Raw genomic sequence first — 57,671 nt, forward strand, 5'->3', positions numbered from 1 at the left:
ATCGGGCTCGCCATCAATTGTGGTCTTGTCAGCGTGTGCAGAGAGGGTCACTCCAATCTTTGCAAAACTAAGAAAGACCATCAAAAAATTTTCGTCGGTTGTTCGGCTAGTTGCATCGGGAGAAATCCCTCTAATGAGCGTTTCTGCCGTCTTGCAATCGTCCCGATTTGTGGTCAGAGCACCGGGATATTGTTGCATCAAAAATTTAAATAGCAAACTCGACAAGGTTCCACTGATCCCCTCAGCGAGAGCCAAAAGATTTAATCCACAGCGTCCTGCGTAGGCAGAAGCGAGCACAACCGTGACCTCTCGGCTTGCCAAATAATCTGCCGACATACTGCTAAATTCGGCAATGGCTTCCGTCCACTCACTGTGATCGATATGAATTTTTGCCGCCTTCAAGAGAGCTTCGTTGGTGTCTTTTTGGCAAATTCTGATAACACATTGGATTTGGTACAAGCAAAATTTAGACAAATGACTAAGGAAAGGATCAGATTCAGACCACCCAAATTTGCAAGAGGCCAAAATGGAAATCTCTTATTTTCGATTTTCTGCAATCCCGGCCTCCTTTCAAGCGACGCGTCCACACATGTCTATTTTTCATATTTTATCTCTATATAAACTGAGGAACCTAGATGAAATTTTAAAAATGGCCCAAGTGCATTCATTCTTTGTCTTAAGGCCAGAGGGCATTTGCCAAACATGAACTAACCCAGATCTAGGTCCAAAAATGACGAGTGGCAGATTGCTCTAGCCGATATATTGCCGCTAATTAAAAAAACTGGTTCCGTAGAAATTATCAGCGTATTCTATCTTCATGAATAATTTCAAATTAGCTGCCGTCCTCTTCATTCCCATATTCATTTTAACTGCCTGTGCAACTTATCGGCCCATACTGGATGAAAACGAAAAGTTCATTCAAGTAGGTGAAACTCAGGCTGAACGCGATATTGACCAGTGTATCGCGCGTGCCGATGCCTACCTCGAAAAACACAAAGCAGAACGGATGAAAAAGGAAGCCGGCCGCGGCGCTGCCTCCGGAGCAATCATGGGTGGCATCTTCGGTGCCCTCTCCGGGGGTGGGCTTCGTTCTGCTGCCGTGGGTGCAGGAGTGGGTGCCGCTGTGGGAGCCGGAGGGGGAGCTGCTGGTGTTGCAGCCGAAGACAATCTCAGTCCTGACAGAATCAAACAAAACTATGTGACAAGGTGCCTGAATAAGCAACAGTATGAAGTGATTGGGTGGAAATAATATTTCAATACTATTTAGAGAAATTAAAGCAGAAAAAATGGAGTTCAACAAATGAAACAAAAATTGCCAATAATCGCCAGATACTTACTCGGACTGATTTTTACTATTTTTGGTGGGGCTGGACTTTTCAATCTTATTCCTCCACCTCCTGACATGCCAGAAAAGCTCATGGCCTTTATGAATGGAATCATGGCAGCCCAATATTTTTTCCCACTTCTCAAAACCACAGAAGTCGCTTGTGGAGTTCTGTTGTTGTCAGGCTTTGCACCGGCTCTGGCCCTCGTTGTTCTTGCACCCATTTCAATCAATATTCTCTTTGTTCATTTGTTTCTCACGCCAGGCTTAGAGAATTTGATCGTGCCTCTGGCTATCATCGCATTGCATGTGCTGGCAGCTACGAAATATTGGAATATTTATCGTCCGCTTTTTGCAAAAAATAGGTAAAGCTGATTTCAAGAAATCATGCCGGTCTTCAAGCTGAGGACCTTCTCATAAGAAAAGTTCACGCCTTGATCGACTCGAACGTGAAATCGAACGAATTAAAAAGAAGATTTCAGCCTGAAACTTCGGGAAACTTGCAAATGCTGCTTTCAAACTCAAGCGCTAAACTCGGGATTTAAACCAACCCAATCAGTGGCCCAACTGTTCATAAAACTGGCGTGCGACCTCTTCCGGCGAGCCATTGGCAGACGTTATAGCCGTATTGACCTTGCTGCAAACGTCCGATGTAGAATTGTCGCCTGTGCAATACGAATCAGCGATCGAAATGACTGCGGTACCAATGGCGGTGTTATTGCAAGTTCCTTGATCAGACCCAGAACCCGCTCCGCTGATACATGTACTGAGAAAAGCGCTCGGATCGCCAGAACTAGCCAGAACTGTCATGTAAGTGCCGATCACAGATAGATTCGCAAGATAAATCAAACCCGGAATTCCTGAAAGCTTACAATAAGCTGCCGCATTGTCGGCCGTACTTGTCTCTCCCAGACTTAGAAAGGAGATCAATGTGGCCTCTTTTTTTGATCCGGCATTTTTTTGCTCAGTAAAGGCCTGAGCAATTTTTGAAGTGATCAATCCTCCCGCGACAAATTCGATGGAACAGCGGACGATATAAGCTTGCTGCGATGATTTTCCCTCAATGAGACCGCGACAGGCCACTGCATCAGCTGCCACTCGAGCCTTGTCCAAACATTCCTGAGCCTTGGCAACGGCGTTTGTGTCTTTGTCTTCACAACCAAGCAAGCCAAGAAAAATAAAACACGCGAGCGTCGAAAGAATTAAAGATCTGACAACGTAAGAAATCCTGTTTTGCATGCGAAACTCTCCCTTTAAAACTTTACTCATTGTGTTTTGATTATATCATCGTGTCCATGACTGAGTGTTATTTTTGCCCAGAGTCCAGTTTTCTCAGCCCTAAGTCTAAATAAGAAATATGCGTATCAACTTGAATCGAGATTCACCGATGAGAACAGAAGAGGAATGAGACATGTCTGATTTCAAGATCTTTCAAACCTATCGTAAGACGAAATCCAAAACTCTCTTCATATGGGCGGTCTCCGTCCTGGCCACCTTTCTTCTCGCCACCTCAGCAAAGGCGGCACAAAATTTTGAATACTACCGAGGAATTCGCCAAATGGGTATGGGTGGAGCCTCGATAGCCGTTGTGAACGATGAAACTTCTCTTCTGCTGAACCCCGCTGGTCTCGGAAAATTGCGTGACTACATTATTACGGTCGCCGATCCTGAAGTTGATATCGGAGCAAAGACTCAGTCGATCATCGGCACGGGAGTCACCACTGTTCTCGATCCGCAGGCCACTTTAGACGCCCTCAACCAAGGCCATCAGAACAAACCCCTTTACCTCCGAACCCAGGTGTTCCCATCAATCGTTGTCCCAAATTTTGGCATTGGAGTTTTTAAGAAATATGAAGTCAGCGCCGAGGTGGATACAACGACCAATCTTTATCGGTACCAGTATTTTAACGAAACGGCTCTTGTTCTCGGTTACGATTTTAGATTTTGGGACGGTCGGATTAAAATTGGTTTTAGCGGCCGCTTTACCAATCGAGCCGTCGCGAGTGACACCGCTCTGGATCCTGCGTCCACAAGCCTTACTCTGGAATCAATGATCAAAGAAGGACTCGGAGCTGCGGCTGATGGCGGTATTATTCTCTCAGCCCCCTGGGCTCTTCTTCCAACTCTGGCTGCGGTTTACCGTGACATTGGCAATACCCATTACAATGTAAATGATGGCATCTTATTTAACGCAACAGAGCGCCCCGACGTCACGAATGGCAGCTTAGATGTCGCTCTGGCCATATTCCCAATTATTGGTAAGCGTTCCCGTTCCTCTTTTACCATCGAATACAGAGATGTTCTGACCACAAGTGAGGAGACCGATCCGAATCGTCGCTACCATGCCGGAATCGAGTTCAACTTCTCAGACGCGCTCTTCCTTCGCGGTGGCTACAATCAACGATATTTTACCTACGGACTTGAATTTTCGATGGCCAACTATCAATTTCAAGCCGCAAGTTACGGAGAAGAAATCGGGGTGGCCGGTTCCCTCCGCGAAGAGCGTCACTATGATCTAAAATTCGCCTATCGATTCTAGATATCGATGGACATCTCGAGCATATACCGTCGGTTTTCTTTGGGGCTATCAATAGTGCCCACTTCTTCTCCGGTCGTGGCGAGATCAAGTTGAAACCAAGCGAATCGAGCGCCAAATCCAGCAGTGGGATATCCCTGATTGATTCCCACACTCCAAGAGCCCTTCCACCAGGTGGTCATCTTCCAATACAATTCAGCTCCCGCATGAATGCCCTTTTTCCAGTTCCAGTTATCGTGCCCAACATCACGAATATCCACCGCTAAACGGGGGTCGAAAACCCAGAAATCGGGAAGATCCCACTTCGATCCAAAATCAAATCTTCGACCAAGTTTTGGCGGTTCACCAGATTCCTTACTGATGACGTGAAGATTTGTCGTGAAACCATAGTCAAAAATATTGCGAACCGTAAAAGCAAAGGTTGGCTTGGCGACACTCAATAAACTAAAAAATCCACTGTCTGGCATAGGTGGATCCCATAAAAATCCGATGTCCATATCGACTGTCAGACCTTCATCACCCTGGTTTTTATCAAATACTTCAGAACCCGACGCCAATTCTCCAGCAGAGACAGCTGTCCCCACATAAATGCGGTGAATCGCTTTGAGAGTGGCTCCAGCATCCAAACGATGACCGCTTGGCAACCACTTCACATCCCGACCGTAACTGTAGGCCAATGTCGAATCCATATATCCATTCACATTAATCATTGGCCCGACTTGCTGGTGTAAACTCAAGTCCAGGCTTAAATCAGCTGGAATAAAAGCCAACCCCCAGCGAGGCCTGACCCATGAAGCTCCAAGAGTTGGAATGCGTGAGTAGAAATGATCACCATAATGACTTTGGAGCAGGTTCATCATGTTGTCCACCTGCTGTGCCTCGTCTCCCTGTTTGTCTGTTTTTGAAATATCATCGGCCAATTTCAAAAAGCCAGGATCAATTGCCCCTCTCAAAAAGAAATGCAAATTTCCGTCTTCGCGTCTGGCTAGACCCGCTGGATTATAAAACATGGCGCTGTGATCATCTGCCACTGCGGTAAAAGCATTTCCCATACCCATTGCTCGGGTGCTTATGTGTGGTTGATGAATTGAAAAATCAAGAGCTGGTGCCGCATCAGCCCTGTTTGTTAAGAATGATAGCAACACCAATCCAAATACCGCGACGCCCATCTTCATATTAGTCATTTCTCCCACCCTCCCAGGTCCAAGAAAAAATTCTATATCCTCTGTATCAGGTTTGGGTATAATCTTATCTATGTATTCTCGATACCTTTCGCTTTTATTGACTTTAGTCCTGGTAAAATTGGCTTCTGCGGCCCCGTCAAATTCTGATTCTTGGATCGTCAACCAAGATCTCCCATCTCAGCCGGGCACCAATAGTGAGAGACATGATAAAATTTCGACCATTGAAGAAATGGGCCTCGTTATTTCCCCCGTAAGCATGTCGACCAAGGACAAAAGGGAGGCCAGCTATTTTTACCCCTACAGGCAGGCCATATCGCCTCGATTTTTTTTTATTGGCGATATCGACCTTATGAGGGAGGGGCAATTTCCTTATGGATTGGGTATGATGTACCTCATCCCAAGCAAAAATCAACCTCAATGGGAGATTGGAGCGGACCTCCTCTCTATTGCAAGTGGACAGATCTCTGTTGGTTCTCGCCATATCTATTTTTCAGACAATTACTTTCGCCCGTTCTATAAAATCAGTCTTTCTCACATCTGGAAGGCCACTGAAAAACTCGCCAGTTTTGCTAATTGGAAAAACTATTTACTCAGAGCCGGGGTTGGTTTCGAGGATGTCATAAAAATACCTATGAGTGCCAGACTTGAGGTCGAGGCAGCCGTTGGATCGGAGGATTTCATTCTCATGTTTAGCTTCGGCTACAGTTGGGGCTGGTGATTTAAGATTCCATCTCCCCGAGAATGTTTTTGATTTCCTTTTTTAAATCCTCAATTTTCCCAGTGTTCTTGACAACATATTTCGACCGCAGAAGTTTCTGTTCAATCGGAATCTGAGCCTGCATTCGCTCACGAGCTTCTCTTTCAGAAAATCCATTGCGAATTATCATTCGCTCGAGTTGAACTCGACTCAGGAGCATAAATAAGCAGAACGGCATCAAATTCAGATTCTAGATTTTTCTCATACAGAAGCGGCACATCATAAAACGCAATACTCTTACCTTCCATCTCAAGTCGAGACTTTTCAAGAAAAGCCAAACTTTTCACTTTTGGATGAATGATTTGTTCCAATTGAACACGCTTCTTTTTGTCTGCAAAAACTGCCTGACCTAATTTTTTGCGATCCAAATCACCGCTGCTATCAAAAAAATCAGGTCCAAATACCGAAATAACTTCCCTATAGGCTGGGCCATTCTTCGCCACTACAAGTCGGGCAAGAGCATCCGCATCAACAACAGAGTGCCCCATCTCGCGGAGAATTTGTGCAACCGTCGATTTTCCGGAGGCTATGCCCCCTGTCAATCCAATCCATTTCATCAGTAATACCTTAGTATAGTTGCCACTTTATCATCAAGCATGCCTCTGAGCCAACCGATAATATAGTGACCGGGTGACCTCACTGAATGAGCCTCTCCATCGAAGGGAAATATGGATAGTGGAGAATAAGTCCTACGAAGTTTTCGGAAAGTACATCCTCCTCGAAAAGCTTGCTGCTGGCGGCATGGCCGAGGTGTTTCTTTCACGAGCTCCCGGGACGAGTGGTATTGGAAAATTTGTCGCCATAAAGCGAATTCTTCCCCAGTTTTACGATACTCAAGAATTTATTGATATGTTTAGAGATGAGGCAAAAATCGCCATTAACCTATCTCATAGCAATGTTGTCAGCATTTATGAATTTGGAGTTGAAAAGAATCAATTTTATCTTGTTATGGACTATGTGGAGGGACGAAACCTTCGCCAAATTCTTAACAAAATGAAAAAGTCCAACAGCACTTTTTCGATCGATCAGATTATTTATATCTGCAAAGAGGTAGCTGGCGGCTTGGATCATGCCCACCGTTGCCACGATGGAACGACCGGGAAGCCTCTCAACATCACTCACCGAGACATGAGCCCACAAAACATCATGATCAGTTATGAGGGAGAGGTAAAGATCGTTGATTTTGGTATCGCTAAAGCCGAAAGCCAACTGGAAACAACTCGAGCCGGTACACTCAAGGGAAAATTCGGCTACATGAGTCCAGAACAGGCCGAGGGACAGCCGGTTGATTTGCGAACTGATATTTTCTCATTGGGAACTTGTCTCTGGGAACTCTTGGCCAATGATCGATTATTTATCGCCAACAACGAAATCAATACCCTCCGAAAGATTCGCGAGTGTCAGATACCTAGCTTGCGCAAAATCAACCCAAATATTCATGCAGAATTGGAGAGAGTCGTTCAGAAAGCTCTGGCACGGGACCGCAATCTCCGGTATCAAACGGCTGCGGCTATGCACAGGGATCTCAGTCGCTATCTCAATCGCCAGTTTCCTGATTTTTCTCCCCACGATTTTTCAGTATTTGTTAAAACTCTCTTTTCAGATGAAATTATCGAAGCGCGGAAACATCTGATTGAATATTCGAAAGTGAGCTTTGATTCACTTGGCGTTCAAAGCGAGGAGCGTGAGAGTTCTGGTCAAAGAACAGTCACTGGACCTGGCCCGACTTCACAGTCCTCCGGCAGCGGCGCCAGACTGCAGAGTCTGCCGGCCCCTGAAGGTGCTGTGCCTGTTATAAAAGGAGAAGTCACCTCCACAGATACGCAATCGCGAGGAAGCAATTCTACCGCAGATGACCGAAACACCCTGTCTGATTCAAATCTATCGATGAATACAATTGAACATGAGGCAATTACTGGTTCTATTCGAATGAAAGAAACTACATCCGTTGCAACAGCTCAACCAGCCTCTGCTAATAAGGAAATTTTAGCAAAACAAAAATTAAGTCAAAACCTAAGGGCCATCGTCGACAAGGCCACAGAATCAGAAGTGATAGAACCGAAATCCCGACAAAATAGCAAGATATCCCCAGCCTATCAATCAATCAAGTTGAAGGGAGGAATAAATGCACAAGAGCCAGTCTACCAGAAACGTCCTCCCTTTTCTAACGATCGGAATCCATCTAAGTCATTAGAGCGATACAACGAGGGCGAGGACAACTCGATCTCCAACCCAGATGATGAAGCGATTGCCAGTGCCGTGAAGCTTCAGCAACAAATGAATCAAACCAATCAAGATAGTGGTTCACCCGACAATTTCATCCAAAACCCAAATACGATGGAACCCACTATAGATGAAAATCAACTTGTCCTCCAGAATCGATCAGCCCCCAATTCAAGGTACACCGCAAACGCCGACCTCGAGGAATCTAGTCCTGGTCGCAAGCTTTTAAATATAGTTACAGTCAGTTTGTTGGCGCTCTTCATTTACGCGTTTGCCGCCAAGTTTTACACTGCCCAAATGGCCCCTCTCATCAGAATTATGGATCCCCATTTAGGAGTTCTCCATTCTGCTATAGGAATTGATCGCCGACAGACATCCATTTCGAGCAAAGAGCCCCTGAAAGATCCAAGGGCGAAGGCTCCGAATCAGGTGAGCGAAATTGTCAACGAGCCGGTGGGTCCACCTATAGCTCCGGATCTCTCAACAGACCCCTCCGGCATCAATGCTGATTCAAACTTGGAAAACCAAGCTTCTGTGCCAAGTGATCTCTTAATTACGAGTACTCCGTCGGGAGCCGAAATTTACCTCAATGGAACAGGTCTAGGAAAGGTTACCCCAAGCAAAATCAAAGTCCCGAGCAATGAAAAATTCATGATCACTCTTAAGCGAGGAGGATACATTGACTATGAGAGGAAGGATCTCCTCAAATCCGAGGTTGGCATTAAGTTCGCAGCCACGCTTCAAAAAGCATTGGTAGGATACTTAAATATCGATGTGATACCTCCACGTGCAGCAAAAATATACATTAATGGACAAAAGCTTTCGGGAGAAATGCTTCCCATTTTTAACTATGCAGTCCCAGCAGAAACGTGGATTGTCGTTCGTGCTGAAGAACCCGTTGGATCGCTCGTGGCAGAAGAAAAAATCTTTCTCTCAAGAGACCAAAAGCGAAGCTTAACACTCTATCTAAAGAAGAAACCACGTGCCAAACGACAAGAAAGTACTGAGTGAGTCTTGCAATCCACACAGTGAACCTCTGTTAACGGAAACCAATTGGATTTTCTGCCTTTTTGCCTTTGCCAATCGAAGCAACCAACGATAATTCTAAGCAATGAGTCAAACGATAATCCACTTTCTTTTGGATGCACGCAAGCGGCCACCTGAACATACGGCGGTCGCGTTTAAAACAGGACATTCTTGGATCCGTTGGAGCTGGAGGGACCTTTACCGAGAGGTAGAATCCCTGGCGTGTTTTCTGAGTCTTCGCGGTCTTAGTCAGGGCGATCACATAGCCATTCTTTCATCGACAAGAATTGAGTGGTACATCGCAGATTTGGCCATTCTGGGACTAGGTGCCGTTACGGTCCCGTTATATACCTCTACTCACGAAAATGAAATCCATCTTCTATTGAATCACGCAGAGGTCAAATACCTGCTCTGTGAAAACCAAGAGGCTCTTTCAAAATGGGAAAAAATCAGGGATAAGTGCCCTGGAGTGAAGGGAGTTATGGTTTTCAGTGAAGGTTCAATAGAGGACACGAGATGGACGGGGTGGCGTGAAGCTATCACTACTGGTCGTCGCTTTTGTCAAAAGAATCCAGATTTTCTCGAGAATTCAATTCGAAATGTCAAAAGTGAAGACGTTGCCACGATCATTTATACCTCGGGAACAACTGACCATCCAAAGGGCGTTGTCCTTGCTCATTCCCAAATCATGAGCGAGGTGACTGAACTTTTCTCCCTCATGTCAGTCGATCATCGCGATATTTCACTCACCTTTCTCCCATTTGCTCACATTTTAGGTCGAGTAGAGAGCTGGGGCTCACTATACTCAGGCTTCACGATGAGTTTTGCGGAAAATTTTGAAACAATTGGAAAAAACATTCAGGAGATTCGACCCACCATTCTCATTGGAGTTCCGCGAATATTTGAAAAGATCTATTATGGAATTCAAACTCAAATCGAATCAAATCCCCTCCGACATCAGATTTTCAAATGGGCGATTAAAACAGGTCATAAATTCAGTCGTTATCGAACAAACAGGTCCAGTCCTCCAATTTTTGATCTGGGCCCGTATCTGATTGCAAAAAGACTTATTTTTGATCCCCTAAAAAGGAAGCTTGGTGGAAAATTGCGTTTTGCCATATCCGGCGGAGCTCCACTTAACGAGAACATTTCTCGCTTTTTTCACTTGGCGGGAATATTAATTCTCGAGGGTTACGGTCTCACCGAAACAACGGCAGCTGTGACGATCAACACTCCTCTTGAATATGAACTCGGCACGGTCGGCAAGCCATTTGGAGACGTAAAAATAAAGCTAGCAGAAGATGGAGAAATTCTTATCAAATCCAAAAAGGTAATGAAGGAATATTACAGAAATCCTATTGGAACAACTGAGGCAAAAACTCATGACGGCTATCTGATAACAGGCGACATCGGCGAATGGACAAATTCGGGATTTTTGCATATAACTGACCGAAAGAAAAATCTGATCCAGACGTCAGGAGGGAAATATATCAACCCACATCGTCTTGAAACGATTCTCAAAATGAATAGATATATTTCTCATGCACTTATTCACGGCGATCGAAGAAAATATATTGTTTGCTTAATCACACTTGATTCAAATGCGATTTCCGAATTTATTCTCCAAAAAATGATCCAGATGAAAGACGGAGAACATCCATCGCAAAATCCACAAGTAATTGAAGCCATCCGCGAGGCAGTTGCTGAGGCAAATTCGGAGCTAGCTAGCTTTGAATCAATCAAGAATTTTGCAATATTGCCCAAAGACTTCTCTGTAGAAACGGGAGAGCTCACTCCAAGCATGAAGGTACGGCGTGGATTTTGTGATGAGAAATACAAGGACGTGCTAGATAGGCTCTACGGAATTGATAAGGAAATCCTATGATTTTTTGGATCAAAGAATCTCATTACTTTACAAAGTCAATGTAAAATCGAAATCCAAGGCTGGCAAACAAGCCCGTCATGTCGATCTGTCGATTGGATCCATCACCATTCAATAGAGTATCATTTTTACTCGCAACACCTTGAGCTATGGTTGTGGCATTGTTTGACATTTTGAATTTTGGGACTGGTAAGTAGCGGTATCCCAACTCAGCCGCAACCGTCACCGTGTCCGTCAGCAGTCTTTCGTAGCCAAATCCTGCATGCCCGCTGATTTGATTCGCAACGGCCTTCTCGGTGAAATCAGTTATCCCACCTAACTCAGATGTACCCGTAGCCGTCATGACAAATTCATTTTCGATTGTAACGGCAGAGAGGCCTGCGCCGGCAAAGAAAAAGGCTCGCGATTCATTAAAAGAAAGAAGGTCGACTTCAAGTGTTGCGGTTGGCTGCAAGATAAGAACATCACTATGAAGAGAAAAAAGGTCAACACCGGAAGCGTTTCTTCCAGGGATAGATGCCAGCGGCTTTGTTTGGAGTAATTCTCCACCTATTCGAAATGTTACAAGCCCCTTGAATCGCAACAAAAATCCAATCTCCCCGGAAAAATTGTATGACACCTCATCCTCGTAGCTAGTCCCGGAACCACCAGCCAAACGAAATGCTTCATCTCCCGCCCTTGAAGTACCCGCTGTTCCTCTCAGATAAGAGGCAAGGTATTCACTTTGAAGATTGAATACCCTTGCTTGAGCTGCCATTTCCCAAAAAACCAAAAAAGCCAAAAGTATCAAAAAAGATGATCTAAGAATAAAATGGAAATCTCGATCACTCATTGAACGATCCTATTTGAAAATTCTTTTGAATGGCACTTCTATCAGGCAAAGTGCGCCCCTCAGTTTGGACAGTCTCTGGCTTCAAATCCAAAATAATTCGCCCTGGCTCCCTTTTTTTCTGAGGACTAAAAACCTCAACTTTCAAGTCCCGCTTCATTTTCAAAATAAAAGATGTGGCTTTGTCTTCCGGATCATAAATAACCCGAGCCAATTGAATATAGGGTGATCCAGACAATTTTTTTCGCAGGTCCTCTTCACTCAGCAAAGAACGTTGAGCCTGCGCCAAATCGACAATAATCTGCTTATTCTTTTTACTGATCTCAATATGAAAATACCCGGGACTCTCACTGACTGGGGCGCCCAATTCATCTCCAATATCAAATAAAATGCGCTCCATCTGGGTGGTTTTGCCCAGCTTACGATCGACGCCTATTAACGAAAAGCCACGGCCAGCTTTCCCACCGATAAAAACGCCATCACTGAAATATTGGTGCGTTTTTCTTTCCAAAGCCTTTCTTTCAACCAAAGCATTGGCCGGATTAACAATTGAAAAGAATCCGAGGTTTGAGAAATAAAGAAATGCAATGAACCACAAAAAATATCTTTCCATTTTTACCCCCTGCTCAGCTCATCCAATCACATCACTGGCCACCTCGGAAGGCAAGGAATTAGGTTCACTTCACTGGACTCAATTGCTATAGCTTTGTCACCATTTTTCTCAATCTAGAAAAATCCTCGGATGTCCCCCTCACTTTGAGTGTGACTCCAGCTTCATCGTAGGACTCGCTCAGAACTCGCATTTTTCCGCGAATCTCGCCAACGACTCCGGCGACAGTGTAGGGCACAAAAATGTCCTCATCTGACATATTTGTTTCAAAAAAAGCAATCACCCGATTTCGCAATTTTAAAAGGTCTTCTTGATTTCGAGTTGAAATGAGCACTGCATCGGGAAACTCCTTGCTAAGCTCCGCAGCCTGCGCCACGCTAATACGATCTCTCTTGTTCAAGACCAGCAAACTTGGCGTATCACCAACTCCGACTTCGGCTAACACTTTTCTTGTTACTTCCAACTGAGAACGAAAAGAATTGTCCGCCGCATCAACCACAAAAAGCAAAAGAGAGGCACTGAGTGCCTCATCTAAAGTGGATTTAAAAGAAGCAACTAAGTCATGGGGCAGTTTTTTTATAAATCCCACCGTGTCTGACAACAGAATCTTCGGACGACTTTCGGGGTATAAAGGGCGAATTGTTGTATCCAAGGTGGCAAAAAGCTTGTCAGCAATTAATACTTCACTTCCTGTCATCGCTCGCATCAAAGAAGATTTCCCTGCATTGGTGTAACCCACAATTGCAACCGTCAACTCCTTCCCCCTTCGCGCCTGCCTGACTTGATGCTCATTGCCGATTGAAGCTAATTCTGATTTTAGTTCCTTAATGCGATCACGAATCTTCCTCTTATCCAGTTCCAATTTGCTTTCGCCTGCGCCTTTGCCACCCACTCCACCACCCAAGCGATCCTCGCCACCGCCGGTTTTTCGCAACCGCGGAGCCACGTACGTGAGTTTTGCAATCTCCACTTGCAGACGGGCAGCCCTCGTACGTGCATGACGACTGAAAATCTCAATGATGACCCCCGTTCGATCAAGAACAGGAACACCGACTGCGCTTTCCAAATTTCGCAATTGAGACGGCGAAAGATCCGTGTCAACGACCACAATTTGGGCGGTTCCCATTTCCTGCTCAGAAATCAGGACTAACTCTCCCTCAACTTTCTCGTCGTTTTCCTTTTCTGCATCTTCTTCTGCATAATCTTCTGAATAATCTTCTTCCCATTTGACCGCCGCTTTACTGAGCTTACGCTCAGCCATCATGGTGATTTCGCCCGAACCCCCAGTCCATAGAGCCAGTTCCTTTAATTTTCCTTTGCCAAGAATTGAAGCCGATCGATCAGATTTCCTCTTTTGTGTGACTTGTCCTATGACCTGGTATCCCAAGGTCGTCACCAAACCCTTGAGTTCACGCATGGAGCCATCAAGATCTTGGACACTGAGATTTGGCAATTGAATGCCAACTAGAACTGCATTTTTTGTATTTGATTTATCTTGCATTTGGGCCTTGCCATTCCTTTTGAAGAGTATTCAGGATAGATCACTTTGTAACTTAACTCTGATAACACACTGAATTCTTACCTCACTCCATAAAAATGACTATGAACGCGCCACATGTCTTTTTTTCAAATATCAGATTCAATCAACAGAACAAACCAATTGTATTCTCAGTAAGGATACCTGTTTGCAAGGCCAAGGTCCTGACCCTAACACGATTCCCTTTACCCGAAGCAGGCAGACTAAATATTATCATCAAACAGGCTCAATGCAATTCGAATAGGAATTCCTCAGTTATGTGGCAGCTTGGCAGACCTAATACTCTCTGGATTGGAATATTTTTTTCTGGAATATTCTTTGCTGTCGTGGCCGCTCTGAGCTCAGCAATGGTCAAGTTAAATCGGCAATCTTATTTGAAGGAAATTTCTGAAAATGGAGTTATTACTTGGTCCCCGGACAGTATACTTTCGGAGAATGGATATATTTTATATAACTCACCTGGAGGGGAATGCCACCTCATTACAATGGATGGAATTGCACGAGGCTTGATTCCAGGCACTCTTTGCAGAATATTTTCCGATGGCAGTGTTATTGCCAGGATTACTAATTCAGATGCTCAGGAAGAGATCGTGAAATTCAATGGAAATTCTGTAGAATGGCGTTTTCAAGCTAGGATAGACCATGACATATCCATTTCGCCTATTGATCACTCGATTTGGGCTAAGGGACTGGACCTAGCTAAAAGGGAAAATCAAACAATTAAAATAGACTATATCCTGGGACTAAGTCCACAAGGCGAAGAGATTTATCGGTGGAGTTTCGACGAACACCTAGAGGAACTAACCGAGTTTTTACGTCCGTGGGGTCCCATACGTCCACCTAACCCCACGGCAAAGGGGAACCCAGACGAAGGATCCCTCAACGTGACGCACGTAAACTCAGTCCAAATAATTCCACCCAACCATTTGGAGAAGTCGCATCCCCAATTTTCTGCTGGAAATATTCTCGTCACTGAGTATCACAATGGCGTCGCTCTTATTATTGATCGAAAGACTCAGAAAATTGTGTGGATCCATAAGGGCGCGGAGCTGGGATTACATTCACCCAGATGGTTGGAAAATGGCCACATTTTGATGTTCATTAACCAGCCCATACCAAATGGCAATCGCCGTTCGGCCTCATCGGTAGTTGAGATCGACCCTCTCACACATCAAACTGTTTGGTCCTTTACTGAAAATCCAATTGGCGCTATGAATTGTGATGTGTTTGGTTCAGCCCAAAGACTAAAGAACGGAAACACACTCATTTCTTACGGTTGTGACCGCAGCTCCATTATCGAGGTGACCCCCCAAGGGTCGGTTGTATGGAAATGGCGCACTCTTATTGGGACTGAGAAACTCGATTTACCTTTCCAAATTTATCGGGCCGAGTGGCTACCAAAAGAGCTTGTTCAGGCCTTTTTCTCAAGCCAGCTGTGAGCCGCCATCTGGCCTGATTTCATATTCATTTTATCCGGGCCTCGGTTTAAGGAATGAGGCAGCAATACGCCTTCAAATCATTTTAAATCTGGCATTTACTGTCACTCCCCTGTGGCTGACTAACCATTTTTGTCACCACTTTTACTTCCTTTCAAACTCAGATTCCTTGGGCATCGAAATGACTGGCACTAAACTTGCCTCTCTATTGATCTGAAAAATTGATCTATTTCAAATTGGATATTGTCTTTGGAGTGGTAAAGTTATGAAAAATCTGTACCTCGTGGGCCTGGGCCTGCTTGCCGTAATGACCTCTTCCTGCACAAAAGATAAGAAGAATTCCGGCAGCACTGTTGTCGCTGTAACTCCGGCTCCCGTCGTTGGCAATGCTTGTTCGAATTACGCCTACCGGAACGGCTTCTATTATGATGCAAATAACAATGTTGTGACCTGCACAAATGGAGACCCGAACAGTTGCAGCAACTTTCGATTTGACGCCTCTCGAGGTTTCTACCTGGACACCGCAGGAAATCGAGTCGAATGCAATTTCAACAATCTTTTTAATAACAATAACGGAATTTTTCCATATAATACCAATACCGGAAATGGATGCGGCGCTTACAACCAGGGGGTTTTTTATCCGGTTCTCATGGGTGGAACTATTGTCTGTGTCAACCGTATAACTCTGGAGGCCACTTTTACGCAAGCCTATCTCAACAGCCTCTACTACGGTCGCGCTTGGGCTCCTGGCAACCCCATTCTCGCGAGCTGCCAGATGGGGACTAGCAACTGCAAATGCAACAGTGTGTTTTGGGGTACCTTACAATGGTGTTGGGCCCAGTTTTAGGCCAATTCTAAATCTTATTTTCACCCTCAGTCGCCAATCTAGAGTGGCACTTGCTCCTTTCTAAATGAAGGAGTAGGTTGAGACAATGAGCAAGAAAAATACGAATCCAAATGAAAGTTTGACCAATCCTCTTCTGAAGCGATCCGAGATTAGGCATTGCGCCATTCCTTTTCCGGAGATAAAGGCTGGACATTTTCTTCCGGCCCTCAAGGAGAGCATAGCCGAGGCTAAATCTCAGATTGAGAAGGTTCGCGATCGAAACGAGCCACCGACTTTCTCAAATACAATCGAAGCCTTAGAATTGATTGGCGACAATGTCGATCTGACTTCGTCTATTTTTTACAACCTCCTCAACGCCGATACAAGTGACGAACTACAGGCTTTGGCTGAAAAAATTGGGCCCCAGCTTTCAAATTACTCCAGCGATATTTTGCTCGATTCTAAACTCTTTGAGAGGGTAAAAGAAGTCTATGAAATGCAAAAAGGGCTGTCTCAGAGTGATCTTACAATTGAGCAGCAAACTCTTCTGGAGAACACTTATCTTGACTTTACGAGGAATGGCGCACTCCTGACAGCTCCCCAAAAGGAAAAACTTCGCGCAATAGACGAAGACTTGTCGAAGCTTTCTCCTCAATTTAATGAGAATGTTCTCAAAGCAACCATGAGTTTTGAACTACATATTGTTGATGAAAAGGAGTTAGATGGGTTGCCAGAGTCATCTATCGATGCAGCCGCATACGCTGCGAAAGAAAAGGGCAAAACTGGATGGCTCATCACTCTCGATGCTCCAAGCCTTGTTCCCTTTTTAAAGTATTCTAGCCGCCGCGAGCACCGTGAAACTGTCTGGCGGGCCTATCATTCCCGTTGCAATGGGGGGACCTTTGACAATTTGGAACTCATCAAAAAAATTGTAAATTTGAGGTTCGAAAGAGCAGTCCTCCTTGGGTACAAGACTCACGCCGACTTCGTGTTACGTCGACGTATGGCGAAGAGCTCAGAAAGGGTTCATCAGTTCCTCGACAAACTTCTTAAGGCATCAAAGTCGGCAGCAGAAAAGGAATTGGCCAATGTTACGTCTCTGGCCCTTAATATGGGTGGTCCCGCTCAGCTGATGCCATGGGATTTCTCTTACTATGCCGAAAAGTATAAGATCTCCCTTTTTGATTTTAATGAGGAGCAACTTCGTCCTTATTTTCAGCTGGAAAGGGTTATCAAAGGGGTTTTCGAACATGCCCGTCTCCTCTACGGCCTGCAATTTAAAGAGACAGTAGAATTCCCCGTTTACCACAAAGATGTAAAGGTGTTTGAAGTCAGCAAAGAGAGAACTGGAGAGTTCATGGGACTTTTCTACGCTGATTTTTTTCCTCGTCCCACCAAGAAAGGTGGAGCCTGGATGACCAATTATTATCAACAGGGAATGTTCGAGAACAAGATGATGCGCCCACACGTTGGAATTGTGTGCAACTTTACAAAACCCACAAAGAAAAAGCCCAGTTTGCTTAGCCTTGATGAAGTTGAAACGCTCTTTCATGAATTCGGCCATGCGCTTCATTCTCTTCTCTCACGCTGCCACTACAGAAGCATTTCTGGAACCAATGTTTTTTGGGATTTTGTCGAGCTTCCATCACAAATTATGGAAAATTGGGTCTCCGAAAAGCAGGCTCTTGATCTTTTTGCCGTTCATTACGAAACGGGGGATAAAATGCCAGAGATCTTTTCAAAAAAGATCAAGGACTCTGTCAAATTTTTGGCCGGATTCAATTCCCTTCGCCAATTGAATTTTTGTATTTTGGATTTTTCGTGGCATGACCTTGACCCCAGAAATATATCAGACGTAAGCCAACATGAAGAAGCAGCGACAGCGAAATGTCGACTTTTGCCTCATATAAAGGGCTCCCTCTCTTCAACCTCCTTTTCGCACATATTTGGCGGTGGTTATTCGGCGGGCTACTATTCTTATAAATGGGCAGAGGTGCTAGACGCAGATGCCTTTGAGTATTTCAAAGAAAAGGGCTTATTCGACTCCACCGTCAGTGAGCTTTTCGAAAAAAATATTCTTTCTAAAGGAGGAAGCGAAGATCCCATGGAACTTTATAAGCGCTTTCGAGGACGTGAACCGGACCCAAACGCTCTCCTTCGTAAGCTTGGATTGATTTAGAAGTATGGCAAACAATTTGAAACCCAACAGCAAGAAGATTGAAAGTGTCCTGATTGTCTACAGACAGGGAACCACAAAGGCCCGCAAAGTTGCAATTGAATTGGTTTCTTGGTTGAAGGCAAAGGGAAGACAGATATACGGAACCCAGGATCAGAATTGGCCCGAAGATGTGAACATTGCAGCGACCTCAAACTTAGACACAATTGATCTCGTTGTTGTGCTTGGAGGAGACGGAACCTACCTCGAAGCCGTGAGGCTCTTGCAAGGCAGGAAAGTACCAATTTTAGGAGTTAACATGGGATCCTTGGGATTTCTAACTGAAACTCGCCTCGAAACCTTGTATGAAAATCTAGAGTTAACTCTTGCTGGCAAAATGGAAATGCGCCCCAGGTCTATGATTCAAGTAGCCACCCAACAAGAGAATAAAGTCATCACTCAGCGCACAGCCCTCAACGACATTGTAATCGAACGTGGTGGTGGAGGGCACATGATCACATTATCAACCTATTGCGAAAACCGCCATGTTTGTGACTACAAGGCGGATGGGCTCATCATCGCAACGCCCACAGGATCGACGGCTTACAACTTGGCCTCTGGTGGTCCCATCCTCCACCCAGAGGTCAGATCGCTGGTCGTCACCCCTATTTGTCCTCACAGTCTGACAAATCGACCCATCATTTTTCCTGATGATAAAATTCTCACCTTTAAGATCAAGAAGGGGCGTCACGACGCCGTGCTTACCGTCGATGGGCAATTTGTTTGCAATCTCACTCATTTAGATGAGGTTTCCGTTCGAAGGGATGCCTGCGATCATTTTGTTTTGCGCCGCCCAAGTCATAACTATTTTGACCTTCTCCGTGAGAAGTTAAATTTTGGCTCGCGGGCGGTCTTCTGATCTAGGAGTTAGAATGCTAGTCGAACTGAAGGTCTCAAACTTCGCAATAATTGGATCTCTTAGCTTACAGTTCCAGCCTGGATTAAATATTCTCAGCGGTGAAACGGGGGCCGGAAAATCAATTTTACTTAAAAGCCTCGCTTTATTGATGGGCGATAAGTCCCACGCTGATAGCGTACGAAGTGGAGCCGAGTTCGCCACAATCGAAGGAGCCTTTGACCTCGAAGACCGATCCGACGTCATAGATCGCCTGCATGAACTCGGAATTGACACCTCCGACGATCAGCTCGTCATTCGACGGCTGATTTCACCGCAGGGACGCAGCAGAGTCTATTTAAATGGCGGCCTTACGGCTCTAAATAGTTTGAGAGAAATTGTTACTCCCTTGCTTGAAGTGAATGGCCATTATGGAGCCCCCTTAATTGAAATGACGGGACAGCATGACAATCGTCACCTCTATTCAAAGTCCTACCATCTTGATATTTTAGATCGCTTTGCTGGAACTTGGGAATTGAGAAAGGAAGTCCAAACCAAATATGGTGAGCTGAAGGCCATAAGTCAGCGTTTCCAAGAATTTAAAGAGGATCGTCTCAAAAGAGATGAACGCCTCAGTTTTTTGACCTTCCAAAGAGATGAACTCTCTCAATTAAATATTGAGCCGGGAGAGGAGGACGAATTACAATCTCGATTTAATCGCGCTAAGAATTCCAACCGGCTCGCTGACTTCTGCTCACAAAGTGAAGAGAGCCTCTATGGCGATGACGATTCAGTTTTAGTTCGAATCCATCGAGTTTTGCAAAGGGGTCAGGAAATTTGTGCCATCGATGAACACTTGATTAAAAAGCTCGAACCTCTCCAGTCGGCGAAAGCTCTTATTGAAGAGGCCGTTTATGAATTCCGCGAATATGGGCGCAGCCTTGAAATCGAACCGGGAGAACTTCAAAATCTTGAGGAACGAATTTCGCATTGTCGCCGACTCATGAAAAAATATGGGGGAAACGTTGCCCACCTCATCGAGAAACTCACCCAGGTCGTGTCTGAAATTAATTCCCTAGAGAATTTTGATGAGTCTCTGGCAAAATTTGAACAGAAGGAAAGGGAGCTGACCGTGGCTCTCAGGATCCTCGCAGAAGAACTTCATGCCAAGAGAGTTAAGGCGAGTGTTCCCTTGAGCAAACAAGTCAACAAGGAGCTCTTTGATCTTAATATGAAGGGAGTTTTATTTGGAGTCAGTATAGCTCAACTCCCAAAGCCCAGCCCAACGGGTATCAGCGACGTTGAATTCACGACCTCATCTGGGGCCAACGACGGACCTCGACCGCTGGCAAAATTTGCCAGCGGCGGTGAACTCAGTCGGATACTTCTCGCTCTCAAAAGAGTTGTAGGGCTTTCTGATCTTCCCCGGACCTACCTGTTTGACGAAGTCGACGCTGGAGTCAGCGGCATGACCGCTGAAAAAGTGGGAAGAAAACTAAAATCCATTGCAAAGGGCCAACAGATCATTTGTGTCACACACCTTCCTCAAGTGGCGGCCTTTGCTGACCATCACTTTTTCATCCATAAAAGTCCTGGAAAAGCAAAGATAGAAGTAGAAGTCAAATATTTGGACAAGAGTGACGACAGGATAGGAGAAATTGCACGTCTTATCTCGGGCGAGAAGATAACCAAAACGAGTCGAGACCACGCCCGCCAATTGCTGCAAGATTCAGAAGCATCGATTTGAAACTTGTCTCTTGAGACTATCGAATCGAAGACAATGAAGAAAAAATAAATCTCAAAACTATCTCCAAAGGAGCTGCACTCCCTTGAGTGATGCTTGCCATAAACAAGAAGGTTGCCAGCGCTGTAATCAAGAATATGACTTTCTCTTCCCTTTTGATCACTGCTATTTTCGACCAGCCTATCTTTTCCATTTGTTTCTCTCCAAAATCAAAAAAAAAGGCCTCACTCAGGGGAGTGAGAGAGGCCTGGGGTATGGGGTGCTTAGACCGAAAGAGGGGCAACTCTGAATCGGCCTATGAACTGAATCAACACGGGGTAGTTGAAGATTCAGTTATGGGTTTCAAAATTAACAATCATCATATCTTTCCTATTCCAAGATACGTACCAACCCAGGGGAGCTCTCAATGACAGAAGGAGCTCAAGCCCATCGCATGATGTCTAATTTTTAGTGAATCAATTTGAGAAAATTTAATTTTTGCTAACGAATTCAGGCCCCTGCACTCAGTGACTAGAATTTGGACAGGAGTAATGGCACTGCCTAGTGAATGATCAAAAGGATTTTGAATTTCACTCCAACATATTGGATTTCAACGAAAAAACTGAAATGCCCGACCCCTCACTTCACTGTTAAAAATCGATACAGAGTCACCGGGGCAACAACCACTCATATGACCAACCAAGCTCTTGCTCAGGTCCTACTCCATCGATCTGCGAATTCAATGGAATTCCGTCTGAGCTCCGTTAATTCGATATTTTCAAAACTTGGGGACTCTCAAGCCAGCTTCCCAAGTTAAACAGATGAATAACACCACCAGGCAATGTTATCTGTTTGTCTTCCTTTACATGCAAATGACCGGCTATGAGAATATCAAAAGGGCGCTCAGAGAAGGTCCTGACCGCATGACTGAACATCTTTTGTTTTGCCAGAAGATCGCATTGTCGCCTCACTTGACCTGTGTACTGACGGCTCTTTCGACTGGCTTTCTCACCAATCTTTACAATTATTTTGCCGGAAAGATGGTAAGCCAACCATTTTAAAACAGGGGTTCTCAAAAACCAGCGCAAAAAAATATATCCTTTGTCTTCGGGATCCATTTGATCACCATGCTCTAGCCGGAGGACCAATCCATCCAAGGTAAAATAGCACGGACCGGAGTGGACCACTACCCCGAGCTGATTCTGCCAATAATCTCTCAAATAAAGATCGTGATTCCCCTCAAAATAGTGCAATTCGATACCCGCGCTCTGAAGGCGTTGAAATTGCTCAATGATAGGGCGAAAGCGGTCAACAAAATAAGAATGATGGGCGATCCATAAATCAAAGATATCCCCCAAAAGAAAAAGGTGGGTGCATTCTTCTCTTCCCACCAGACGACCTAAAAAATTCAAAAATATTCTGGTCCGCTCATCATCTGGATCAACGAGATGAAGATCAGAAATAAACAAGGCCTTAATGCTCAAGGGAAACCCAAATCATGAGGAGCAGGATTTCAAATCCCTAAATGCCATCACTGTTCTGCTCATCTGAGTGCTGCTTTTTGCGCAGATAGGATGGAACCTCCAATGTCTCAGAATCAAATGGAGAGCGAGCCATCTCTCGCGCCAAGCGCCTCGCCGCAGCCAAAGCATCTCCTTCATCTTCGACATCCATACTTAACTGTTCCGGCTGATGAGAGGGATTTTTCGCCTGACTCTCACGATAGGCCTTGGCTTTAGCAAGAAGAATATCGCGAGGCAACCGCGGTCTTTCTGTGCCTTCTAAATCGCCTCCAGAATTCGTCTGAGCCTCTGCGCTCTGACTCTGATCAAGCCCCTCATCCTCTGAAAGTGGAGTCAGTTTTTCAATTCTTTCCTCAGGAAGAGCCGGTGGCGCTTGTTGCGACTGATGCCACGCAGTTGAGGCCTGAGATCTCATCTCGACTTCAGCACTCACTGAGACTTGTGCTATGGTGCGAGATTCCATCTGATCCATCAGTCTTTGCCCCATTGCATTCACCTGGTTAACCTGGGCTTCTGCTAAGGCTTGCAGGCGCATAATTTGGTCCGAGACAATTGTAGTTTGATTGTCCTCGCCAAAGCCTGTCGCAATAACTGTAACTCTCACCTCATCGCCCATTTCTTCATCAATGACAGCTCCAAAAATAATTTCTGCATCTTCATGGGCAGCTTCTGTAATGAGAGTCGAAGCCTCATTTACCTCCCAAAGAGTCAAATTCGAGCCGCCGGTAACATTGATAATGATTCCGGTGGCTCCATCAATTGCAATGTTCTCAAGAAGCGGAGAAGAAATCGCCGCTGTCGCCGCCTCAACCGCACGATTCTCCCCAAGCGCAACTCCGGAACCCATGATCGCCATGCCTTTGGCAGCCATGACCGTGCGGATATCAGCAAAGTCCAGGTTGATCAAACCACGTATATTTATCAGATCAGAAATGCCCTTCACAGCCTGTAACAATACATGATCAGCTTTTTTAAAGGTCTCTAGTAGGGGCGTCTTTTCGCTCGAAACAGAAAGTAACTTCTGGTTTGGAATCACAATGAGAGTATCAACGTTTTCCTTAAGTTCCTGAATTCCAAGGTCCGCGTGACGTTTGCGCTTTTTGCCCTCAAAAAAGAAGGGGCGGGTCACCACGCCAATTGTCAATGCTCCCAATTCCTTGGCAATCTTTGCCACAATGGGAGCCCCACCTGTACCTGTTCCTCCACCCATTCCTGCGGTGACAAAAACCATGTCGGCACCATCAAGAGTCTCTACAATATCATTGTAAGATTCGATCGCCGCACGTTTACCAATTTCAGGATTAGCTCCAGCACCTAGTCCCTTAGTGAGCTCCGACCCCAAATTAATTTTCTTTTCCGCCCGATTCGCAGAAAGAGCCTGACGGTCAGTATTAGCAACGACAAACTCAACGCCCGTCAGACCACCTTCGATCATCGTCTGAACGGCATTGTTGCCTCCACCTCCGACACCTATAACCTTAATGCAAGCTCCGACGCTGGTGTTTTCTTCGAGTTCAAACATAACCCCTCCCATGGAGCCATCCTAAAAAACGCTCACAAAATAATCTTTAATTTTTTTTGTTACATCTGCAAAAGAAACGTTCGTCTTGACCGCGACCGCCACCTCTGTTGCCCTGTGCTTTTCCTGTCTCAATCCGTAAAGAACAAGACCAACTCCGGTTGCAAAGCTCGCACAACGAACCACATCCGTCAGACCGCCAACTCGATCAGGAGCACCTTTACGAACCGGCACATCAAAAATAAAATCGCCCATTTCCACCAAACCTGGTAATAGGCTCCCGCCACCGGTTAGAATCAGTCCGGACCCTATTTTTTTAAAGAAATCCATTTTAGATAATTCAGTCCGCAAAAGCTGCAAAGTTTCCTCGGCTCTTGCTTCGACGACTTCGCACAACTCTCGACGAGGAAGACTTCGGGACTTTCGCCCACCTACGGCCTCCACTTCGATTGCCTCTTCAGCGGGCACCAATTCTGCCAAAGCACAACCATATTTTCTTTTGAGATTTTCAGCGCTCATTTGAGTCGTCCGCAAACCCATCGCAACATCGTGAGTAAAATTATTACCCCCGACAGGAATCACTGCGGTGTGAGCGACACTACCCTGGACAAAACTGACCATATCGCAGGTTCCACCACCAATATCAATGACGGTACATCCAAGACTCTTTTCATCTTCAGTGGCAACAGCAAGTGCTGAAGCCAACTGCTGCAATACCAATCCCCGAACCTGAAGCCCCGCCCTTTCGGTACATTTAATTGCATTTTGAACGGCCGATGCATTGCCCGTAATGATGTGCACAGACGTCTCTAATCTGACTCCTGACATACCAATAGGATCGCTGATTCCGTCTTGGCCATCAATCTTATAATCTTTGGGAAGCACATGGAGAACCTGTCTGTCCGTGGGAATTACGATCGCCTTGGCGGCCTCAATCACTCTATCAATATCATCGGCTGTGACCTCATGGTGTCGTATCGCCACCATTCCACTTGAATCGAAAGACTCGATGTGAGTACCGCCAATACTCAACCAAACCTCCGACGAAACTGACATGCCGGACATCAGCTCTGCTTCTTCACGAGCTTTCTTTATCGCCTCGACAGTCGCCTCAATATTGATAACTATGCCCTGGCGCATACCCGGGTTGGCAGCAACTCCAACTCCAACAATGTCCAACCCGCCAGAAACCCCCACCACACCAACGACACAAGCCACCTTTGTCGTACCGATATCAAGACCGGTCACAACATGGCTCTTCTTAGTCACTTTTGCCATAAGTCCTCAATGCTGCGTTCACTCTGTTGCTAAAACCTTCAACTGCCACAGTTAAGCAGTGCTACTCCCGCACTAGACTATGTTTATAACACCTGCGACTGTTTGAAAGAAACCCAGACTAATGAATTATTCTCACAAACTAAGGTTGATTACGCAGCCTGACAACAACTTTCTTGGAGAATCTGGCGTCAATGACGCGTCCGTCAATCTGATGTTCGGTTAGATAGTTCAACACTTGCTCTACGTGACTCAGCTTAATTCTTGGAATGCTATCGCCAATCAGCACCCGAATCCCTTTTTGTCTTAAAATAAAATGGAATCCCTCCTTGGGGAGAAAGTGTATTTCAGATATTGAGGCAACACTGATCAACCCCTGTGGAGGAATTTGCGCAATTAGGCTCACAGCTTTGGAACGCATTTCTGATTTCTTGAAAAATTCGGATCCCCTCAAATAAGGAAGATCCGGCGCCTCTTCAGGAGGCAGGTCCGGCAGCAAACTGGCATCGTTGGCCACTGGATACACTCTGCCACGGTTATCTACCAAGCCCAACACGGGATCGCGAGGTCGAATTTGCACAAGAATGCCGTCCAGAAATCGGCGAGAAACAGAGGCGCGTTTCACTCGCGAATCCTTCTCTGCAAGAGAGCGAAGATCCTGAATGGATACTTCCCACAACTTCTTGCCATTAAATAATTGGTACTTTTTCCTTAAATCTCCCTGAATTCTCTGAAACAGAACATCCTGACCACTGACTGGATCCATCTCAATCTCTATTTGCTCAATACCAAACCAAGGGCCCTGGATTGCCCAATAGGTACCAACTCCCATTGTCGAGGCAATCAAAAATCCTGCTGTACCGCTCAACAACTTCCTCGACCATTTAGCCACTTTTCCCGTCCTTGTCTCAAAATGAACCATTGAGAGAATTGTTACTCATTATACGCAATAGGATCGAGCACTGGCGATTCATTTTACTGAAACTCGACTTTGATTTACCTAAGAAATCTAATGGGTTCGGAGAAAATAAGGAATTATTTCAATTTATAACGCAACTATCCGTTCGCGGTCGGGCTTCAATCCTGTGTCCCTTTAAATCTAAACGGAGGAATTTATGAAAACGGAATACTTGGAAAAACTAAGATTGCTTGCGGTTGTCGGACTTGCCGTGTGTATCAACGGATGCGGAAAAAAAATCAACCAAAGTCAACTCGATGAATCCTTTGAGTTAACTGCTGAATCCGCCATCACTTCTATCAGCGGATCAGTTGATGACCAAAACGGAATCGGATACACGTCACTTAACTTGCAGCACAAGACGTTTGTTCAATCCATACAAGAGTCCTTGCTTCCAAAAGCCTTTGCAGCAACTTGTTCGCGGGCCTTCTCTGAATCCTGTGTCAGTGGGGTAAAAACTGCCACCTATTCGGATTGTGATATCTCTGGAACTGCTTTGAGCATTGATGGTTCCGTCTCACTTTCCTATTCTGACTCCACATGTGGCATCGGCGCTGTTGGAGATTCGGTTAATAGAACCTACGATTTTAGAATAATTGGACCTCGCAATGGAGAACTACGAGTGTTCAGTTCCGCCCTTTCTGATTATCGTGGAACTTCAATTTCTGGTGGAGGTAAACTCACAAAAACATCAGATGGCTGGGATCTTGAAATCCTCGGAAAAAACAATGAACTGAGTCGTGGAAACAAACTTTTTATGAGTCATTCTATCCGAACTTTAACACCCATCCATATCACTGGAGGTTTAGATCGAGCCAGCCGACTGGTGAACGGCGGTGAACTAGAAGTCAATCACAACCTGGCAAAATACACCGCGATATTTACTCCAAATAATCTCCAATACAGTTCTACTTGCTGCCACCCAATATCCGGAAGCCTATCAGTAAACTACTCTGGTAGCATTTCTTCCTCCGGATCCATCACTTTCGAAGGCTGTGGCTCTGCCACCATCTCGCAAGACGGAAAGGAAAGAGCCATCTCACTCAGTTTCTGCGAATAGATTCATTTTTCCGTTTTACCTGTCATACCAAAGACTCTGCTCAATATGAGCAGAGTCTTTCCCTCAAAAGATCCAACAAAACTCCTAAGGCCAATCGCCTAAATAAACAACCTCAGTAGATAAAAGAACTCCCGTCTTGACCATCACTCCTTGCTTAACCTGTTGGATGACAGAGTGAATATCCTTGGCGTTTGCTCCCCCAATGTTCACAATAAAGTTGGCGTGTTTTTCAGATACCCTGGCTCCGCCGACCGTGAACCCCTTAAACCCGCACTCATCAATCAAGGCCCCTGCTGCCTTTTCACCAGGCGGATTCACAAATACAGAACCCCCGCTCGGGAGGTCGAGAGGCTGTTTGGAAAGTCTTGTCCGATTCACTTCCTTTACGAGAAGAGGAATATTCTCATCGGGCAGATTTGGCCACGCAATACCGACTCTCGTTATCACACCAGGCTGCCAACCACTGCTGTGACGATAGGACCAAACAATATCACTTGCTGGCTTTGTCACTCTCAAGGGTTTGCCTCCCTCCATCCTTATCACTTCAACCCATTCCACAATCTCACAAAACTCGCGAGGAATCCGCTTTTCACTCACTCCGGCATTCATCGCAACGCCACCCCCGACATCTCCAGGAAGACCCGATAGGAACAATGCAGGTGCAAGCCGACGTTGAAGAAAAAATCTCAACAGTTGAGATTTATGAGTTCCAGCCATCACTGTTAATCGCCAATTGCCCGCGGATTCCTTTGCATCTATTCCTGCAAGAAGTCGCATTGATAAAACCAAACCAGATACACCTTCATCGCTCACCAAAACATTGCTGCCACCACCTAAGACCGTGAGGGGTTGATTATTTTGATGGGCCCACGCTAAAATCCATTCCAACTCTTCGATGGTGCGAGGCGATCCAAAAAACTCCGCCTTGCCTCCAACTCGCCAGGAAGTAAGCGGAGCCAGTTCAACTCCCTTTGTTACGAGTCCCTCGGTGTTCACGCTTTCTCACCAATCAATGATTTGCGAACCTTCTCGCCAAATTTCCAAACATCTCCAGCTCCCAAAGTCACAAAGACATCTCCTGGCTTTAAAAAACCAAGAACCTCCCTCTGAGAATCTGCTGAAGTGATGTCAAGACATCTAACATTTGTGATTTCGATCTGCTGAGCCAAAAGATGCGAGGAAATTCCCTCGATCGGCGCTTCTCCCGCAGCGTAGATATCCGCAAGAAAGAGGGAATCTGCATCTCGAAAACAAATCAGGAATTGCTCCCAGCACAGCTGGGTCCGAGAGTAGCGATGGGGTTGAAAAAGTACGACAATTCGTCTCTCTGGAAACTTTTCCTTAAATGCCGATAAAACAGCACGCACTTCTGTCGGATGATGACCGTAATCATCATAAAAGGATATGGACTTGCATTCTCCCATCTTTTGAAATCTTCGATCGACCCCTTGAAAACCGCTGATCCCTTTGGCGCAAACTTCAAAGTCCAATCCCGCAGCCAATCCAGCCAACACAGCCGCCAAAGCGTTCAGCGCATTATGACGTCCCGGCATTGGAACGCTCAGCTTACCCAGAATGGCGCCTGAAGTTTTCACCACATATTCTCCATTCTCACCTTCAAGAACAAAATCGTTCTCCAAATTAAAACCATAGTGCAAAGTTCTTTTCGGAAAATCAGAAAAAACTTCTCGAATTTTTGGATCATCTCCACAAAGAATGACCGAACCAAAAAATGGGACTCGCGAGGCAAAATCGAAAAATGCATTTTTTAAACTTCCGAAATCTTTATAGTAGTCCAGGTGATCATTGTCGATATTTGTGATAATCACAATTTCTGGGGAGAGACGATTGAAACTCCCATCCGACTCATCGGCCTCAGCTATTAAGAACTCTCCCTGCCCCAGTTGAGCCGTCGATTTAATGACATCAAGGCGCCCTCCCACTACGATGGTAGGGTCAACCTCCCCTGCCAAAAAAACAGAGGCCGTCATACTCGTGGTCGTCGTCTTTCCGTGTGTGCCCGCGATAGCGATGCCTCGCTTCAAGCGCATCATCTCGGCGAGAGCCTCAGCTCTTGGAATCAAAGGAATTCCCTTGCGTCGCGCCTCGCGGTACTCTGGATTATGGGATTTGATTGCGCCCGAATAAACGACAACTTCGGCATCGCCAACTTGCTCGGGTCGCTGTCCAATAAAAACCAAAACACCCATTTCTCGAAGTCGCATCGTCTGGTTGTTCTCAGCCGAATCACTTCCCGATACCCGCGCCCCCATATTATGAAGGAGCTCCGCCAGACCGCACATACCTATCCCGCCAACACCGATAAAATGCACTTTGGCATTGGTCAATTTTTGAGAACGAATTCGAATTTCATTCATTGTTGTTTCCCTGAAATTTCATTGATAAGAATTTGGGCAATTTCATCAGCCGCGTGAGCGTGATAAAGTTTTCCCATGTTTCTTGATAATTCTGCGCATTTTTGGGGATTTGCTCTTAAGTTCAATAGCAATTCACGAAAGCATTCTGGACTAAAGTCCCGCTGAAGAACCATCACCGCCGCATCCTTATTAACCGCGGCTTCAGCGTTTCGCTGCTGGTGATTGTCAGAAGCGAATGGAAATGGAATGAGAATGGCCGCTTTCTCGGCCGCCGCCAACTCTGAAATTGTGCTGGCTCCAGCACGACAAATAATCAAATCCGCCCACCTATATTCTTTGAATATCTCCGGGAGATATTCTCTCACGCTAACCCTCGCGCCCTTCGCTTGATATCGTTCTTTGATGGAGGAATAATCCAGCGATCCCGTCTGGTGAATAAAATCAAAATCTCGTAACCACTCTTCTCCTGAAGTCAATGCTTCGCAAACGGTATTATTAATACCTCTCGCGCCCTGACTACCCCCAAAGATGAGAACCCTCATTGGACTTGAAAAATTTCGCGAAGGCACTGCCTCAGATCCGAAACTCCTGAGATTTTCAATTTCCTGCCGAATAGGAAGACCAACAATCTGAATCCTTTTTCTCTTTTTTTCGAAAATGGCTTTTGCCTCTTCAAAACCGACCAAGGCAAGCTTAACCCAATTCACCAACAGCCGATTGGCCAAGCCTGGAAAAGCATTTGGCTCCCAAATGACAGTGAAAAAACCAAGTAAAGCCCCCGTAAATAGAATCGGAGCCGAAACAAAACCTCCCACTCCAATAATAATAAGAGGCCTATATTTGAGTAAAAGAAAAAGGCTGACAACAAACGAAATCGGCAAACTGACCAATGTTTTCAAGCGTTCAGCAAGGCCCACGTTGTGATTGAGTTTTCCTATGGGAACCAAATGAAGAGGAAACCCCTGTTCAGGAATAATCTTCGATTCCAGTCCACCCCGAGAGCCCACAAAATGAATCTGGAGATCAGGGGCCATCTCTCTCAAACTGTGTGCGATCGCCAGTGCCGGGTAAATGTGACCGCCAGTGCCCCCTCCCGCAATAAATACTGCTTTTCTCATATGATCAAAAGTAATCCCTAAGGTTTCAAACGAGACAGAACGCCAAATTTAAGCCTCTTGTTCATTCTGTCGATGTTTAGTAGCCAGCCAAAACCAAGACAAGTTGTCACCAAGGAACTTCCTCCATAACTCAGGAAAGGCAACGTAAGACCCTTCGTCGGCAAAAGTCCCAGCACCACTCCAACATTAATAAACACCGATAAGCCAAAAATCAAAATCCAACCCAAAGCCGCCGCCCGAGAAAATGAGTCCTGGGCTCTGACAGAAATCTGAATCCCCTTAAAAACCAAAACGCCATACAAAAGAAGAACAGCAACAAAGCCCACGTAACCTGTTTCTTCTCCCAAAACGGCGAGGGTAAAATCCGTGTGAGCCTCGGGGAGAAAAAAAAGTTTTCCTTGTCCCTGACCCAAACCCTCCCCCCAGAGTCCACCATTCGAAAAGGCCAGCATGCTCTGAATAACCTGAAAACCCTTTTGAGATGGATCTGACCAAGGATCCAAAAAAGCTCGAATTCTCGCAGCTCGGTAGGGCACCTGAAGAACCAAAAAATAAAAAGCTGGAAGAACCAAGCAGAGGCCCGCAATGATGTATCTCCACCTTAGTCCAAAAACAAACAGCATAAGGAAAATCACAGTCATGCAAATTGCAAAGGTGCCAAAATCAGGTTGCCTCAATAGCAACATGAGAGGAACCCCTAGAAACAAATATCGCAACAGCCACTGGCTTCCGCTCAGAGATTTTTGAGATCGAGAGATAAAGGTGGCCATCAGAAAGGGAAGTAGGAGTTTGATAGCCTCGGCTGGCTCAAATCTTTGATCAAATGGAAGCCTGACCCAACGCTGAGCACCCCCCGCCTTGATTCCAAATTCGGGAATAAATGTAAGAACCAAAGAAAAAATGGCTGCCAACCAAAATAAGGCAGTCCAGTTCCTTAACCACTGGAGTGGCATTTTAAATCCAACAAAGATTGCAAGAACCCCAAGCAATGAAAACAGCAACTGCCGTCGAAAAATATACAACCCGTCGCCGTATTTCTCCATCGCAAAGATAAAAGATGCGCTGTAAATCTGAACTAAGCCTAGCCCTAGAAAGAAAAAAACAATGAGCAATAGTCCTTTGTCAATTTCCCATTTTGCCACATTCTCCCCCACTATTACCACCGGAGTGTATCATAATCCCGGACAATCTCGTAGTTCCTCAGAGATAAATCCAGAAAACCCCACCCCCCCTCCATGGCATAAAAAAATGAGGCCTAACGAAACTTGTTCACCAGCTCCTTAAAATAATTCCCACGCTCAACATAGCTATCAAAAATATCAAAACTCGAAGCCCCAGGGGACAATAAAACCGTATCCCCAATTCTAGACTTTTGGTACGCGATCAGCACAGCCTCCTCAAAAGTTCCAATCAAGAAGGTTTCAGTGAAATCGCCGACGTCCCGATTGATCCGCTCTTTGGCTTCACCAACTAAAATTAAAGTCTTGACCGATCGCTTGATACGGTCTTTCAGGGGCAGATAATTGAGGTTTGTATCTTTACCGCCCATTATCAAAATCACATTCTCATCAAAAGCATCTAGGGCTCGCATGACCGCGTGAACATTTGTCGCCTTTGAGTCATTATAAAACTCGACACCCCCCACCCGTCGCACGTATTCAAGTCGATGGGGCATGCCCGGAAAATCATCGATCACTCTCTGGATGGCCTCATGAACGGCTCCGTGCTCACGCGCAACAAGAATAGCTGCCATTACGTTCTCATAGTTATGCTTACCGCGAATCTTAGCGTTGCTCACACTATAGTACTCAATCTCTGGTCCGGTTCTCACTCGAATCTGGTCTTTGATTAATACAGCTCCACCAATGTTCATAATTTGAGGTTCAAGAGTCGGTCTGCGAGAGAAATAAAAAATACGACCCCTCTGCACGGCCGGATCACGGGCCAGTTCTACGACCGCATTGTCATCGGCATTCAGCACGCTGGTCGTTGATTGATTCGTATTAAGGAAAATTCTTCGCTTGGCGTTCACATACTCTTCCATGCTTCGGTAGCGATCTAAATGATTTTCTGCCAAATTCATAAACACAATATTTGTAGGATTAAAATTTTCAACGTGCTCAAGTTGAAAACTACTGACCTCTGCAATTACGACCGGCGCCCTTTCACCCGAGCGAATATACTCGCTCAAAGGCGCACCATAGTTTCCACCCACCCAGGTATTGACTCCCGAGCGTTTCAAAAAAAGCTCCACCAGATGAGTGGTGGTCGTCTTTCCGTTAGTTCCCGTAATTGCAATTATTGGTTCCTTAATGAGTTGAGCGCAAAACTCAAACTCACCTGACACCTTAACTCCATGACTTCGAGCGTAATCAAAAATCTTCAGATGAGGAGGAACCCCCGGACTGAGAACAATGAGATCCTGCTGCAAAAAAGTTTTGGGTGTGTGTCCGCCCAAGTCATAGTTGATTTGTAGGCCGCTTAATTTTTCAAGATAATTCGAGAGCTCTGCCTTCGACTTGTGATCACTCACAGTGACCTCAGCCCCCTTTTCGACCAAAAGGTGTGCCAGAGAAACGCCAGTCCTGGCCAATCCGACGATCAGTATACGCTTGCCCTTCAATTCCGAGAGTTCCATCGATTTAATCCTTCCTTATTATCGCAACTTGAGAGTGCTGAGACTCAGCACCGCTAAGAGAATAGAAATAATCCAAAACCGGACGATAATTTTTGTTTCGTCCAATCCCTTTAATTCAAAATGATGATGAATGGGAGCCATTCTAAAAACACGCTTACCAGTTAATTTAAACGAGGCCACTTGAGTAATAACTGATAGGGCTTCCACAACAAAAACTCCGCCCAAAAGAATCAGCAGCAGTTCGTTCTTCGTCAAAACCGCCATTACGCCCAAAAATCCTCCAAGAGACAAACTCCCCACATCCCCCATAAAAACCTGAGCCGGAAAGGTATTAAACCACAGAAACGCAAGACCCGCCGCTACGACGGCAGCCGCCAATATCGTCAATTCGCCGGCGCCTTGAACGTAAGGTATCGCCAAGTAGTGAGCGATCTCAGCATGTCCTGAAACATAGGCGAAAATCATAAAGGTACCGGCACAAACAATAACAGGAAATATGGCCAAACCATCCAGACCATCGGTCAAATTGACGGCATTGGCACAACCAACAATCACTAGGCTCGCAAAAAGGACATATCCCCAGCCCAAATCAATATTAATGAATTTCAAAAACGGAACTGAAAGTACGGACGAAAGACTCCCGTTCCAAACTAAAAAAGCCACCGTCAATATTGAAATTCCAAACTCTAACAACAATCGAATCCGGCCCGACAAACCCTTTGAATTCTTTTTTGAAACCTTTAAAGAATCATCACGGTAACCAATGGCACCAAAACTAAAAGTGACAAAAATGACTGCCCAAGCCATTGGATTTAAAACGTCCACCCACAAAAGAAATGAGGACAATAATCCCAATAAAATAAGTCCTCCCCCCATGGTGGGAGTGCCCGCCTTTTTTTTATGGGATTGAGGACCGTCCTCACGAATATTTTGTCCCAGCTGACGACGAAGCAAGTGACGAATAAAAAATGGACCCAATATCCAGCAAAGAAAAAAAGCCGTAAAAAAAGAGATAAAGGTCCGAAAGGTAATGTATCGAAAAACATTGAAGGCTGAAACCGATACAGACGCCTCATGAAGCAAACGATATAACATTTAGTTTCCGCAATTAAAGGTTGTGTCTACCCGTCAAAGTCGACGGGATTCCAAACCCGCAAAACTTGTTCCAGCTTCATGCCTCTTGAACCTTTTAAGGCGACAATATCTGACTCGTTTAACACAGAGCCCACTTTAGATGCAAGATCTACTTTGTAACCATCTGATAGGATTAAGTTTTTACCAAAGCTACTGAGGCCAATACCGCGCTCAAAATCAGCCCGGTGGGGTCCCATAAACCAGATGATTGAGGCTCCCGCATTTCCAGCCCGCCGTCCCAACTCCTCATGAAACCGCGAGGAATCCATCCCGAGCTCGAGCATTTCCCCGAGCACGAGTATTTTGTTCCCCTCGCATGACACTTCAGTAAAATTACTCAGCAGAGCAGCCATGCTCTCAGGATTCGCATTGTAACCATCGAATAGCACCCGGGTACCCGATCGCAAACGCACCAGCTGATTCCGACCCCAAGAGGTCTTCAGACCTGCCAGTGCCTGCCATATAGCATCTGGCTCCATCTCCAGACTGAGAGCCAAGGCAGCCGCTGCCATGGTATTCTCCACATTGTGACGACCAAAAATCGGAATGCGGACCTCTCCCTTTTTATTTCCTATGTGCCCATTGACCCTGATAAAATCAAGGCCCACTTCAACAACGTTCAAGTCGACATCTCCATGACCAGAAAAAGTGAAGATTTTTTTTCTTGCTTTCAAGTTTTTCCCAATACTCATGGTGGCCGATTCATGCATTTTCCTCGTGAATGAATTGGCCAGATTATAAATTTGAATTGAGTCGGGACAAGTTCTGTAAATTTCCCACTTTGCCTCAGCAACAGCCTCTTGCGATCCAAGTTCGCCAATATGGGCACTTCCCACATTTGTCACCATTGTGATGTCTGGCTCGGCAATGCGACAAAGCTCTGAAATCTCACCAGCATGATTCATGCCCATCTCAACGACGGCGACTTCATGCTCTGGGCGAATCCCCAAAAGAGTGATCGGAACTCCCCAATGGTTATTATAGCTACCCTGACTGAAATGCGTCTTATATTTTTTCTGCAAAATACTCGCGGCAAATTCCTTTGTCGTCGTCTTTCCAGATGATCCTGTAATCGCAACTATCTTTGCCTTATTTTTTCGGCGCCAAAAACGACCCAAACTCTGAAGAGACTTTAAGGTGTCGGAGACTTCAATAAGAGTCATCTCCGGCTTCAAGCGCTCCATTTCAGGAAAGGTTCTATCAAAAAGCGCTCCCTTCGCACCCTTATCAAATGCTGCACGAATAAAATCGTGGGCATCAAACCGCTCACCGCGTAGCGGGATAAAGAGCTTTCCAGACAAATCCGCGCGAGTGTCCGTTCCCACTCCATTCCAAGCGGTCTCGTGCCGAGATAAAAGCTGCCCGCCGGTGACCTTCAAGATTTCGTCGAGCTTCAAGTCCCATTTCATTTTAAAAACTCCCCGGCGACTAAGGTATCAGAAAAAAAGATACGTCCCGTACTCAAAATCTGATAATTCTCATGGCCTTTGCCAGCTATAAGCACGACATCTCCTGGCTGAGCAGACATGATGGCCATCTTGATTGCCTCCCTCCGATCCGCCTCAACAACCACCTTGTCCCCGATAAGGGGTTTAGGTGTCTCAGAGATGATCTCGCAAATAATCTTCTCCGGGTCCTCACTTCGTGGATTATCCGAAGTCACATAGATGAGATCAGAGCCATTCAAAGCCGCCCGCATCATCAGGGGCCTCTTTCCTCTGTCTCTATCGCCACCGCAGCCAAATACGGTGATGATTCGAACGGGCAGTTGACCCTCGCGCCGAATTTCATTTAGTCCCTCAAGCACAAACCTCAAAGCATCATCTGTGTGCGCATAATCAACGAACACGTGAACTGGACTGTTTGGGTTACCCACTCTTTCCATTCGGCCCCGAATGCCACGAAATCCAGCCAAAGCTTCACGACAAGTCTCAGCTCCAGCGCCAGCGGCCGTCCCAACAGCAAAGGCCGCCGTCGCATTGTAGACATTGTGAATACCTATCAATGGAATTTCTAACCTGACCACTCCGCCAAGGTATTTCAATCGATAATTTGTGCCAGAAAAATCGGCCTTTTCCACCTGAAAGGAAAAATCCGCTTCCCCCTGACCATAGGTCCAATTCACTGACCGGCTAGAAATCTGAAGTTTCTTTCCGTAAGGATCATTGGAATTGATGATCGCAAAAACCGGAGATTTCGTAGAACGGGAAAGTATCTCATCAAAAAGGCGCTGTTTTGCAATAAAATAGTTCTCCATTGTTCCATGATAGTCGAGATGGTCTCGGGTTAAATTGGTAAAAACGACACAGTTAAAGGGTATCGCATCGACACGATATTGAGAAAGAGCGTGACTTGAAACTTCAAAAACGGCGGCCCTCGCCCCAAGAGAGTTAAACTCTGAAAGTCTCCTCTGTAAATCAATTGCATCAGGCGTCGTCATCTGAGTTTCCCAGGTGTGAGCGCCAACATGATGATCAATGGTACCCATAACGCCCGTCGTCCACCCATAGCGATTGAGAATGGCTTCCGTCAAATGAGTTGTGCTCGTTTTCCCGTTTGTTCCCGTCACTCCCACACAAAAAAGATTCTGAGCCGGATTTCCGAAGAATCTGCTTGCTAAAATGTCGAGGGCCCTCCGAGAGTCCTCCACGACAACGACGGCACCGCGGTAATCAGGGGGCACCTTTGCCTCACTTTCAACAACCAATCCGATCGCTCCCCTCGCGCAGGCCTGAGAAATAAAATCATGCCCGTCCAAGGCCTGACCCCGAATAGCAATGTACAAGGAACCTGAGTTTACGGAGCGCGAATCTCGACAGACTGAAGTGACTTCAACCAGAGGATCATCTCCCCATTTCAATTGAGAATAGACCGACAATAGTTGGGCCAATTTCAAATGACTCCCCCTTTTTTATTTACCCGATCCAATTTGATTTGCTACAAATCAATGCTATCTGCTGGTTTTAGCAAAATTTGGATGGGCTGACCAGGGCTCAGAACACCACCTGGGGCCGGAACCGATGATACAACAACTCCAGACCCGCGAATTCGAAATTTAATTTCCGTTCCCCTCAATTTTCTTACAACTTCTCGATAAGTCAGGCCCCTCAAATCAGGCACTTTGCCCTCAGCTTCCATACGCTTGGATTCGTGCACCGACTCCAAGGCTCGGCGCTTGAGGTCCTCTGACCCAACAATCTCAGGTTTCCGTCTGATAATATCGCCTTCAGACAGAAGGACGGGAGCCAAACCCCATCTCCTGACAGCAAAGGCTCCAAGACGCGAAAAAACAGGAGCCGCAACCTGAGACCCATAATACTTTACGCGAGGATTGTCGACAGCAATGTAAATGACAAACCGTGGATCGTTTGCTGGAACAAAGCCTGCAAAGCTCGAGATATAGGCCCCGGCCTTGTATCCTCCCACATCAAAATCTACCTTCTGTGCAGTACCTGTCTTTCCTGCGACCGGAAATCCTTTGATTCGTGACTGGCTCCCTGTTCCAGTGGCCGATGTCGCGTTCGTTAACATGAGTGTCAGGGTTGCCGCATGATCTTGCGAAATAACTCGGCGCTCAAGCCTGCGCTCTTCCTTGTCTTCGACCTTCAAGTCATCAGAAAAAATCCGTTTCACAAGTCGAGGTTGACGCCAAATTCCGCCGTTCGCAATCGCAGCGTAGGCCGTCGCAAGCTGCAGTGGAGTTGCTGTCATTCCCTGACCAAAAGAAATATTGGCCAATAAATGCTTATTCCAGGTCTCGCGGTGCAAGACTCCCGTTGTCTCCCCCATAAAATCCACGTGAGTCCGTTGGCCGAATCCAAAGTCGTTTAGCGTCCCTCGCAATCGTTCCTCGCCCAACAGGAATGCCAATTTGGCCGTCCCCACGTTTGAAGAGTAAGCAAGAACCTCACTCATCGATAATATTCCAAATTCATGATCCGCTTCGGCTTCACGAATAATGCGGTTATTCACTTCCAAGTGGCCACCTTGACAATCGATGGCCGTATTTGGTTGCGCCACCCCATATTTCAGGGCAGCTGCCATAACAAATGTTTTCATGGTCGAACCGGGCTCAAACGCGTCAACAATTGCCCGATTGCGCCGAACCGACTGGGGATAGCTCTTCGCAGAATTCAGATCAAAACTCGGAACCTGACCAAGTGCTAAAATATCTGAAGTTCTCGCATCGAGAATGACACCAACTGCTGAGTCTGCTTGATATTTCTCCACGGTGGATTCTAGTTCTTGCTCCAACATAAACTGGAATTGATTATCAAGGGTAAGTTCTAAGCTAAAGCCATCGGGAACCTGTGAATAAAAATTTCCACCCTCAATCAAAGGCCTTCCTCTCGCATCTCGGGGAAGGTGAATCCGTATTTGTCGACCATGCAGGTGTTTTTCATATTGCCTCTCCAATCCCTCCAATCCCTGTCCATCTGTTCCCACGAAACCCAAGCTTGCTGCTGCCAAAGAGTTATTTGGATAAATACGCTTGGGCTCTTCGATGAATCCCAAACCGCGAATTTCCCATTTGGCTATTTCATCTTTCTGCTCTTTAGACAAATAGCGTTTGATCCACAAAAAACGCCTGTTCTTTGCTGATAACCTTTTGATTATTTTATGACTGTCAACTTGTAAGAACCGACCCAATCGCCGACCAACAGCCCCCGGGTTTTCAATTATTTTCGGATCCACAAAAAGCGAGTGAGAAGAAACTGTCACAGCCAACTCTCGTCCCTCACGATCATAGATGGCCCCCCGTCTCGATCTCAGAGTGAGCATAGTTTCAAATTGTCTCTTTTTAAGTTCCTCCAGTCTAGGATCTGCAACCAATTGCAGATAACTCCCCCTCAGAACCAAGCCTCCCCACAACATTAGGAACAAAAGAAAAATCAAAGAAATTCGTGATTTCATTTTACATCCAGCGAATTATTGGGGCAGAGCAATCTGAGAACCCATCATCTGAATAATCTGGCCAACTTTTGCGTCATTCAAAGTGTATTTAGAAATGGCGATTCTTTTAACACGATCGGGTCGCGTAATTTGTGCGTATTGCATAACGAGTAGACGATGGCGATCACGAAGGACCTTGTAATTCCGAGACACCGCAAACACCGAATATCCCATTCTACGCACTTCCATTTTTAAAAAAACGAGTGTAAAAAGGGTGGCGATAATAAGAACAATACTCAAAAATGGCTTCAATTCACTCGCTTGTCCCCGATCCATGTTTTAACCCCCTTCAGCTTTTTTTCTCTTTGGCCCCTCTGAAAAACTCGAAGCTTTGCGCTGCGAGCCCTTGGATTGTCCTTCGCTTCAACACGGTCTGCCTGTATGACCTTCTTGTTTACAAGGAATCCCCTATCTAAGTGCTCTCTAAATGCATATTTAACAATTCGATCTTCAAGTGAGTGAAATGTGATAACAAGAAATCGACCCTGATCAGCCAAGCATTCAATCATTGGCAAGATGACCTCTCTCACCACCTCAATTTCACGATTCACCGCCAATCGCAGGGCAAGAAAATATTGTGTCGCAGGATGACACCCCTTTTTCCGCCATCCCTCACATTTTTCAATCAAGGCAGAAAGTTCGCCTGTTGTTGTAAACAATCGATTACGGCGAGCAGCTATAATTGCTTCAGTGACTCTTCCTGGTCGGTGCAATTCGCCAAGGGAGCGAAACAATTCATTCAAGTCATCGGCTTCCCAATTATTAATGATATGGGCGGCGGTGAGGTCTCCTCTTTGGTCCATTCGCATATCAAGAGGGCCATCATGATAGAAACTAAAACCCCTCTCGCCACGATCAAGTTGGGGCGAACTCACTCCGAGATCTAACAAGATCAAATCAAAGCCGCTGCCGCCATGGAATACTTCTGCAGCTGCCTTCCAATCCAAAAAAGATGCGAAATTGGAACGCATTAAAACGAGCCTCCCAGATTTGATTTCTGCGGCAAAGTGACTTTCCCCATACTCAATAGCGTCCGCATCTTGATCAATTGCAAAGACTTTCAGAATCGGAAACAACTTCATACAAGCCTGAGTATGCCCACCACGACCAAAGGTTCCATCAAGCATAAACCGCGGAGAGGCGCCAAGCTCTCCCGCCATTTTAAGAACAGATTCAAGTAGGACGGGTATGTGTTCCATTAGGATTCACCCATTTCTAGTCGATCCAATGCTGCCATTTCTTCCAAAACTTCTCCAAAATTCTCGGCCATGTTATCGTAAAGTAATTTCCAGGCTTCAGCGGACCAAATCTCAAATTTGCTACCCATTCCCACCAATACCGCATTTTCCTGTAGTCCAGCATAGTGCCTCAAACTCTGTGGAATCAAAAGTCGATCCTGAGCATCGACCGAAAGAATATGAGCGCCCGACAAATAAAAGCGCCGAAAAGCCTGGACCTCCCTTCTAAGAGAAGGGAGCCTTCCGATCTTTGACTCCAGAACTTCCCACTCCGTCACTGAACAGATCTCTAGACAACGCTGACCTTGATATTGACCATTTGTGATCACAACACTTGAATCCCTCTCAAACATGCAGCGACGGTAGTTTGAAGGTATCTTGATTCTGCCCTTCGGATCGATTTTACATTCAAACCGTCCTCTGAATACCGCGGTCATCCTCAACCTTCCCGACTGAGAGGAAAGCCCATCCATGGGCTCCCAGGACAAAACAGGAACAAGCCATCCCGCCTGTATTCCACTTTTTGCCACTTCCATCCACTTTAGCAGAGAGCGGTTACGCGTCAAGATGGGGCAAATCCATTTGGGCTCTCTGTCCAGGCGTGTTACCATCAATCTGCGCGGCTAAGGACAGAGGGCCTGCAGACCAAAGATTGGTTTTGATCATCACATGGAGGTAAATTGACGAATGATGCAGGAATGCCCTCGCTGTGGTTTTCTCCAGCCACGAGATCGTTACTGTGCGTATTGTGGTTTAGATATCGAGAGTTTCTTGACTAAACCCCAGCCGTGGTACCGACGGTTGCTCTTAAGCACCACAATTCAGGTTGGTGCGCTGGGTATCACGGTCTGCGCTACTTTCGGATATATTTATTGGCAGCAAAAGGGACTCCCCTCCTTCTCTGAGGTTTTACTCAGAGCACAGCAACATTCTCTTCCCGAGCCAGGATCAACTGCGCCCCCTGTAGCTTCCAATGCAAACGAATCAAACTCTGGCCAAGATTTCGACGAAGACAGGAATGGTCGAAAAAGAGCTCCCAGTTCGCAAAGAGAAGGAGCTGACCAGGAAAGTTACAGCCTTCCAGGCCCGCAAGAGACAGGCAACCAAGACCTCCCTAGCGAAAAAACCGTCGGAGGAGAAATCGAAAAGCCAAAAGCCTCCCAACCTGCAAAGCTGTTCCTTAGATTTGCCGAAATGCCACGCGAGTTTCTTGCACAAATCTTCTCCGACTCTCAGATCATCCTGGAGTCTCAGCAAATCCAAGTTGTTCGTTACCCGACAAATCAAACTATCGAAGAAGTTTTGAAAAAAATCCTAGAAATATCCTCTTGCCAGGAAAAAAAGACGCTGTATTTTTGGAAGGACGCTTGCAAATGATCTTGGGTCAAATGCCGCCCCCTGGTTCCAACGAACTTCTAAACTTCAACTTTGGGATTCAAGTATCGAGTTTGTCACCTCTCGAAATGGTCCTGGAAACAGAAGGAAGCCTGTTTTTAAAGGGAATTTCTCCTGAACAAACAGTACACCTTAACCTTGCTGGTTCGTATCCAATCAGTGTCGGATCTGTCCTGATCCTCACTGGATTCATTCCTCATCGTCCCTTCAATGAAAAGGACCTGGGGGGCTTTCGAGAGACGCCCCTCGTGATTTTGATTTCACCGGAGTTTCAAGCAAATGAATCAGAATTTGCCATCTTATTGCAGGCAAAATGAGATTTTAAGGCCGAGTTCGGTCGAAACTTGAAATTCAAAGGAGATGATGGCAGTATCTGGGCTCTTTTAACAAAAGGGAGTTCCCTATGTCTTCACAACTCAAATTGACTGAGCTCATCTCGGAGGAACGGCTCCAGGAAAAAATTAAGGAAATGGGAAAAATCCTGAGTGAAAAATTCATGGGAGAGCCGCTGGTCGCCATCTGCATTCTCAAGGGATCTTTTATGTTTTACGCCGATTTGGTGCGAGAGATTGATACCGATATGGTGTGCGAGTTCTTTGGTGTGTCTAGTTACCTTAATGCTTCCCGATCTTCCGGTGAAGTCCAACTGACTCTGGACCTCAACACCCCAATTGAAGGCAAACACGTTCTACTCATCGAGGACATTGTCGATACGGGGTTGACTATGTCTTATCTTCAAAAGAATCTCAGTGCCAGAAAGCCAAGAAGTCTTACCACGGCCACTCTCCTGCTCAAACCAGGATGCTTGAAAGTCGATTGTCCGGTTGATCACGTCGGATTTGAGGTTTCCGACGAATTTGTTGTTGGATATGGCCTTGATTACCAGGGATACTTCCGCAATATTCCCTATATTGCGCAAGTTGAGGGTCTCATCTAGTCGGAATATTCTCTGTTGAACGCTGTTATTTTTCGGGAATGCTAATTTTTACTCCAGGTCGAAGAAGCCGCGGATTCCCGATGTCGTTGAGCTCGAGGATATCCTGTACGCTCACATTAAACTGGTGAGCGATTTCACTCAAAGTATCGCCCCGCTCGACACGGTATTGCGCTTCTAGTTTTTGTTCTGTTTTCTCTCCCAGCTTTGGGGGTTGGATTTTATATTCCTTTGATTTTTGAACAAATAGGTCTTTCATGCCTTGTGGGATTCGAATACTTGTACCTTCTCTAAGAGTTCGATTGCCACGCCAAACGCTTGAATGCAAATGTGGATTTGACTCTTGGGCCTTTTGCTCATCCCCATTATAAAGTTCTATTAAATTTCTTGTAAAAATAGTCCGATCCAGCTTCAATAACTCCGTCTTCAGGGTCGGCATCCAAATGGGATTTGAAAAGAATGCCTTTGCATTCTTCTCTACCACAAGGGCCGCAAGAAAGCTGGCATAGAAGTTCGCTGAAGCAAAGCCAAATCGACCCTTTCTCACATCGATCAATTCGACGATATTTGTCGTGCTGAACTTCTGAGAGAGCCGGCGTACTCCCGCCGGCCCATGATTATAAGCTGTAACGGCGAGTGGCCAGGACTCCAACATATTGTAATTGAAGTGAAGCAATCTGGCAGCAGCGCGAGTGGCGATAAGGGGATCATTTCGTTCATCAACAAAAGCATTCATTTTCAAATACTGCCGACCAGTGTACCGCATAAATTGCCAGATTCCCGAGGCTCCGACTCTCGATCTCGCCTTGATATTAAAACTACTTTCAACAAACGGAAGACGAGTCAATTCTATCGGCAACTTCTCATCTCGAAAGATTTGTTCCATCTCTTCTAAATATTTTCCGGAATAATGAATCCCCTGTTCAAATCTATCCTTTTGTCCCAACTGGAATCGGAGACGGCCCTCACGCCCGGCCTCAACAAATTTCCTGCTCCCCTCAACGGACGCGAACAAGTTCCAATAGCGCAAATCCTCACCTTCAAGCCCCTCTGAACTCTTTAGATTCTGCAAACGAGAAAGTCTCTCTCGAATTGTTTTCTTCGCTTGATCCACGCGCTTCTTTCTTGCGCGCGTCTTCTCATGAAGACTCAAATCCGCTTGTGACATCAAGTCCGAGAAATCAACCGCCTCATAAACAATATTAATATATTGACTGTCGTGCAGCAACCCCTGATCTGTCGTGTATTTAGAATATATATCAACCCAAAAAGAAACTCGTGACTCCATCCCTGCCGGAATTCCGAAAGTATCAGGAGTATATCCCAGCGCATCCGACTGCACATCGTATTTAGGAGGAGTCCAGGGGCGATCTCCAGCCACAGACTTCAATCCCTCCATATCGCTCATAACAACGGGAGTTTCCTCATCGAGGGTTCCGCCCACCAAAGCATTGTGATAGCTTCCAACAAATGCGATTGGCGACAAGGATATCCAAAGCGACAGATAGCCCCTAAAAAGTCCATTTTTCATTCTCGTATTTTTCATTCTAAAGAAATAACTCCTTGATGAGAGAATCGAAAAGACGCTTTGCCACGTCCATCTTTTTAGCAGAGCCATTAAATAGGAAAACAAAGGTGATCACTCCTCCATCTGCTCTCCCAGCATAACCGGAAAGCCCTATGGCCCCAGTGAGCATTCCTGTCTTAGCTCTGACCCAGCCCTTCGCTTCTGATCCCTTCATTCTCGACTTCAAGGTTCCGTCAACTCCCAAAATAGGAAGTGAAGAGACAAATTCCGGAAAAACGGTAAAATTCTTGCGTAAATCTTCGAGTATCCGAATGAGCTGGTGGGCCGTAACACGATTGCGACGCGAAAGACCTGAAGGGCTAGTCAAGGAAAAGCTATCAGACTTGAAACCCTTCTCGTTCATGTAGTCAGAAAGCACTTTGATCCCGTTCTCCATGGTGCCTGGAATTCCAACCAACTCAGCAGCAAGGTTCTTCGTTAACATCTCAGCAACATAGTTGTTTGAAAACTTCATCATGTCGGTCACAATTGCACCGATCGGTTTACTTTCAATTTTTGCCAAACGAATGACACCCGCAGAAGGGACCTTCCCCTCTCGAACCTGACCCTTGACCGATATTCCTCTGCTCAGCAGAAAGGAACGTAAATTAAAAGCCGACCAAATTTCAGGCTGCAGAACTCCCTTATAGATAACGACTTCGTCCCCTCCCACCGGAATTTTTCCAGACACAACAATTGTATCACTTTTCGTGCCATTTGGTTTCCGACTCACTTGCAGATCTTTTTTAGAACGAGGCCCACTTGTCTGAGCTTCATTGATAAGGTGAATGTATTCATTCTCGGGATCCGCAAAGACAAAGGGCTTATCCCCTTCCTTTTTTCCGGGTCGAACATAGATATTAACCGAATTCCAATTGAATGACATGGCCCCAATCGGAGCGTCATAGGCTCGATCTACTCTCTCAGGATCTCGACCTGAATCAAAACGTTCTTTATCAAATCGACTGTCATCGACCACCAGGTCGCCACCAATAGTTTTGATTCCGGTGCGAACAAACTCATTCACCAATGCCCACATTGATTCAGACACAAAGCTCGGATCCCCTCCTCCTTTTAAAAAGAGGTCCCCTTTAAGGAGCGGACCTTCATTCGCCTCTGAAGCCACCAACTCCGTTACAAAGCGGTGTCCCGTTGGGTATTTCTCCAAAGTCATCGCAGCGGTGAATATCTTGGTTACAGACGCGGGAATAAATCTCTGGTCCGCATTGATTGACAAAATCTCCTCAGCTTTGCCCTCAGAATGAAGCATCATGACCAGCGCGAGATCTTCCTTTTTCAAGGTTGACTGGCTTACACTCCGATTGAGTCGACTGGACAATTCACTGCCTAACGCTACAGTCCAAAAAAAACTGGCGCAAAGAAGATAGGCACTCAAGCCCAGTTGCCAGATATTGGTCGCCATATTACCCTTCAAACTGACGTGTGGTTGATCTGTCTAGCATACCAACCAAGCGTCAGATGGGAAGCAGATGCAGCGCATAATTTTATCAACTTTATTTTTGTTTGCCCTAAGTCTCCTAGGAGTCTCTTGCACCAAGGACCTAAGTGCAGATCCGGACTCCATTGTGGTTGCTCTAGCGACCGCACCTTCAACCCTTGATCCGCGATTTGCGACGGACGCCAACGGAATGAGGATTGCGGGACTCCTATTTAATTCTCTCGTAAAAATTGGCCCCGAACTCGACGTTGTGGGAGATGCAGCCGAATCTTGGGAATATCAGGACAAAATATACAAATTCCGCCTTCGTCAAGGATTGAAATTCAGCAATGGCCGGGCGGTCACTCCCGAAGACATTCAATTTACTTTCTCTGAATACCAAAGTTCTATCAGTCCCTTTCGCACAGCCCTGACTTCTGTCAAATCTGTTGATGTGAGCGAAGATAGCCGCGGTCTCCTCGTAAAAATCAGACTCAATGAATTTTCGGCAAAGTTTTTAGCATCAGATCTTCCGGCCATCAAAATTCTTCCAAAAGCTGAAATTCTCAAATACGGATTGGAATTCAACCAATATCTCATCGGAACAGGAAGCTTCAAATTTGAAACTCAAACGGCAAATGAGATTATCCTAAGCAGCAGATTTGATCATAATTTTGCACCTCCAAAAATTAAGAGAGTCGTCTTCAAAATAATTCGCGATGACTTTACACGATTTCAGAAAACAATTAAGGGATCTGTCGATATTGCCCAGGCTGAAATTCCGCTTAACAAAATAAAAGATTTTTCGGATAAGCCGGATGAATTTCAGGTTTTTCGGTATCCTGGCTTATCTATGAGTTATATCTTGATTAATTTTGAAGATCCTATCCTTAAGGAAAAATCGGTAAGAAATGCTCTCGCTCAAGGAATCAATCGGGAGGAACTCATCAAATACAAGCTCGAAGGATTTGCGAGACCGGCAACTTCTATTCTTACTCCCAACAATCCCTATTTTGATAAATCTCTCACAAACTCTTTATTTGATGTCCCAAAAGCGAAGGGGTTCATTGAAAAACTAGGACTGCAAGGCAAAGAGTTAGTTCTTAAAACATCAAACAACCAAAGCGCCGTCGACAATGGAAAGATTATTGCCAACCAACTGAGTCTCCTCGGACTCAAAGTTAAGTTAGAGAGTTTCGAGTGGGGAACATTTTATGAGGATGTTCAAAAGGGCAAGTTTCAAATGGCTACGCTTCGCTGGATAGGAGCTCTTGATCCTGATATCTATCGTCTCGCCTTTCATAGTTCAGAAAGACCCCCTGGTCGTAATCGCGGACGTTATGTGAATCCAAATCTCGACAGAATACTAGAGCAAGGCTTGAAGGAACCAAATAAGACCAAGCGGATGGAAATATATCAAAAAGTCCAGAAAATCATAAATGATGACCTCGCAATTATTCCTCTCTGGTACGATGAGCAAGTGGCAATTGTCAATCGCCGAGTAAATAATTACCAACCTCACCTAGGAGGGGATTTCAGTCCGTTGATTCAGGTGAGCAAAAAATAGTGGGACCATTTTGATTGTAAACCCGCCAAAGAAGCCAAAGATCCTCTGTATCGATGATGAACCCGATGTTCTCAAAGCATTGATTCGAACATTGCGAACCGATTTTGAAGTATTGACTGCAGAATCAGCAGAAGAAGGACTTGGGATTCTGGACAAAAATGGAGACATCTCCGTTCTCCTCAGTGACTTTAATCTAAAAGGACTTTCCGGTGGAGATTTCTTGCGAATCGCCAGAAATAAAGCACCCAACGCCGTGCGAGCTCTATTGAGCGGGCACATCGATCTGAAACAAATGTCTGACTCAATCAATCGTGCCGAAATTCACCGTTTAATTCTTAAGCCCTGGGACAATGACTATCTCATTATTCAAATGAAAGAAGCACTCATTGCTCACAGTATCCTGGTGGAAAAGGATCTCTTGCGTCAGCTTGCAATCACAGATCCTGTCACCGGTCTTACGAACCACAGATACTTCCAGGAAACTCTCCAACTGGAATGGCTCCACTCAAAATCAAAAAACTTCACCTCGCCGCTCAGTTTATTCATGATAGATATTGATAACTTCAAATCCTGCAACGATCGGTACGGCCATTTGGCTGGCGACCAAATTCTTGCAGAAATTGCTGATCGTATGAAAGTGACAAAAAAGGGAAATGAGTCGTTGAGTCGATATGGAGGAGAGGAATTTGCTCTTCTTTTACCTAACACTGGGTCGACCGATGCTCATTCCAGAGCCGATTTTCTCCGACAACAAATCGCTGCCTCTCCTATCGCGCTGGAGAAAGGCATCAATCACACTTTGACCGTAAGCATAGGAGTGGCTACCCAAACCAAAAGACGGGAATTTTCCCGTCCGGCGGACCTTATTGCTGCTGCCGACACCGCTCTTTATCAGGCAAAGAAATTCGGCCGAAACTGCACTGCTGTCGCAACCTCGACCCACGACCGGAACTAAAACTTTCGCTGAATCAGCTTTTAAATTCGGTCATCCATCGGTATCCTTATTCCTATGAATAAACGTGATTGGATGATCGTGATAGGCTTGGTTTTTGTGGTTTGGTTCATCGATCGAATCACCAAATCACTTGCAGTTGAATATGTGACCCAACTTCAATTCTACGGTCCCATCGGATTCGTTTTGCACCGTAATCCTGGGGCCATACTTGGAGTGTTCTCAAACCTTCCCGCACTCCTGCGAATCGTATCTCTGAGTACGGGAGGTGCCTTTCTTATTTTTACTTACGCAACTATTCAATATCTGCTGCCGCGCCGATCCTTTGTATTGCGAGCCGGAATGTCGATTCTTCTTGGTGGAATACTCGGAAACGTAACCGACCGGATTATCTGGGGCTCAGTTGTTGACTGGATTTTATTTGGAAACATTCAGTGGACGACCCCTGCCTTCAATTTTTCAGATGCTATTCAGTGGGTGGGATATTTTATGATCGTGGGATCTCTCATAAAAGAGGGAAGCCAAATCTGGCCAAACGAAAATGAAAGAAAAAAGGTTTGGATAAATCCAATTTTTCAATGGAAATATTGCTTCGTGCTGGTATTTGTTGGTTTCGGATTCGGAATCATCTCGGGGGTTTTTTCTTATACCTTTCTCAAAGTGACCATTGACGATATTGTCATCGGCCCCCCCTTGTTGGCTGAACAGAAATTTCTCACTCCTTTTTTATTGACCTACATGTCAATCAATTTGGGATTTATGCTGATGCTCTTTTTGATTGGGCGAGTTCTTTCTCACAGAACGGCGGGCCCTCTTTATGCTTTTGAACGATTCGTCGACGATGTCTTAACTGGTCGAGATCGGATTCTCAAACTCCGTCAGGGCGATGAATTCCTTCATCTTGAAGAACTTGCCAACAAGATTCGAGAGACGTTTATTCGTGAGGGAATTCTTCGTCCCTCTGAAAAACCAATCACCATTACAGAACCTGAGGATATTTCCCTACTCGGGCAGTTGAAAGACGATCCCACTTCTCCGTCCATCGAAAACGAAACCAATGAGAATCTTGACATCCCCATCCTTCCATCCAGAAAAGAAACAGCCAACTCCTGAACTTCTGAGCTTCCTCAATCAATGCCAATACTCACGCACAGATTTTTTGCTAAGATCTTGCCGCCGTTATTTTGTTCAAAAAGTAGCGCTTCGGAACATCGTCAAGGGTCTTTTGAATTCCCTCGGACTCTTCTTGAGCCACTAAGAAATCACCTTGATGATTTCTTACAAGTCCTAAGGGCAAAATAGTTCGTGCTTGACCAGGCCGAGAGCCCCCGGAATAGACGATTTCCACCGCCCGTTTTTCTTCAATTGCAGTGAGAATCTCCGCGATGACCCGATTTGCACGCAAGTTTTGCAAGGAATAGTCTCTCCACTGCAGATCCACTCCCTGTTTCCTCATCAGTTCAGCTATTGTGCAATTTGAACCCATCCTCTCCAAAATCTTTGAAAACAAGCCCAAGCAGGCCTTTGTGTCATCAAGAGCACGGTGGGCCTGGCCACCATCTAAACCTAAAACCTGCACCAAAGTTGCCATTCGATGATTTGGAGATTCAGTGATGACAGCTCTTGAAAGCAAACTTGTACACAAGACAGGGGCGGTGGGAAGGGGGAGCCTCGCCCTCTCGAATTCGATGGCCAGAAACCCCAAATCAAAAGGAACATGGTGGGCAACCGGAATTCCATCTCCGATAAATCGATGAAATTCAGCAATTTTTTCTCGAATTTTTGGTGCCTTTTCTACCATGCCATCATTAATATTATGAATGGCGATCACCTCGGGAGGAATGGGACGGCTCGGTTTCAATAAAGTTTGAAACTGATCAACAACTTTCCCACCTACCCATTTCACGGCAGCCAATTCACAAAGTTCGGCGTCAAGAGGATACTTTCCGGTTGTTTCCGTATCAAAAATAACAAAGGTGGCATCAGGCCACAACTGACTGAGATCCATTGGTTCGGTTTAGGTTGTTTTTATATCTATTACAATGATTATTTTCGTTCGCGCTTCGTTGCTTCTTTTGCAGTTGATTTCTTCTTATTATCTACCAACTGTTTGACAAAGTTATTGTAGACAGATCCTTCTTCCTTGGACTTTCCAAAAACTTCATCTAGCTCACGTGGTTTTCGCCCATCTTGAGTGAGATCCTTTTGTTTCATACGAAATTTTATTTCACCATTAGACGGCTTTTGTCCAGGCCGAATACCTTTTGCCTCCCGCACCTCACTCTTCCCATAAACATCAACACTGGGATGTTCAAGTGAAGATTGTATTTGGCTTGAGACCAAATCGACCCTGGCCTCAGCAACATTGCGTGCAGTGGCCCGGCTTCCGTCGCTCACAGTTTTATCAAAAATCAATCCATCTACGTAAACGTTTGAATCCTCAAGACCGGAAGTAATCGCCTTGAGTTTCTCCATGATACCAACAAAATGAGACGCGGGCTTGCTTGTCCCATACTCAAACATTTGATCGGCCGAAATGTCGAAGACAATTTCATCCTCGTTAATCTCTACCTTTTGAGCTAAATCTCCCAGTTGATCAGCAAGGTGATGAAGAACAATCTTCTTTGAACCCATTCCAAGAATGTTAGGCGTAAAATCAGTGGGAGTAATGAAGGCCTGAAAGAATTTAAGCGGCTCATTGATAATATCGAGGAACAGCTTCTCGAGAGTAAGCTCCACACCATAGTTCGAAAAATTATATTCTATCACACTGGGAGTTGAGAAATAGTCAGAAATATTCTTCTTGACCGGTTCCGACTGACTCACTAGCCACATCACTAAAAAGAAGGACATCAAGGCCGTCATGAAATCGGCAAAAGCAACCTTCCAGGAGCCACCATGAGCACCCGCCGCTTGAATCGTGATTTTTTTCACCACAATGATCGGCTGTTTCTCGGCCACGATCTCTCCTCAATCCTATTAGGCGGCTTTCTTCGCTTCTTTTGTTGCAGTATCCATTTCATCAAAGGAGGGGCGATCCACTGGAAAAATATTGCGACGAGCAAATTCTACGCACACAAGCGGAGGCGCACCTCTCTGAAGTGCAACGAGCGCGGCCTTGATCACAGATAAGTAGCGACCCTCTACTTCTATATCATTATTCATTTTGGTTGAGATTGGACCTATAAATCCGTAACACATCAAGACTCCAAGAAATGTTCCAACAAGAGCTGCAGCGACCAAACTTCCGATTGTTTGAACACCTTGATCCAGATAATCCATCGTATGGACGATTCCCAAAACGGCAGCGACAATCCCCAGCCCTGGAAGAGCATCTGCAACAGCTTGGACGGCATGAGATGCGGCGTGCTCTTCAGAGTGTGCTACCTTGATATCTTGATCAAGAAGATCATCGACATCGTATTGAGTAAGATCCGCCGAAAGGGTGATTTTCATGGTGTCACATAAAAAGTCAACCGCGTGGTGATTCTTCAAGAAGGTGGGATAGGCTTTAAAAATCTCACTGGCCTCAGGTTCTTCAATGTGTTTTTCGACTGCCTGCGGACCATCCTTGCGAAATATCTGAAATAGCTGAAACATCATCTGCAAGAGTTCAAGATAATCCTTTTTTGAAGGACCCTTTCCAAGCATCGCGTGGATGGCTTTGGATATTGCCATCTTGATCGTGCCAATTGGATTGGCCGTAATGAAGCCGCCCAGCGCAGCTCCTCCGATGATCAACACTTCAAATGGTTGCCAAATGACATGCAAATGCCCACCGGCAGCTAGATAACCGCCAAATACACAGACGATCACGATAATGGCACCAACAAAACCCATGGTATCTCTCCTCCGGCCAATCAATCGGAAAATAGGCAATGAAAATGAAGGGAGTGTTCGGATTCCTCGCAGAATCACGACCTTTGGCAGTAGCGTAAGCTTTTCTCGACCTGTCCTTGAATTCCCCTTGGTCAAGAACTTCTAAACCTAGCCTTTCAACAAGAAAACAATTTATAATTCCAATTTGAGATGTTAACTTCTTCTCCCAAATAGACGTAACAAGCTACGTGAGATTCATGATAAAGAAGTCGTTGGCCTTAAATTGCACTTTTTTTTATTTCCGGACGACCCTTAGCTTCTTGGTTGTGGTCGCTTCCCTGAATTGCCTTGGCCAAAGCCCTTCAAGGTTGATCAACAATAGCCCCCTAAAAGCACAGGCTTCTCTCCTCGCAAGCTCCCTTCCACAGGGCGGCAATAGTCCTCTGAAAATCGACTTGGAATTGGCACCCGATTTTCATGCCTACGTGGATCAATTTCAGTTACGCCTGCTTGAACCCGAAGGTCTGCAACTTAGCCAATTTGAAATTTTGCCTGTTGTGGAATTCCCTGATTTTGTGTCAAAGAAAATCAAGAAAGGTGTGAGAACCAGCGCTCAATTGAAATGTGTTTTAGGGATCCCAGAAGGATTCTCATTGGGACCCATCAAGGCAAAGCTGGAACTCACTTATCAGGCCTGCGCACCCACTTTTTGTCTCCTTCCAAAAAAATTGGTGGTACCGCTGGAATTTAATGTTGTTGAAATCAAAGAGGAACCGTCGTCACAAAGCTCCCTCTCGAACGGAGGTATGTTTTCTCAGGCCCATGATAAGGGATGGCCTTTCATTTTTTTAACGGTCTTTCTGGCGGGTTTATTGACAAGTTTTACTCCTTGCGTTTTTCCGATGATCCCTATAACTCTCGCCGTCATCGGCTCGGTAGGAACAAAAAGAAGTCGGCTAAAAAACTTCGGAGTTAGCCTCGTCTACGTGGGTGGAATTGCCCTCTCATATTCCCTGCTGGGTGTAGGGGCCGCATTGACTGGATCAATCTTTGGATCTGTTCTTGGTCACCCACTTGTCGCGATTGGCTTTGCATCTATTTTCACTCTCATGGCCTTAGGTTCTTTCGGTCTTATTGAAATCCAAGCTCCCCTATTTATTCGACGACGTCTTGGAACCTTTCAAAGTAAAAGTCGCTGGATTGGTGCTTTTTTGTCTGGGCTGCTGGCTGGCGTCATTGCAGGCCCCTGCGTTGGACCTGTTCTTGTCAGCATTCTCGCCTTTGTCGCTCAAACCAAAGACCCATTTATGGGTTTTTTATTGCTGTTTACTTTTGCTGTGGGCATGGGCCAACTGTTTCTTGCTTTGGGGCTCTCCACCGAATTCATCCACAAACTTCCTAAAGCAGGACCTTGGATGAATATGACGAAATTTGCGTTTGGAACCACAATGACGGCCTTGGCCTTGTTCTATTTACGGCCAATAACTCACCCGCGGTTGTTTGATGGACTCATCGGACTGGTTTTTATTTTGATCTCGAGCACTCATGGTGCATTTAGCCCAATTCGAAAAATCGGCTCAATAAAAAGTTTGACCAAAGGGTTCCTGTTCATGGGATTCCTTATCGGCGTTCTTTTTATGGTAAAATCTTTGGCTCCTGAGCTTTTCAATGAAGGCTCAAACGGAAATCCACCTCACGAAAAATCAGAATTTCTTCATGGTTGGCAGCCCTATTCCTTGCTCCGGCTGGAAGAAGCCATAGCCCATGACAAGCCTGTCATTATCGATTTTTATGCAGACTGGTGTGTCGCTTGCAAGGAGCTTGAAACTCAAACATTTTCGGATCCGTTGGTCATTCAAAAAATAAGAAATTTCCTACCTCTCAGATTTGATGCAACTCGCACAAGCGAAGAGTTTGAAAGCCTCAAACAAAAGTTTGGCATACTGGGACTTCCCACTATCGTTATCTATGATGGAAAAAAATGGAGATCGGACCTTACCCTCACGGGTTTCGAAGATGCAACCGCATTTCTGAAACGCTTGACGCTCGATTGACTGAGGTTAAACCGCCACCCTAAAATAACGCCACCGCAAACTTCCCTGATCAGATTTTGACTCCAAAAAAAACTATCTCCGACGACACAGACTATCCGAGAAACACTAAATTTTTTTCAAACGGGCAATTTCGCGACGCGCTTCCTCTAAGGAGGCTTTCGCGCCCATCAATTGAAGTTCTTGTTCATGAATAATCTTCTGAATTTGCCCCATTCGAACGTCGTAGGTCTGCAAAACCTGATTGTGCCGATCCATCATTTCTTGAATTTTTGATTCCTGAAGACGCCGTTCCGTCACGCGACTGTTGATCTGCGCAAACTTCTCATTGATCTCGTGGATGGTCTGCTTAAGAAATTGTTCCATTCGAGAACCCGCGCTATTGAACCGATCAAAACGATTCTTGGTGGACTCCATCCACTCGCTCATTCGGTTCTGTGCGTTCTCCTGACGATTTTCCAACTCCTTAAAACGACGTTTAAACAAGTCAAACTGCGCCAGCAAGACGTGCCAGTCCTCTTGAAGAGCTGAGTTTATCTCCGCAGACCCTTGAAGGTTCACATTGAGAAATGAGGAGTCCGTCCTGGCTGGAGGTTGTAAATCGTCAAAAAGATCACGTTTTAACTCTCTTGACATGCCCTCTCTCCCCGTTAGTATCGCACTTTTTACTGGACTCCAACAAGGTCCCAAATTTATCGTTGGGTTATGGTATCTGTCACTCAATTAGCTCAATTTCTTTTGAAACTAAATCCCCAGACACATTCGGCGCGTCTTAGCTTTTACCATTGGGTCAAAAATTTTCTCGATCTAAATGCCGAGCTTCAGGCAGATATGATAGATCGCTTCTACGACCATGCCTTATTGATCTCCCACTGGCAAACGAACTCCCAATTGTTGGGGGAAACGGTCGCCCAAGACCTTCTTCTTTTTTCTCGCTCACATACACTGAATTTCGATCCCAAAGATGTTCGACATGCCCATCAGCTACAGACTGTTGAGCTCAGTCATTCCCGCGATTTGCTCTCGACAATTGAAGCTCACATGGAAACATCGAAGGCTCACGGAAAATTTAAAATATTGCCACTCAACAACCACCAAATTCTCACGATACAGGCCACCCCCAATCAAGGCTTTCTCGTGCGCGTATTCACCAATCAAATGAAAGTTGCGGGCCACCAGCTAAAACCGTTGGCACCTCTGACTCAGCTTCAGTATTCATCTCAATTAGAACTTATTCCGGGGCTGGTTCAGATTTTACAGACAGGCCACACCGCTTGGTCAAAATTTCAGATAGATGATGATGGGTGCCATGGCTTGCTTGTCAAGGGCTATATTTTTCAAAAGGCCGAAGTTTTTGTCGGTAAGAATATGAGCCTTTACCCGGAACTCTATTACGGGCTCAAACAACTTGAGAGGTTTTACATTGACCTAAGGTCAGACCCGCTTTATCAGGAATTGGCATCAATGCTCGAGAAGGCTCTCAATTTGATCGGAACCCAACATCCCGAAGCCTACACATTGGCCGACACAGCACTTCGAAAAGGTCGGCTGGCCCTCAAGAATATTTTTCCCGATGACAAGCTGCTGCGTCTTCTGGTAACCAACCTAGAGTATCGAATAACTGAGGGTCATCAAGTCTTCAAAAATGGACCCCAACCAGAAACTGACGAATCATGTCTCCTGTCCCAACCAGCAAATTAATTCGCCTCAACAAGTACCTTGCAGATTGTGGCGTTTCCAGCCGACGCAAGGCCGATGAATTGATCGACTCGGGTGATGTTCAGATCAATGGGAAAACCGTTTTTGAACTGGGGATCAAGGTCGATCCTCAAAATGATCGGGTCACACTCAAAGGCAAACTCCTCCGCCAGGACAATCAAAAGGTTTATGTGATGTTTTATAAGCCTAAACATGTTCTGACTTCCATGAGCGATCCAGAAGGCCGCCCCACGGTGGCAGATTATTTTCGCAAACTGCCATTCAGATTATTTCCAGTGGGTCGTCTCGATTGGGACACAGAAGGCCTCATTCTTCTAACGAATGATGGCGAATTCGCCCAGAAAGTCATGCATCCTCGACATGAAATACCCAAGGCTTACCTGGCTAAGCTCAATGGCAAACCAACCGATGAGCAGCTCCGAAAACTCGTACAAGGAGTTTCTATCATCGGTGGCAGAGTCAGAGCACAAAGTGCCGATCGCGCCCGAGGCAAGGGCTCTGTTCAATACGATTGGGTGAGAGTGGTTATCACTGAAGGTAAAAATCGACAAATTCGAAAAATGTTTGAAAAAATTGGGTTTGACGTTAAAAAACTTCAGCGAGTTTCTATTGGCCAATTGAAACTTGGAAACCTCAAACACGGCGAACACAAGTTGTTAGGACCCGAAGACCTCCGCAAGATCTTCGCTCGCAAGGTGAAGAAGGAAAAACAAAAATCACTCAAGAAAAATGCACTTCTCAAGCGAACCTGACGCGGATGAGTGTTCTATTATAAGAATCCATAAGGCGCGAAAATCCCTCTATTGCAATAGATTTGGATTTTAAATTTTATTTATTTAAGTCTCATTCTGGGTACCTGAATACAGGGTGAATTAGATTAGAATAGAGGGATGCGGAAACGTCACCTGGGATCGAAAAGATCCAGCTTTTCTTGTAGGAGAAGTCCTCCTTTCTTTGGCCTTCTATTTTTACCGATTTTATTAGGCCTTGTTGCCTCGTCTAGTTGTCGTCTAAATGACAATACAATCAGGGGTCAAATTGGACCCGATCCCGACACTAATGCTGTTACCGATGCCACGCCCGATGCCTTTGGCTTTGCCGATCAAAATAATCTGCTTCTCTCAACTCTATACTATTCAGAGATTGTACAGATTACCGGTATCGACAAGAAAGTTGATATCACCCTGTCAGGAGATGGCAGCTCTGAGTACCGAGTCTGCTCTGATATCTCTTGTACCCAAGAGATACAAGCATGGGGGGCTTTCCCTGCCACTAGTCTAGTCAAAAAGAAGAACTATGTTCAGCTAAGACTAACGTCTTCATCAACCTACAACACTCTGAAGCAAGCTAGCTTGAAAGTGGGCGAGACGACCGCGACTTGGAAAGCTAGAACAATAGCTCTCCCACCTCCAACGGCAGGACCGTGGAAACAAGTGGTTCCGGGAAAGGCCCACACCTGTGGGCTCGCGAGCGGCGGCAAGGCCTATTGTTG

The 57,671-nt window shown here is 45.6% G+C and carries 53 protein-coding genes (2 of these 53 running past the window's edge); 22 read left to right on the top strand and 31 right to left on the bottom strand.

From position 1 onward, the window contains the following. Positions 1-402 carry the 5' portion of a hypothetical protein gene (locus tag IPJ71_08255; protein MBK7843670.1) on the bottom strand. 318 nt of this gene lie to the left of the window's left edge, so only the first 402 of its 720 coding nucleotides appear in the window; it begins with the start codon at positions 400-402; its stop codon lies off the left edge, out of view. A 460-nt stretch (positions 403-862) separates the two neighbouring features. Between IPJ71_08255 and IPJ71_08260 the strand changes: the two genes are divergently transcribed. Both IPJ71_08260 and IPJ71_08265 read left to right on the top strand, forming a co-directional pair. After that, a complete protein-coding gene (locus IPJ71_08260; GenBank protein ID MBK7843671.1) occupies positions 863-1,249 on the top strand; it encodes a cell envelope biogenesis protein OmpA in 387 nt (128 codons plus the stop codon). A gap of 51 nt (positions 1,250-1,300) precedes the next feature. Beyond that, complete coding sequence (locus IPJ71_08265; protein ID MBK7843672.1) at positions 1,301-1,693, top strand: DoxX family membrane protein; 393 nt, start codon at positions 1,301-1,303, stop codon at positions 1,691-1,693. A gap of 186 nt (positions 1,694-1,879) precedes the next feature. On the opposite strand, the gene IPJ71_08270 is transcribed toward IPJ71_08265, so the two are convergent. Next, complete coding sequence (locus tag IPJ71_08270; protein MBK7843673.1) at positions 1,880-2,593, bottom strand: hypothetical protein; 714 nt, start codon at positions 2,591-2,593, stop codon at positions 1,880-1,882. A gap of 142 nt (positions 2,594-2,735) precedes the next feature. On the opposite strand from IPJ71_08270, the gene IPJ71_08275 reads away from it, so the two are divergent. Next, positions 2,736-3,863, top strand: a complete 1,128-nt coding sequence (locus IPJ71_08275) for a hypothetical protein (GenBank protein MBK7843674.1) — start codon at positions 2,736-2,738, stop codon at positions 3,861-3,863. Here the strand turns inward: IPJ71_08275 and IPJ71_08280 are convergent. Then, positions 3,860-5,044 carry a hypothetical protein gene (locus tag IPJ71_08280; GenBank protein ID MBK7843675.1) on the bottom strand — a complete coding sequence of 395 codons (1,185 nt, stop codon included), beginning with the start codon at positions 5,042-5,044 and terminating at the stop codon, positions 3,860-3,862. The two genes, IPJ71_08275 and IPJ71_08280, sit on opposite strands and share 4 nt — an antisense overlap. A 52-nt stretch (positions 5,045-5,096) precedes the next feature. Between IPJ71_08280 and IPJ71_08285 the strand changes: the two genes are divergently transcribed. Next, positions 5,097-5,762 carry a hypothetical protein gene (locus IPJ71_08285; protein ID MBK7843676.1) on the top strand — a complete coding sequence of 222 codons (666 nt, stop codon included), beginning with the start codon at positions 5,097-5,099 and terminating at the stop codon, positions 5,760-5,762. 1 nt (position 5,763) lies between these two features. Here IPJ71_08285 and IPJ71_08290 read toward each other — a convergent pair whose 3' ends face one another. Further along, a complete protein-coding gene (locus IPJ71_08290; GenBank protein ID MBK7843677.1) occupies positions 5,764-5,931 on the bottom strand; it encodes a dephospho-CoA kinase in 168 nt (55 codons plus the stop codon). Next, a complete protein-coding gene (locus tag IPJ71_08295; GenBank protein ID MBK7843678.1) occupies positions 5,906-6,358 on the bottom strand; it encodes a dephospho-CoA kinase in 453 nt (150 codons plus the stop codon). The genes IPJ71_08290 and IPJ71_08295 overlap by 26 nt, the downstream gene beginning before the upstream one ends. Before the next feature lie 118 nt (positions 6,359-6,476). On the opposite strand from IPJ71_08295, the gene IPJ71_08300 reads away from it, so the two are divergent. After that, entirely contained in the window at positions 6,477-9,035 is a 2,559-nt protein-coding gene (locus tag IPJ71_08300; protein MBK7843679.1) for a serine/threonine protein kinase, read from the top strand. 100 nt (positions 9,036-9,135) lie between these two features. Continuing rightward, entirely contained in the window at positions 9,136-10,935 is a 1,800-nt protein-coding gene (locus tag IPJ71_08305; GenBank protein ID MBK7843680.1) for a long-chain fatty acid--CoA ligase, read from the top strand. A gap of 22 nt (positions 10,936-10,957) precedes the next feature. Here the strand turns inward: IPJ71_08305 and IPJ71_08310 are convergent, their stop codons facing one another. The 3 genes from IPJ71_08310 to hflX form a co-directional block, all read right to left on the bottom strand. Then, a complete protein-coding gene (locus IPJ71_08310) occupies positions 10,958-11,764 on the bottom strand; it encodes a hypothetical protein (GenBank protein MBK7843681.1) in 807 nt (268 codons plus the stop codon). Further along, a complete protein-coding gene (locus tag IPJ71_08315) occupies positions 11,757-12,374 on the bottom strand; it encodes a hypothetical protein (GenBank protein MBK7843682.1) in 618 nt (205 codons plus the stop codon). The genes IPJ71_08310 and IPJ71_08315 overlap by 8 nt, the downstream gene beginning before the upstream one ends. 85 nt (positions 12,375-12,459) lie before the next feature. After that, positions 12,460-13,872, bottom strand: a complete 1,413-nt coding sequence (hflX, locus tag IPJ71_08320; protein MBK7843683.1) for a GTPase HflX — start codon at positions 13,870-13,872, stop codon at positions 12,460-12,462. Positions 13,873-13,973: 101 nt separating this feature from the next. On the opposite strand from hflX, the gene IPJ71_08325 reads away from it, so the two are divergent. The 5 genes from IPJ71_08325 to recN all read left to right on the top strand — a co-directional run bounded on the left by IPJ71_08325 (position 13,974) and on the right by recN (position 20,967). Further along, entirely contained in the window at positions 13,974-15,347 is a 1,374-nt protein-coding gene (locus tag IPJ71_08325; protein MBK7843684.1) for a hypothetical protein, read from the top strand. A gap of 262 nt (positions 15,348-15,609) precedes the next feature. Then, on the top strand, positions 15,610-16,191 hold the full coding sequence (locus tag IPJ71_08330; GenBank protein ID MBK7843685.1) for a hypothetical protein: 582 nt from the start codon (positions 15,610-15,612) through the stop codon (positions 16,189-16,191). An 85-nt stretch (positions 16,192-16,276) separates the two neighbouring features. Continuing rightward, positions 16,277-18,349, top strand: coding sequence for a M3 family metallopeptidase (locus IPJ71_08335; GenBank protein MBK7843686.1), 2,073 nt, complete (start codon positions 16,277-16,279; stop codon positions 18,347-18,349). 4 nt (positions 18,350-18,353) lie between these two features. Further along, positions 18,354-19,244 (top strand): NAD(+)/NADH kinase, encoded by an 891-nt coding sequence (locus IPJ71_08340; GenBank protein ID MBK7843687.1) that lies wholly within the window; start codon positions 18,354-18,356, stop codon positions 19,242-19,244. A gap of 13 nt (positions 19,245-19,257) precedes the next feature. Beyond that, on the top strand, positions 19,258-20,967 hold the full coding sequence (gene recN, locus IPJ71_08345; GenBank protein MBK7843688.1) for a DNA repair protein RecN: 1,710 nt from the start codon (positions 19,258-19,260) through the stop codon (positions 20,965-20,967). Between the two features lie 16 nt (positions 20,968-20,983). On the opposite strand, the gene IPJ71_08350 is transcribed toward recN, so the two are convergent. The 5 genes from IPJ71_08350 to IPJ71_08370 form a co-directional block, all read right to left on the bottom strand. Continuing rightward, complete coding sequence (locus tag IPJ71_08350; GenBank protein MBK7843689.1) at positions 20,984-21,157, bottom strand: hypothetical protein; 174 nt, start codon at positions 21,155-21,157, stop codon at positions 20,984-20,986. 550 nt (positions 21,158-21,707) lie between these two features. Next, complete coding sequence (locus IPJ71_08355; GenBank protein ID MBK7843690.1) at positions 21,708-22,427, bottom strand: UDP-2,3-diacylglucosamine diphosphatase; 720 nt, start codon at positions 22,425-22,427, stop codon at positions 21,708-21,710. A 37-nt stretch (positions 22,428-22,464) separates the two neighbouring features. Continuing rightward, entirely contained in the window at positions 22,465-23,988 is a 1,524-nt protein-coding gene (gene ftsZ / locus IPJ71_08360) for a cell division protein FtsZ (GenBank protein MBK7843691.1), read from the bottom strand. 21 nt (positions 23,989-24,009) lie between these two features. Continuing rightward, positions 24,010-25,263: a cell division protein FtsA gene (gene ftsA / locus IPJ71_08365; protein ID MBK7843692.1), complete on the bottom strand. Its 1,254-nt coding sequence runs from the start codon at positions 25,261-25,263 to the stop codon at positions 24,010-24,012. 139 nt (positions 25,264-25,402) lie between these two features. Next, a complete protein-coding gene (locus tag IPJ71_08370) occupies positions 25,403-26,152 on the bottom strand; it encodes an FtsQ-type POTRA domain-containing protein (protein ID MBK7843693.1) in 750 nt (249 codons plus the stop codon). Between the two features lie 223 nt (positions 26,153-26,375). Between IPJ71_08370 and IPJ71_08375 the strand changes: the two genes are divergently transcribed. Next, on the top strand, positions 26,376-27,278 hold the full coding sequence (locus IPJ71_08375; GenBank protein ID MBK7843694.1) for a hypothetical protein: 903 nt from the start codon (positions 26,376-26,378) through the stop codon (positions 27,276-27,278). A gap of 84 nt (positions 27,279-27,362) precedes the next feature. On the opposite strand, the gene murB is transcribed toward IPJ71_08375, so the two are convergent. The 12 genes from murB to mraZ form a co-directional block, all read right to left on the bottom strand. Continuing rightward, positions 27,363-28,274 carry a UDP-N-acetylmuramate dehydrogenase gene (gene murB / locus IPJ71_08380; GenBank protein ID MBK7843695.1) on the bottom strand — a complete coding sequence of 304 codons (912 nt, stop codon included), beginning with the start codon at positions 28,272-28,274 and terminating at the stop codon, positions 27,363-27,365. Continuing rightward, positions 28,271-29,656: a UDP-N-acetylmuramate--L-alanine ligase gene (locus IPJ71_08385; protein MBK7843696.1), complete on the bottom strand. Its 1,386-nt coding sequence runs from the start codon at positions 29,654-29,656 to the stop codon at positions 28,271-28,273. Before IPJ71_08385 ends, murB begins: the two co-directional genes overlap by 4 nt. After that, a complete protein-coding gene (gene murG / locus IPJ71_08390; protein MBK7843697.1) occupies positions 29,653-30,774 on the bottom strand; it encodes an undecaprenyldiphospho-muramoylpentapeptide beta-N-acetylglucosaminyltransferase in 1,122 nt (373 codons plus the stop codon). Before murG ends, IPJ71_08385 begins: the two co-directional genes overlap by 4 nt. A 17-nt stretch (positions 30,775-30,791) precedes the next feature. Further along, on the bottom strand, positions 30,792-31,916 hold the full coding sequence (ftsW, locus tag IPJ71_08395; GenBank protein MBK7843698.1) for a putative lipid II flippase FtsW: 1,125 nt from the start codon (positions 31,914-31,916) through the stop codon (positions 30,792-30,794). Positions 31,917-32,029: 113 nt separating this feature from the next. Then, complete coding sequence (gene murD, locus IPJ71_08400) at positions 32,030-33,412, bottom strand: UDP-N-acetylmuramoyl-L-alanine--D-glutamate ligase (GenBank protein MBK7843699.1); 1,383 nt, start codon at positions 33,410-33,412, stop codon at positions 32,030-32,032. Positions 33,413-33,430: 18 nt separating this feature from the next. Further along, positions 33,431-34,507, bottom strand: a complete 1,077-nt coding sequence (locus IPJ71_08405; GenBank protein MBK7843700.1) for a phospho-N-acetylmuramoyl-pentapeptide-transferase — start codon at positions 34,505-34,507, stop codon at positions 33,431-33,433. A 26-nt stretch (positions 34,508-34,533) separates the two neighbouring features. Next, on the bottom strand, positions 34,534-35,955 hold the full coding sequence (locus IPJ71_08410) for a UDP-N-acetylmuramoyl-tripeptide--D-alanyl-D-alanine ligase (GenBank protein ID MBK7843701.1): 1,422 nt from the start codon (positions 35,953-35,955) through the stop codon (positions 34,534-34,536). Beyond that, positions 35,952-37,442 carry a UDP-N-acetylmuramoyl-L-alanyl-D-glutamate--2,6-diaminopimelate ligase gene (locus tag IPJ71_08415; protein MBK7843702.1) on the bottom strand — a complete coding sequence of 497 codons (1,491 nt, stop codon included), beginning with the start codon at positions 37,440-37,442 and terminating at the stop codon, positions 35,952-35,954. Before IPJ71_08415 ends, IPJ71_08410 begins: the two co-directional genes overlap by 4 nt. 41 nt (positions 37,443-37,483) lie before the next feature. After that, positions 37,484-39,460: a transpeptidase family protein gene (locus tag IPJ71_08420; protein MBK7843703.1), complete on the bottom strand. Its 1,977-nt coding sequence runs from the start codon at positions 39,458-39,460 to the stop codon at positions 37,484-37,486. Positions 39,461-39,475: 15 nt separating this feature from the next. Further along, on the bottom strand, positions 39,476-39,775 hold the full coding sequence (locus IPJ71_08425) for a histidine kinase (GenBank protein MBK7843704.1): 300 nt from the start codon (positions 39,773-39,775) through the stop codon (positions 39,476-39,478). Then, positions 39,748-40,698 carry a 16S rRNA (cytosine(1402)-N(4))-methyltransferase RsmH gene (gene rsmH, locus IPJ71_08430; protein ID MBK7843705.1) on the bottom strand — a complete coding sequence of 317 codons (951 nt, stop codon included), beginning with the start codon at positions 40,696-40,698 and terminating at the stop codon, positions 39,748-39,750. Before rsmH ends, IPJ71_08425 begins: the two co-directional genes overlap by 28 nt. Continuing rightward, positions 40,698-41,303 (bottom strand): division/cell wall cluster transcriptional repressor MraZ, encoded by a 606-nt coding sequence (gene mraZ / locus IPJ71_08435; protein ID MBK7843706.1) that lies wholly within the window; start codon positions 41,301-41,303, stop codon positions 40,698-40,700. Before mraZ ends, rsmH begins: the two co-directional genes overlap by 1 nt. Before the next feature lie 121 nt (positions 41,304-41,424). Between mraZ and IPJ71_08440 the strand changes: the two genes are divergently transcribed. From IPJ71_08440 to hpt, 3 genes are all read left to right on the top strand, one after another. Beyond that, the gene (locus IPJ71_08440; protein ID MBK7843707.1) at positions 41,425-42,114 is read left to right on the top strand and encodes a zinc ribbon domain-containing protein; all 690 of its coding nucleotides are present in this window, start codon (positions 41,425-41,427) and stop codon (positions 42,112-42,114) included. Then, positions 42,111-42,449 carry a hypothetical protein gene (locus IPJ71_08445; protein ID MBK7843708.1) on the top strand — a complete coding sequence of 113 codons (339 nt, stop codon included), beginning with the start codon at positions 42,111-42,113 and terminating at the stop codon, positions 42,447-42,449. The genes IPJ71_08440 and IPJ71_08445 overlap by 4 nt, the downstream gene beginning before the upstream one ends. Positions 42,450-42,535: 86 nt before the next feature. Then, complete coding sequence (gene hpt / locus IPJ71_08450; protein MBK7843709.1) at positions 42,536-43,069, top strand: hypoxanthine phosphoribosyltransferase; 534 nt, start codon at positions 42,536-42,538, stop codon at positions 43,067-43,069. Positions 43,070-43,094: 25 nt separating this feature from the next. Here hpt and IPJ71_08455 read toward each other — a convergent pair whose 3' ends face one another. Beyond that, the gene (locus tag IPJ71_08455) at positions 43,095-44,612 is read right to left on the bottom strand and encodes a transglycosylase SLT domain-containing protein (protein ID MBK7843710.1); all 1,518 of its coding nucleotides are present in this window, start codon (positions 44,610-44,612) and stop codon (positions 43,095-43,097) included. Position 44,613: 1 nt separating this feature from the next. Next, positions 44,614-46,056 (bottom strand): D-alanyl-D-alanine carboxypeptidase/D-alanyl-D-alanine-endopeptidase, encoded by a 1,443-nt coding sequence (gene dacB, locus IPJ71_08460; GenBank protein ID MBK7843711.1) that lies wholly within the window; start codon positions 46,054-46,056, stop codon positions 44,614-44,616. A gap of 67 nt (positions 46,057-46,123) precedes the next feature. On the opposite strand from dacB, the gene IPJ71_08465 reads away from it, so the two are divergent. The 3 genes from IPJ71_08465 to IPJ71_08475 are packed head-to-tail and all read left to right on the top strand — an operon-like array spanning position 46,124 to position 49,703. Then, positions 46,124-47,638 (top strand): ABC transporter substrate-binding protein, encoded by a 1,515-nt coding sequence (locus IPJ71_08465; GenBank protein MBK7843712.1) that lies wholly within the window; start codon positions 46,124-46,126, stop codon positions 47,636-47,638. Between the two features lie 10 nt (positions 47,639-47,648). Continuing rightward, complete coding sequence (locus IPJ71_08470) at positions 47,649-48,593, top strand: diguanylate cyclase (GenBank protein ID MBK7843713.1); 945 nt, start codon at positions 47,649-47,651, stop codon at positions 48,591-48,593. A gap of 54 nt (positions 48,594-48,647) precedes the next feature. Continuing rightward, positions 48,648-49,703: a signal peptidase II gene (locus IPJ71_08475; protein MBK7843714.1), complete on the top strand. Its 1,056-nt coding sequence runs from the start codon at positions 48,648-48,650 to the stop codon at positions 49,701-49,703. Positions 49,704-49,752: 49 nt separating this feature from the next. Here IPJ71_08475 and IPJ71_08480 read toward each other — a convergent pair whose 3' ends face one another. From IPJ71_08480 to motA, 3 genes are read right to left on the bottom strand one after another with little or no spacing between them, the layout of a single operon-like run. After that, on the bottom strand, positions 49,753-50,598 hold the full coding sequence (locus IPJ71_08480; GenBank protein ID MBK7843715.1) for an exonuclease: 846 nt from the start codon (positions 50,596-50,598) through the stop codon (positions 49,753-49,755). Positions 50,599-50,636: 38 nt separating this feature from the next. Beyond that, a complete protein-coding gene (locus tag IPJ71_08485; GenBank protein ID MBK7843716.1) occupies positions 50,637-51,551 on the bottom strand; it encodes a chemotaxis protein MotB in 915 nt (304 codons plus the stop codon). Between the two features lie 18 nt (positions 51,552-51,569). Next, a complete protein-coding gene (gene motA / locus IPJ71_08490; GenBank protein ID MBK7843717.1) occupies positions 51,570-52,430 on the bottom strand; it encodes a flagellar motor stator protein MotA in 861 nt (286 codons plus the stop codon). Positions 52,431-52,666: 236 nt separating this feature from the next. On the opposite strand from motA, the gene IPJ71_08495 reads away from it, so the two are divergent. Further along, positions 52,667-54,463, top strand: a complete 1,797-nt coding sequence (locus tag IPJ71_08495) for a sulfite exporter TauE/SafE family protein (GenBank protein MBK7843718.1) — start codon at positions 52,667-52,669, stop codon at positions 54,461-54,463. A 105-nt stretch (positions 54,464-54,568) separates the two neighbouring features. Here the strand turns inward: IPJ71_08495 and IPJ71_08500 are convergent, their stop codons facing one another. After that, on the bottom strand, positions 54,569-55,096 hold the full coding sequence (locus IPJ71_08500; GenBank protein MBK7843719.1) for a hypothetical protein: 528 nt from the start codon (positions 55,094-55,096) through the stop codon (positions 54,569-54,571). A gap of 102 nt (positions 55,097-55,198) precedes the next feature. On the opposite strand from IPJ71_08500, the gene IPJ71_08505 reads away from it, so the two are divergent. From IPJ71_08505 to IPJ71_08515, 3 genes are all read left to right on the top strand, one after another. After that, the gene (locus IPJ71_08505; protein ID MBK7843720.1) at positions 55,199-56,161 is read left to right on the top strand and encodes a hypothetical protein; all 963 of its coding nucleotides are present in this window, start codon (positions 55,199-55,201) and stop codon (positions 56,159-56,161) included. Then, on the top strand, positions 56,134-56,931 hold the full coding sequence (locus IPJ71_08510; GenBank protein MBK7843721.1) for an rRNA pseudouridine synthase: 798 nt from the start codon (positions 56,134-56,136) through the stop codon (positions 56,929-56,931). The genes IPJ71_08505 and IPJ71_08510 overlap by 28 nt, the downstream gene beginning before the upstream one ends. 138 nt (positions 56,932-57,069) lie before the next feature. Further along, positions 57,070-57,671, top strand: the 5' portion of a protein-coding gene (locus IPJ71_08515; GenBank protein MBK7843722.1) for a hypothetical protein. 397 nt of this gene lie beyond the right edge of the window; 602 of the gene's 999 nt are visible here — the first part of the coding sequence; it begins with the start codon at positions 57,070-57,072; its stop codon lies off the right edge, out of view.

The sequence above is a fragment of the Bdellovibrionales bacterium genome (assembly GCA_016714165.1).
GTDB lineage: Bacteria > Bdellovibrionota > Bdellovibrionia > Bdellovibrionales > UBA1609 > JADJVA01.

What these genes read in the sequence shown, in the direction of transcription:
- IPJ71_08265 (MBK7843672.1), top strand. Translation starts at nt 1,301, where the DNA reads ATGAAACAAAAATTGCCAATAATCGCCAGATACTTACTCGGACTGATT.
- IPJ71_08270 (MBK7843673.1), bottom strand. Translation starts at nt 2,593, where the DNA reads ATGAGTAAAGTTTTAAAGGGAGAGTTTCGCATGCAAAACAGGATTTCT.
- IPJ71_08275 (MBK7843674.1), top strand. Translation starts at nt 2,736, where the DNA reads ATGTCTGATTTCAAGATCTTTCAAACCTATCGTAAGACGAAATCCAAA.
- IPJ71_08280 (MBK7843675.1), bottom strand. Translation starts at nt 5,044, where the DNA reads ATGACTAATATGAAGATGGGCGTCGCGGTATTTGGATTGGTGTTGCTA.
- IPJ71_08290 (MBK7843677.1), bottom strand. Translation starts at nt 5,931, where the DNA reads ATGATAATTCGCAATGGATTTTCTGAAAGAGAAGCTCGTGAGCGAATG.
- IPJ71_08295 (MBK7843678.1), bottom strand. Translation starts at nt 6,358, where the DNA reads ATGAAATGGATTGGATTGACAGGGGGCATAGCCTCCGGAAAATCGACG.
- IPJ71_08305 (MBK7843680.1), top strand. Translation starts at nt 9,136, where the DNA reads ATGAGTCAAACGATAATCCACTTTCTTTTGGATGCACGCAAGCGGCCA.
- IPJ71_08310 (MBK7843681.1), bottom strand. Translation starts at nt 11,764, where the DNA reads ATGAGTGATCGAGATTTCCATTTTATTCTTAGATCATCTTTTTTGATA.
- IPJ71_08315 (MBK7843682.1), bottom strand. Translation starts at nt 12,374, where the DNA reads ATGGAAAGATATTTTTTGTGGTTCATTGCATTTCTTTATTTCTCAAAC.
- hflX (MBK7843683.1), bottom strand. Translation starts at nt 13,872, where the DNA reads ATGCAAGATAAATCAAATACAAAAAATGCAGTTCTAGTTGGCATTCAA.
- IPJ71_08325 (MBK7843684.1), top strand. Translation starts at nt 13,974, where the DNA reads ATGAACGCGCCACATGTCTTTTTTTCAAATATCAGATTCAATCAACAG.
- IPJ71_08330 (MBK7843685.1), top strand. Translation starts at nt 15,610, where the DNA reads ATGAAAAATCTGTACCTCGTGGGCCTGGGCCTGCTTGCCGTAATGACC.
- IPJ71_08335 (MBK7843686.1), top strand. Translation starts at nt 16,277, where the DNA reads ATGAGCAAGAAAAATACGAATCCAAATGAAAGTTTGACCAATCCTCTT.
- IPJ71_08340 (MBK7843687.1), top strand. Translation starts at nt 18,354, where the DNA reads ATGGCAAACAATTTGAAACCCAACAGCAAGAAGATTGAAAGTGTCCTG.
- recN (MBK7843688.1), top strand. Translation starts at nt 19,258, where the DNA reads ATGCTAGTCGAACTGAAGGTCTCAAACTTCGCAATAATTGGATCTCTT.
- IPJ71_08350 (MBK7843689.1), bottom strand. Translation starts at nt 21,157, where the DNA reads ATGGAAAAGATAGGCTGGTCGAAAATAGCAGTGATCAAAAGGGAAGAG.
- ftsZ (MBK7843691.1), bottom strand. Translation starts at nt 23,988, where the DNA reads ATGTTTGAACTCGAAGAAAACACCAGCGTCGGAGCTTGCATTAAGGTT.
- ftsA (MBK7843692.1), bottom strand. Translation starts at nt 25,263, where the DNA reads ATGGCAAAAGTGACTAAGAAGAGCCATGTTGTGACCGGTCTTGATATC.
- IPJ71_08375 (MBK7843694.1), top strand. Translation starts at nt 26,376, where the DNA reads ATGAAAACGGAATACTTGGAAAAACTAAGATTGCTTGCGGTTGTCGGA.
- IPJ71_08385 (MBK7843696.1), bottom strand. Translation starts at nt 29,656, where the DNA reads ATGAATGAAATTCGAATTCGTTCTCAAAAATTGACCAATGCCAAAGTG.
- murG (MBK7843697.1), bottom strand. Translation starts at nt 30,774, where the DNA reads ATGAGAAAAGCAGTATTTATTGCGGGAGGGGGCACTGGCGGTCACATT.
- murD (MBK7843699.1), bottom strand. Translation starts at nt 33,412, where the DNA reads ATGGAACTCTCGGAATTGAAGGGCAAGCGTATACTGATCGTCGGATTG.
- IPJ71_08405 (MBK7843700.1), bottom strand. Translation starts at nt 34,507, where the DNA reads ATGTTATATCGTTTGCTTCATGAGGCGTCTGTATCGGTTTCAGCCTTC.
- IPJ71_08410 (MBK7843701.1), bottom strand. Translation starts at nt 35,955, where the DNA reads ATGAAATGGGACTTGAAGCTCGACGAAATCTTGAAGGTCACCGGCGGG.
- IPJ71_08420 (MBK7843703.1), bottom strand. Translation starts at nt 39,460, where the DNA reads ATGAAATCACGAATTTCTTTGATTTTTCTTTTGTTCCTAATGTTGTGG.
- IPJ71_08425 (MBK7843704.1), bottom strand. Translation starts at nt 39,775, where the DNA reads ATGGATCGGGGACAAGCGAGTGAATTGAAGCCATTTTTGAGTATTGTT.
- rsmH (MBK7843705.1), bottom strand. Translation starts at nt 40,698, where the DNA reads ATGGAACACATACCCGTCCTACTTGAATCTGTTCTTAAAATGGCGGGA.
- IPJ71_08440 (MBK7843707.1), top strand. Translation starts at nt 41,425, where the DNA reads ATGATGCAGGAATGCCCTCGCTGTGGTTTTCTCCAGCCACGAGATCGT.
- IPJ71_08445 (MBK7843708.1), top strand. Translation starts at nt 42,111, where the DNA reads ATGATCTTGGGTCAAATGCCGCCCCCTGGTTCCAACGAACTTCTAAAC.
- hpt (MBK7843709.1), top strand. Translation starts at nt 42,536, where the DNA reads ATGTCTTCACAACTCAAATTGACTGAGCTCATCTCGGAGGAACGGCTC.
- IPJ71_08455 (MBK7843710.1), bottom strand. Translation starts at nt 44,612, where the DNA reads ATGAAAAATACGAGAATGAAAAATGGACTTTTTAGGGGCTATCTGTCG.
- dacB (MBK7843711.1), bottom strand. Translation starts at nt 46,056, where the DNA reads ATGGCGACCAATATCTGGCAACTGGGCTTGAGTGCCTATCTTCTTTGC.
- IPJ71_08465 (MBK7843712.1), top strand. Translation starts at nt 46,124, where the DNA reads ATGCAGCGCATAATTTTATCAACTTTATTTTTGTTTGCCCTAAGTCTC.
- IPJ71_08475 (MBK7843714.1), top strand. Translation starts at nt 48,648, where the DNA reads ATGAATAAACGTGATTGGATGATCGTGATAGGCTTGGTTTTTGTGGTT.
- IPJ71_08480 (MBK7843715.1), bottom strand. Translation starts at nt 50,598, where the DNA reads ATGGATCTCAGTCAGTTGTGGCCTGATGCCACCTTTGTTATTTTTGAT.
- motA (MBK7843717.1), bottom strand. Translation starts at nt 52,430, where the DNA reads ATGGGTTTTGTTGGTGCCATTATCGTGATCGTCTGTGTATTTGGCGGT.
- IPJ71_08495 (MBK7843718.1), top strand. Translation starts at nt 52,667, where the DNA reads ATGATAAAGAAGTCGTTGGCCTTAAATTGCACTTTTTTTTATTTCCGG.
- IPJ71_08500 (MBK7843719.1), bottom strand. Translation starts at nt 55,096, where the DNA reads ATGTCAAGAGAGTTAAAACGTGATCTTTTTGACGATTTACAACCTCCA.
- IPJ71_08510 (MBK7843721.1), top strand. Translation starts at nt 56,134, where the DNA reads ATGTCTCCTGTCCCAACCAGCAAATTAATTCGCCTCAACAAGTACCTT.